Annotated in this window: 53 protein-coding genes, 2 tRNA genes and 1 other RNA gene (1 of these 56 only partly in view); 29 read left to right on the top strand and 27 right to left on the bottom strand. The window is 55.8% G+C overall.

Annotated features, from left to right (window positions below):
* Positions 1-4 precede the first annotated feature (4 nt).
* From C1N56_RS09280 to yciA, 4 genes are read left to right on the top strand one after another with little or no spacing between them, the layout of a single operon-like run.
* Complete coding sequence (locus C1N56_RS09280) at positions 5-421, top strand: YkgJ family cysteine cluster protein (protein ID WP_021510097.1); 417 nt, start codon at positions 5-7, stop codon at positions 419-421.
* Positions 422-448: 27 nt separating this feature from the next.
* A complete protein-coding gene (locus tag C1N56_RS09275; RefSeq protein ID WP_104092993.1) occupies positions 449-1,183 on the top strand; it encodes a YciC family protein in 735 nt (244 codons plus the stop codon).
* Between the two features lie 60 nt (positions 1,184-1,243).
* A complete protein-coding gene (locus C1N56_RS09270) occupies positions 1,244-1,783 on the top strand; it encodes a septation protein A (RefSeq protein ID WP_058758637.1) in 540 nt (179 codons plus the stop codon).
* 54 nt (positions 1,784-1,837) lie between these two features.
* A complete protein-coding gene (gene yciA, locus C1N56_RS09265) occupies positions 1,838-2,254 on the top strand; it encodes an acyl-CoA thioester hydrolase YciA (protein WP_215785851.1) in 417 nt (138 codons plus the stop codon).
* Positions 2,255-2,306: 52 nt separating this feature from the next.
* Here the strand turns inward: yciA and tonB are convergent, their stop codons facing one another.
* A complete protein-coding gene (gene tonB, locus C1N56_RS09260) occupies positions 2,307-3,038 on the bottom strand; it encodes a TonB system transport protein TonB (protein ID WP_193750260.1) in 732 nt (243 codons plus the stop codon).
* 205 nt (positions 3,039-3,243) lie between these two features.
* On the opposite strand from tonB, the gene C1N56_RS09255 reads away from it, so the two are divergent.
* Both C1N56_RS09255 and C1N56_RS09250 read left to right on the top strand, forming a co-directional pair.
* Positions 3,244-3,540 (top strand): YciI family protein, encoded by a 297-nt coding sequence (locus C1N56_RS09255; RefSeq protein WP_010617723.1) that lies wholly within the window; start codon positions 3,244-3,246, stop codon positions 3,538-3,540.
* On the top strand, positions 3,540-3,713 hold the full coding sequence (locus tag C1N56_RS09250) for a hypothetical protein (RefSeq protein ID WP_021510092.1): 174 nt from the start codon (positions 3,540-3,542) through the stop codon (positions 3,711-3,713). The genes C1N56_RS09255 and C1N56_RS09250 overlap by 1 nt, the downstream gene beginning before the upstream one ends.
* A 16-nt stretch (positions 3,714-3,729) precedes the next feature.
* Here the strand turns inward: C1N56_RS09250 and C1N56_RS09245 are convergent, their stop codons facing one another.
* Positions 3,730-3,903 carry a YciY family protein gene (locus C1N56_RS09245; RefSeq protein WP_088517180.1) on the bottom strand — a complete coding sequence of 58 codons (174 nt, stop codon included), beginning with the start codon at positions 3,901-3,903 and terminating at the stop codon, positions 3,730-3,732.
* A 162-nt stretch (positions 3,904-4,065) separates the two neighbouring features.
* On the opposite strand from C1N56_RS09245, the gene cls reads away from it, so the two are divergent.
* Together cls and C1N56_RS09235 are read left to right on the top strand one after the other, a co-directional pair.
* On the top strand, positions 4,066-5,526 hold the full coding sequence (cls, locus tag C1N56_RS09240) for a cardiolipin synthase (RefSeq protein ID WP_021510090.1): 1,461 nt from the start codon (positions 4,066-4,068) through the stop codon (positions 5,524-5,526).
* 37 nt (positions 5,527-5,563) lie between these two features.
* Positions 5,564-5,893: an HI1450 family dsDNA-mimic protein gene (locus tag C1N56_RS09235; RefSeq protein ID WP_013509338.1), complete on the top strand. Its 330-nt coding sequence runs from the start codon at positions 5,564-5,566 to the stop codon at positions 5,891-5,893.
* A 59-nt stretch (positions 5,894-5,952) separates the two neighbouring features.
* Here C1N56_RS09235 and oppF read toward each other — a convergent pair whose 3' ends face one another.
* From oppF to C1N56_RS09200, 7 genes are all read right to left on the bottom strand, one after another.
* Complete coding sequence (gene oppF / locus C1N56_RS09230) at positions 5,953-6,957, bottom strand: murein tripeptide/oligopeptide ABC transporter ATP binding protein OppF (protein ID WP_021510088.1); 1,005 nt, start codon at positions 6,955-6,957, stop codon at positions 5,953-5,955.
* Positions 6,954-7,973, bottom strand: coding sequence for an ABC transporter ATP-binding protein (locus C1N56_RS09225; protein ID WP_021510087.1), 1,020 nt, complete (start codon positions 7,971-7,973; stop codon positions 6,954-6,956). Before C1N56_RS09225 ends, oppF begins: the two co-directional genes overlap by 4 nt.
* A gap of 11 nt (positions 7,974-7,984) precedes the next feature.
* Positions 7,985-8,893 carry an oligopeptide ABC transporter permease OppC gene (gene oppC, locus C1N56_RS09220; protein ID WP_021510086.1) on the bottom strand — a complete coding sequence of 303 codons (909 nt, stop codon included), beginning with the start codon at positions 8,891-8,893 and terminating at the stop codon, positions 7,985-7,987.
* 15 nt (positions 8,894-8,908) lie between these two features.
* Complete coding sequence (gene oppB, locus C1N56_RS09215) at positions 8,909-9,829, bottom strand: oligopeptide ABC transporter permease OppB (protein WP_021510085.1); 921 nt, start codon at positions 9,827-9,829, stop codon at positions 8,909-8,911.
* 81 nt (positions 9,830-9,910) lie between these two features.
* The gene (gene oppA / locus C1N56_RS09210) at positions 9,911-11,551 is read right to left on the bottom strand and encodes an oligopeptide ABC transporter substrate-binding protein OppA (protein WP_021510084.1); all 1,641 of its coding nucleotides are present in this window, start codon (positions 11,549-11,551) and stop codon (positions 9,911-9,913) included.
* 158 nt (positions 11,552-11,709) lie between these two features.
* The gene (locus C1N56_RS09205; RefSeq protein WP_394517420.1) at positions 11,710-13,344 is read right to left on the bottom strand and encodes an ABC transporter substrate-binding protein; all 1,635 of its coding nucleotides are present in this window, start codon (positions 13,342-13,344) and stop codon (positions 11,710-11,712) included.
* A 571-nt stretch (positions 13,345-13,915) separates the two neighbouring features.
* Positions 13,916-14,563, bottom strand: coding sequence for a YchE family NAAT transporter (locus C1N56_RS09200; protein ID WP_031280216.1), 648 nt, complete (start codon positions 14,561-14,563; stop codon positions 13,916-13,918).
* 444 nt (positions 14,564-15,007) lie between these two features.
* Here C1N56_RS09200 and adhE point away from each other — a divergent pair, with 444 nt between their 5' ends.
* Positions 15,008-17,686, top strand: a complete 2,679-nt coding sequence (gene adhE / locus C1N56_RS09195) for a bifunctional acetaldehyde-CoA/alcohol dehydrogenase (RefSeq protein WP_058771261.1) — start codon at positions 15,008-15,010, stop codon at positions 17,684-17,686.
* A gap of 54 nt (positions 17,687-17,740) precedes the next feature.
* Here adhE and tdk read toward each other — a convergent pair whose 3' ends face one another.
* Complete coding sequence (gene tdk / locus C1N56_RS09190; RefSeq protein ID WP_058757709.1) at positions 17,741-18,361, bottom strand: thymidine kinase; 621 nt, start codon at positions 18,359-18,361, stop codon at positions 17,741-17,743.
* A gap of 404 nt (positions 18,362-18,765) precedes the next feature.
* Between tdk and hns the strand changes: the two genes are divergently transcribed.
* Positions 18,766-19,173, top strand: coding sequence for a histone-like nucleoid-structuring protein H-NS (hns, locus tag C1N56_RS09185; protein WP_031280215.1), 408 nt, complete (start codon positions 18,766-18,768; stop codon positions 19,171-19,173).
* Between the two features lie 98 nt (positions 19,174-19,271).
* Here the strand turns inward: hns and C1N56_RS09180 are convergent, their stop codons facing one another.
* The 5 genes from C1N56_RS09180 to rssA form a co-directional block, all read right to left on the bottom strand.
* Positions 19,272-20,279, bottom strand: coding sequence for an NAD-dependent epimerase (locus C1N56_RS09180; RefSeq protein ID WP_336699036.1), 1,008 nt, complete (start codon positions 20,277-20,279; stop codon positions 19,272-19,274).
* A 14-nt stretch (positions 20,280-20,293) separates the two neighbouring features.
* Complete coding sequence (locus C1N56_RS09175) at positions 20,294-21,634, bottom strand: UDP-glucose dehydrogenase family protein (protein ID WP_021510077.1); 1,341 nt, start codon at positions 21,632-21,634, stop codon at positions 20,294-20,296.
* A 23-nt stretch (positions 21,635-21,657) separates the two neighbouring features.
* A complete protein-coding gene (gene galU, locus C1N56_RS09170) occupies positions 21,658-22,566 on the bottom strand; it encodes a UTP--glucose-1-phosphate uridylyltransferase GalU (RefSeq protein WP_021510076.1) in 909 nt (302 codons plus the stop codon).
* A 192-nt stretch (positions 22,567-22,758) separates the two neighbouring features.
* Positions 22,759-23,775 (bottom strand): two-component system response regulator RssB, encoded by a 1,017-nt coding sequence (rssB, locus tag C1N56_RS09165; protein WP_336699039.1) that lies wholly within the window; start codon positions 23,773-23,775, stop codon positions 22,759-22,761.
* A gap of 101 nt (positions 23,776-23,876) precedes the next feature.
* Positions 23,877-24,782 (bottom strand): patatin-like phospholipase RssA, encoded by a 906-nt coding sequence (gene rssA / locus C1N56_RS09160; RefSeq protein ID WP_336699041.1) that lies wholly within the window; start codon positions 24,780-24,782, stop codon positions 23,877-23,879.
* Positions 24,783-24,878: 96 nt separating this feature from the next.
* Here rssA and C1N56_RS09155 point away from each other — a divergent pair, with 96 nt between their 5' ends.
* From C1N56_RS09155 to C1N56_RS09135, 5 genes are all read left to right on the top strand, one after another.
* Positions 24,879-25,334 (top strand): YchJ family protein, encoded by a 456-nt coding sequence (locus tag C1N56_RS09155; RefSeq protein ID WP_040679954.1) that lies wholly within the window; start codon positions 24,879-24,881, stop codon positions 25,332-25,334.
* A gap of 57 nt (positions 25,335-25,391) precedes the next feature.
* Positions 25,392-26,240 carry a formyltetrahydrofolate deformylase gene (purU, locus tag C1N56_RS09150; protein WP_031280214.1) on the top strand — a complete coding sequence of 283 codons (849 nt, stop codon included), beginning with the start codon at positions 25,392-25,394 and terminating at the stop codon, positions 26,238-26,240.
* 144 nt (positions 26,241-26,384) lie between these two features.
* Positions 26,385-26,469 (top strand) — tRNA-Tyr (locus tag C1N56_RS09145).
* A gap of 44 nt (positions 26,470-26,513) precedes the next feature.
* Positions 26,514-26,598: transfer RNA gene (locus C1N56_RS09140), tRNA-Tyr, on the top strand.
* A gap of 39 nt (positions 26,599-26,637) precedes the next feature.
* A non-coding RNA gene (locus C1N56_RS09135) (RtT sRNA) lies at positions 26,638-26,764 on the top strand.
* A gap of 156 nt (positions 26,765-26,920) precedes the next feature.
* Here C1N56_RS09135 and C1N56_RS09130 read toward each other — a convergent pair.
* A complete protein-coding gene (locus tag C1N56_RS09130) occupies positions 26,921-28,048 on the bottom strand; it encodes a DDE-type integrase/transposase/recombinase (protein WP_394517419.1) in 1,128 nt (375 codons plus the stop codon).
* Between the two features lie 311 nt (positions 28,049-28,359).
* Here C1N56_RS09130 and xthA point away from each other — a divergent pair, with 311 nt between their 5' ends.
* Entirely contained in the window at positions 28,360-29,166 is an 807-nt protein-coding gene (gene xthA, locus C1N56_RS09125) for an exodeoxyribonuclease III (protein ID WP_058771257.1), read from the top strand.
* A 33-nt stretch (positions 29,167-29,199) separates the two neighbouring features.
* Here xthA and C1N56_RS09120 read toward each other — a convergent pair whose 3' ends face one another.
* From C1N56_RS09120 to C1N56_RS09105, 4 genes are all read right to left on the bottom strand, one after another.
* Positions 29,200-29,496, bottom strand: coding sequence for a YnjH family protein (locus C1N56_RS09120; RefSeq protein WP_021510070.1), 297 nt, complete (start codon positions 29,494-29,496; stop codon positions 29,200-29,202).
* Entirely contained in the window at positions 29,496-31,418 is a 1,923-nt protein-coding gene (locus tag C1N56_RS09115) for a DNA topoisomerase III (RefSeq protein WP_058757713.1), read from the bottom strand. The genes C1N56_RS09120 and C1N56_RS09115 overlap by 1 nt, the downstream gene beginning before the upstream one ends.
* A gap of 21 nt (positions 31,419-31,439) precedes the next feature.
* Positions 31,440-32,483 (bottom strand): selenide, water dikinase SelD, encoded by a 1,044-nt coding sequence (gene selD, locus C1N56_RS09110; RefSeq protein ID WP_394517418.1) that lies wholly within the window; start codon positions 32,481-32,483, stop codon positions 31,440-31,442.
* Positions 32,484-32,636: 153 nt separating this feature from the next.
* Entirely contained in the window at positions 32,637-33,188 is a 552-nt protein-coding gene (locus tag C1N56_RS09105; protein WP_394517417.1) for an NAD(P)H nitroreductase, read from the bottom strand.
* 171 nt (positions 33,189-33,359) lie between these two features.
* Between C1N56_RS09105 and sppA the strand changes: the two genes are divergently transcribed.
* The 3 genes from sppA (at position 33,360) to pncA (ending at position 36,940) form a co-directional block, all read left to right on the top strand.
* Positions 33,360-35,216, top strand: coding sequence for a signal peptide peptidase SppA (gene sppA / locus C1N56_RS09100; protein ID WP_104189025.1), 1,857 nt, complete (start codon positions 33,360-33,362; stop codon positions 35,214-35,216).
* Positions 35,217-35,301: 85 nt separating this feature from the next.
* Positions 35,302-36,315: an asparaginase gene (gene ansA / locus C1N56_RS09095; protein ID WP_058757717.1), complete on the top strand. Its 1,014-nt coding sequence runs from the start codon at positions 35,302-35,304 to the stop codon at positions 36,313-36,315.
* A 16-nt stretch (positions 36,316-36,331) separates the two neighbouring features.
* Complete coding sequence (gene pncA / locus C1N56_RS09090; protein ID WP_031280213.1) at positions 36,332-36,940, top strand: bifunctional nicotinamidase/pyrazinamidase; 609 nt, start codon at positions 36,332-36,334, stop codon at positions 36,938-36,940.
* 35 nt (positions 36,941-36,975) lie between these two features.
* Here pncA and C1N56_RS09085 read toward each other — a convergent pair whose 3' ends face one another.
* Entirely contained in the window at positions 36,976-37,257 is a 282-nt protein-coding gene (locus C1N56_RS09085; RefSeq protein ID WP_058774606.1) for a YeaC family protein, read from the bottom strand.
* 2 nt (positions 37,258-37,259) lie between these two features.
* A complete protein-coding gene (msrB, locus tag C1N56_RS09080) occupies positions 37,260-37,670 on the bottom strand; it encodes a peptide-methionine (R)-S-oxide reductase MsrB (RefSeq protein WP_394517416.1) in 411 nt (136 codons plus the stop codon).
* A 338-nt stretch (positions 37,671-38,008) separates the two neighbouring features.
* On the opposite strand from msrB, the gene gapA reads away from it, so the two are divergent.
* Together gapA and C1N56_RS09070 are read left to right on the top strand one after the other, a co-directional pair.
* Complete coding sequence (gene gapA, locus C1N56_RS09075) at positions 38,009-39,007, top strand: glyceraldehyde-3-phosphate dehydrogenase (protein ID WP_021510061.1); 999 nt, start codon at positions 38,009-38,011, stop codon at positions 39,005-39,007.
* 74 nt (positions 39,008-39,081) lie between these two features.
* A complete protein-coding gene (locus C1N56_RS09070) occupies positions 39,082-39,957 on the top strand; it encodes a D-hexose-6-phosphate mutarotase (protein WP_058771253.1) in 876 nt (291 codons plus the stop codon).
* A gap of 24 nt (positions 39,958-39,981) precedes the next feature.
* Here C1N56_RS09070 and C1N56_RS09065 read toward each other — a convergent pair whose 3' ends face one another.
* Entirely contained in the window at positions 39,982-40,830 is an 849-nt protein-coding gene (locus C1N56_RS09065) for an aldo/keto reductase (protein ID WP_262257893.1), read from the bottom strand.
* Between the two features lie 83 nt (positions 40,831-40,913).
* Positions 40,914-41,663, bottom strand: a complete 750-nt coding sequence (locus tag C1N56_RS09060; protein ID WP_058774604.1) for a MipA/OmpV family protein — start codon at positions 41,661-41,663, stop codon at positions 40,914-40,916.
* Positions 41,664-42,072: 409 nt separating this feature from the next.
* Here C1N56_RS09060 and yeaG point away from each other — a divergent pair, with 409 nt between their 5' ends.
* From yeaG to C1N56_RS09030, 6 genes are all read left to right on the top strand, one after another.
* A complete protein-coding gene (yeaG, locus tag C1N56_RS09055) occupies positions 42,073-44,007 on the top strand; it encodes a protein kinase YeaG (protein WP_021510057.1) in 1,935 nt (644 codons plus the stop codon).
* A 90-nt stretch (positions 44,008-44,097) separates the two neighbouring features.
* Entirely contained in the window at positions 44,098-45,372 is a 1,275-nt protein-coding gene (locus C1N56_RS09050; RefSeq protein ID WP_031280211.1) for a YeaH/YhbH family protein, read from the top strand.
* A 231-nt stretch (positions 45,373-45,603) separates the two neighbouring features.
* The gene (locus tag C1N56_RS09045) at positions 45,604-47,331 is read left to right on the top strand and encodes a potassium/proton antiporter (RefSeq protein WP_021510055.1); all 1,728 of its coding nucleotides are present in this window, start codon (positions 45,604-45,606) and stop codon (positions 47,329-47,331) included.
* 75 nt (positions 47,332-47,406) lie between these two features.
* The gene (locus tag C1N56_RS09040) at positions 47,407-47,640 is read left to right on the top strand and encodes a DUF1480 family protein (protein WP_104093260.1); all 234 of its coding nucleotides are present in this window, start codon (positions 47,407-47,409) and stop codon (positions 47,638-47,640) included.
* 378 nt (positions 47,641-48,018) lie between these two features.
* The gene (gene wbaP / locus C1N56_RS09035) at positions 48,019-49,485 is read left to right on the top strand and encodes an undecaprenyl-phosphate galactose phosphotransferase WbaP (protein WP_058757724.1); all 1,467 of its coding nucleotides are present in this window, start codon (positions 48,019-48,021) and stop codon (positions 49,483-49,485) included.
* A gap of 120 nt (positions 49,486-49,605) precedes the next feature.
* Positions 49,606-50,799 carry a multidrug effflux MFS transporter gene (locus tag C1N56_RS09030; RefSeq protein ID WP_394517415.1) on the top strand — a complete coding sequence of 398 codons (1,194 nt, stop codon included), beginning with the start codon at positions 49,606-49,608 and terminating at the stop codon, positions 50,797-50,799.
* On the opposite strand, the gene dadX is transcribed toward C1N56_RS09030, so the two are convergent.
* Complete coding sequence (gene dadX / locus C1N56_RS09025; protein ID WP_058757726.1) at positions 50,792-51,862, bottom strand: catabolic alanine racemase DadX; 1,071 nt, start codon at positions 51,860-51,862, stop codon at positions 50,792-50,794. The two genes, C1N56_RS09030 and dadX, sit on opposite strands and share 8 nt — an antisense overlap.
* Before the next feature lie 21 nt (positions 51,863-51,883).
* Positions 51,884-53,185 carry a D-amino acid dehydrogenase gene (locus tag C1N56_RS09020; protein ID WP_394517414.1) on the bottom strand — a complete coding sequence of 434 codons (1,302 nt, stop codon included), beginning with the start codon at positions 53,183-53,185 and terminating at the stop codon, positions 51,884-51,886.
* 499 nt (positions 53,186-53,684) lie between these two features.
* Here C1N56_RS09020 and C1N56_RS09015 point away from each other — a divergent pair, with 499 nt between their 5' ends.
* Positions 53,685-55,220 carry a SpoVR family protein gene (locus C1N56_RS09015; protein WP_031280208.1) on the top strand — a complete coding sequence of 512 codons (1,536 nt, stop codon included), beginning with the start codon at positions 53,685-53,687 and terminating at the stop codon, positions 55,218-55,220.
* 324 nt (positions 55,221-55,544) lie between these two features.
* Here the strand turns inward: C1N56_RS09015 and fadR are convergent, their stop codons facing one another.
* Complete coding sequence (gene fadR / locus C1N56_RS09010; RefSeq protein ID WP_058757728.1) at positions 55,545-56,264, bottom strand: fatty acid metabolism transcriptional regulator FadR; 720 nt, start codon at positions 56,262-56,264, stop codon at positions 55,545-55,547.
* Positions 56,265-56,573: 309 nt separating this feature from the next.
* Here fadR and dsbB point away from each other — a divergent pair, with 309 nt between their 5' ends.
* Positions 56,574-56,888, top strand: partial view of a disulfide bond formation protein DsbB gene (dsbB, locus tag C1N56_RS09005; protein WP_040679952.1) — the 5' portion only. It continues 216 nt past the right edge of the window; 315 of the gene's 531 nt are visible here — the first part of the coding sequence; it begins with the start codon at positions 56,574-56,576; the stop codon falls past the right edge of the window.

The following is a 56,888-nucleotide window of genomic DNA, read 5'->3' as shown; positions in this document are numbered from 1 at the left end:
TCAGATGAGCGATTTACTTAACCCCTGTATGACCTGTGGCGCCTGCTGCGCCCATTTTCGCGTTTCTTTTTACTGGGCCGAAGCCGACGACGGCGGTGGCGCGGTGCCGGTTGAACTGACGGAACCCCTGAGCCTGATGATGCGCAACATGCGCGGCACCAACGATCGTGCTCCGCGCTGCGTGGCGCTGCAGGGCGAAATTGGCGGCTGTGTTTCCTGTGGGATTTATGCGCAGCGGCCGTCACCGTGCCGGGAATTCGCCATGTCCGGCGAAAATGGCGTGCCGAATGACGCCTGCGATCGCGCGCGGGCGCGCTATGGTTTACCCGCGCTTTTTCACCCTTCTTTACCTGAGATGACAGAAAGTTATGGGATTCCGGGTGCCAGCCTGCCTGCAGAACATGTACAATCGCCGGGTTAATTAACCCGGTTCCTTCAAGGAGTGTACATGTCTATCACGGCAAGCTCGTTATACCGTGACACAGGAAATTTTCTGCGCCATCAGCTGGTCACCATCGTGCTGATGGCGTTGCTGACCTCGTTTATTACCGTGATTGTTGGCCACGCCCTGACGCCGGGCGAGGATCAGTTATCCCTGCTCAGCCAGACCGACAGCAGCGCCTCATCGCTGTTTGAAATCGTCCAGAACATGTCACCGGATCAGCAACGCATTCTGCTGCGCGCCTCTGCCGCCGGCACTTTTGCTGCCCTGATTGGCAACACGCTGCTGCTGGGCGGCATGCTGTGCCTGCTGCCGATGGTATCCAGTGGACAGCGCGTCAGCGCGCTGCGCGCGATTGGCGCCTCTGCGCCGCTGCTGCCGAAACTGCTGGTGCAGACCTTCCTGATCACCCTGCTGGTTCAGCTGGGCTTTATGGTACTGATGGTGCCGGGTGTGATTCTGGCGATTCTGCTGTCGCTGGCGCCGGTGATGCTGGCAAGTGAAAAGATGGGCATTTTCAGTGCGATGCGCGCCAGTATGCGTCTGGCATGGAAGAACATTAAGGTGATCGCCCCGGCGATTATTCTGTGGCTGCTGGCGAAAATTGCGCTGATGTTCTTCTTCTCCTCGCTGACCGTGCTGCCTGCCAATATCGCTTCGGTGGTGCTCAACGCGCTGGGCAACCTGGTATCAGCCATTCTGATTATCTATTTGTACCGGCTGTATATGCTGTTACGTTAAGTGTTACGGCGCCCGCGGCGGCGCCGTAACTCAACGCTCCTGCCCCTGACTGGAAACGCTATGAAGCAGTTACTCGATTTTCTTCCCCTGGTAGTTTTCTTTATTTTCTACAAGCTGTACGACATTTTCGTCGCCTCCGGCGCGCTGGTGGTGGCGACCGGTATCGCGCTGGTGGTCAGCTGGGTGCTGTACCGCAAGCTGGAAAAGATGACTATTTTCACCTTTGTGCTGGTTGCGGTGTTCGGCACCCTGACCTATGTGTTCCACAATGATGAATTCATCAAGTGGAAAGTCACGGTGATTTACTCGCTGTTCGCGCTGGCGCTGCTGTACAGCCAGTGGTTTATGCAGCAACCGCTGATCCAGACCATGCTTGGTAAAGAACTGCAGCTGCCGGGTGCGGTATGGCGTCGGCTGAATATCGCCTGGGCCCTGTTCTTCCTGGCCTGCGGCCTGGCGAATATTTATGTCGCGTTTTGGTTATCCCAGGCGTTTTGGGTTAACTTTAAGGTGTTCGGTCTTACCGGCCTTACCCTGCTGTTTACGCTGTTAAGCGGCCTGTATATCTGGCGACAGATGCCGCAACAAGAACAAAAATAATCGATGCAGCCCGGTCTCCGCCGGGCTTGTCTTCACCTGCAGAAGAACTGAGCAATGGACGAAAAACATAAGTTGCCGCAAGGCGAGATGGTCTCGCGTACCCTGGCGATGCCGGCAGATACCAATGCCAACGGTGATATCTTCGGCGGCTGGCTGATGTCGCAGATGGATATGGGCGGCGCGATACTGGCTAAAGAGATTGCCAAAGGTCGCGTGGTAACGGTGCGCGTGGACGGTATGACCTTCCTCAAGCCCGTCGCCGTCGGCGATGTGGTGAGCTGCTACGCGCGCTGCATCCGCACCGGCAATAGCTCGATGACCATTAACGTGGAAGTGTGGATTAAAAAAGTGTCGTCCGAACCGATCGGCCAGACTTACTGCGCCACCGAAGCGGTGTTTGTTTACGTGGCGGTCGATAACAGCGGGAAATCCCGTCCGCTGCCGGAAGGCCGGGCCAATCTGAGCGATTAAGCGTATAAAAAAAGCGGCCCGGAATGGCCGCTTTTTCTTTGCCTGTCTGACGTTACTCGATGTTCGCGCCACCGTTAATGCGGAACACGATGTTCATCGTCAGCCCTTTGCCCGGCCGCCCTGGCTGATAGCGCCATTTCTTCATCGCCTGCTTTACTTCGCGCTCAAACATGTTGCGCGGCTCGGCGGACAAAATCTCGACGTTATCGACGCGCCCATCGCTGTCCACGTCAAACTTCACCCGCACCCGCCCTTCAACGCGCAGCGCGAACGCACGCGCCGGATACGCCGGCTTGCTGACGCTCATCGCTTTCGGTCCATCCGACACCGTCTGCGTCGGGGCCGGGTTATTCTTCGGTGCCGTCGAGGGGCGAGTTTGCGCGGCTGGCGCGTCCTGTTTAAACGGATTCTCCTGCGGCTTCACCTGCTGGCGCGGCTTCGGCTCTGCCTTTTTCTCCACCTTTGGCTTCGGTTTCGGCTTTGGCTTCGGTTTAGGTTCCGGCTTAGGGATCGGCACCGGCTCGGCTTTTGGTGGCTCTGGCGCGACTTCCGGCTCGGGTTCCGGCTCGGGCGGCGGCGGCGGGGTTACGGCTGCCGGTGCCGGTTCAGGCTGCACTTCCGGTGCCACCATGCTAATGCTGATAGGCTGAGACGCTTTAGGAACCTCAATGGTCTGATGAAATGAAGCATAAAGAATGCCGGCGATTACCGAACCGTGAAGGAGCACGGATAAAATCACGGACACAGGCGTTCGGGTTGGAAAAGGCGTAGTCAACGTCGTCATATCAGTCATGTTCATTGAGTGAAGCGCTGATTTTAAATGCAAATAGCAATCAGTTTCAATAAGCACGCTACTGAAGGCCAAAAGAAAGGCGCTTTTTAACCCTGCCTGCGCTGCAGCGCGCGCCCATTATCTTTCGTTTGCACTCTGTTTAGCGATCACTTAACGTGTCTCGCAAATTCGGCAAGTCTAACGGGAGTATCCCATCGTGCTTTACGTCATTTATGCGGAAGATACCGCAGATTCACTGGAAAAACGTAACTCTGTGCGCCCGGCACACCTGGCGCGTCTGCAGCTGCTGCAGGATGAGGGGCGTCTGATTGTCGCCGGTCCTCTGCCTGCCGTCGACAGTAATGAGCCGGGCCCGGCTGGTTTCACCGGTTCTGTGATTGTTGCCGAGTTCTCATCGCTGGAAACGGCCCAGTCGTGGGCCAATGACGATCCGTATATCGCCGCTGGCGTGTACGATAAAGTCACGGTTAAACCGTTTAAACGGGTGTTCTGATGCAGTGGCAGCCCCTTCTGTTGTTAGTGCTGGTGCTGCTGCTGATTGGTCGTGCGCTGTGGCTGTGGCGCCGTCAGGGCTGGCGTCAGGCGCGCCAGCACATCGTCATGCTGGTGGTACTGGCGGCGGCCCTGCAGATAGTGAATGTTTCACTGGTATTACGCGGCCACTGACGACCGCGTTCATTGCTCAGGTATTCTGCGTGATAAACAGGATAGAGCGACGCTGCTGCTGCGCCACCTGATGACGAATCGCATGGATGCGCTTATAACGACGTGACTGCCCTTCCAGCCAGCGGGCACGACGGCGATGCGCCTGGCGTAACATTCTCCAGCGGGCCACTTCATTTCTGCTGCGTCTCATCACATCCTCTCTGACTGGCTAAACCCGCGACGCATTATAGTGATCTGGCTAAAAATGCCAAATCGAAACCTTCATCGAAACGTCATCAACGATTAAAGGTTTCGCTGGCGCAGATCAACACGTAAACTTTGCCCATCAAAGCGCGAACGGGACGTCCACTTTATGACCACATTTTATACCCTTATCAGTTGGTTGCTGCTGTTTGGCTACTGGCTGCTGATTGCCGGGGTTACGCTGCGCATCCTGATGAAGCGGCGAGCGGTGACCTCAGCGATGGCCTGGCTGCTGATCATCTACATTCTGCCGCTGGTGGGTATTATCGCCTATCTGTCGTTTGGCGAACTGCATTTAGGTAAACGTCGCGCTGAACGCGCCCGCACCATGTGGCCCTCGACCGCCAAATGGCTCAACGACCTGAAACAGTGTCGTCACATTTTCGCGACTGAACACAGCGACGTGGCGCGTTCCCTGTTCGAGCTGTGCCGTCATCGTCAGGGTATTGCCGGCGTTAAAGGCAATCAGCTGCAGCTGCTGACCAGCGCCGATGACGTGATGCAGGCGCTGATCCGCGATATTCAGCTGGCGCGCCATAATATTGAGATGGTGTTCTACATCTGGCAGCCGGGTGGTCTGGCTGATGATGTGGCGGAATCACTGATGGCTGCCTCACGGCGCGGCGTGCACTGCCGCCTGATGCTGGACTCCGCCGGCAGCGTAGCGTTCTTCCGCAGTCCGTGGGTGGGCATGATGCGCAACGCCGGTATTGATGTGGTCGAGGCATTGCAGGTCAGCCTGTGGCGTGTGTTCCTGCGCCGCATGGATTTGCGTCAGCACCGCAAAGTGGTGCTGATCGATAACTACATTGCCTATACCGGCAGCATGAATCTGGTGGATCCGCGCTTCTTTAAACAGGATGCTGGCGTGGGTCAATGGATTGATCTGATGGCGCGCATGGAGGGCCCGGTGGCCACCACCATGGGCATCGTCTACGCCTGCGACTGGGAAATCGAAACCGGCAAACGTATTCTGCCGCCGGCCCCGGACGGCAATGTGATGCCGTTTGAGCAGGAGAGCGGTCACACCATTCAGGTGATCGCCTCAGGTCCGGGCTTCCCGGAGGACATGATTCATCAGGCGCTGCTGACGGCGGTATATTCTGCGCGCGAGCAGCTGATCATGACCACGCCCTACTTCGTGCCGAGCGACGACTTACTGCACGCCATCTGTACCGCCGCGCTGCGTGGCGTTGAGGTGAGCATTGTTGTACCGCGCCACAATGACTCGCTGCTGGTCGGCTGGGCCAGCCGCGCCTTCTTCACTGAACTGCTGGAAGCCGGGGTGAAAATCTATCAGTTTGAAGATGGCCTGTTGCACACCAAGAGTGTGCTGGTGGACGGTCAGCTCAGCCTGGTGGGCACGGTGAACCTGGATATGCGCAGCCTGTGGCTCAACTTCGAGATCACGCTGGTGGTGGATGATGACGGCTTTGGTAGCGATCTCGCCACCGTCCAGGATGATTATATCGCCCGTTCGCGTCTGCTGGACGGCGCGCGCTGGGCAAAACGTGCCTGGTGGCAGCGCATCGTCGAACGACTGTTTTACTTCTTTAGCCCTTTACTGTAAAACGAGCGAAAATATTACCGCCTCAGGGCAAGCAGGAATGACCATGGATTTAAATAATCGCCTTACTGAAGATGAAACGCTGGAACAGGCTTACGATATTTTTCTTGAGCTGGCAGGCGATAACCTCGATCCGGCAGACATCATTCTGTTCAATCTGCAATTTGAAGAGCGCGGCGGCGCCGAGCTGTTTGATCCATCCGAAGACTGGCAGGAACATGTGGATTTCGATCTCAACCCTGACTTCTTCTCAGAAGTGGTGATCGGCCTCGGTGAAGCGGACGGCGAACCGATTACCGATGTGTTCGCGCGCATCCTGCTGTGCCGCGAGAAAGACCATAAGCTGTGTCATATTCTGTGGCGTGAATAAGCCGCAGCGCATAAAAAAACGCCGGGCACTGCCCGGCGTTGTTGTTTATGGCACCGCTCTTATAGCGGATCAACCTTCAGACAGGACACCGCATGGCGGAAACTGCCTTCCAGTAGCGGTCGGGTTTTGGCGCACTCCGGGCCGGCAATCGGGCAGCGGGTGCGGAACACGCAGCCTGATGGCGGATTGATCGGCGACGGCAGTTCCCCTTCCAGCAGCTGAATCTGCTTATTCTTCTCCAGGTCCGGATCAGGAATCGGCACCGCCGACATCAGCGCTTTGGTGTACGGATGCTGTGGATCGTTATACACCGCATCATAGGTACCCAGCTCAACCGCGTGGCCGAGATACATCACCAGTACGCGATCAGAGATGTGCTTCACCACCGCCAGGTCATGCGCGATGAAGATCAGCGACAGGCCCATTTCACGCTGCAGTTTCTGCAGCAGGTTGACCACCTGCGCCTGAATCGACACGTCGAGCGCTGACACCGGCTCATCACAGATAATCAGCTTCGGCTCAAGAATCAGCGCACGGGCGATACCGATACGCTGGCACTGGCCACCGGAGAACTCGTGCGGATAGCGGTTGATGAGGTTCGGCAGCAGACCGACCTTCATCATCATGGTTTTAACCTTATCCTTCACTTCCTGACGCGGCATCTTTGGATAGTAGGTGCGCAGCGGTTCGGCGATGATGTCACCAATGGTCATACGCGGGTTGAGCGAGGCCAGTGGGTCCTGGAAGATCATCTGAATGTCACTGCGCGCCTGACGCCACTCTTCCTGGCTCTGGCCCAGCAGATCGCGCCCCAGCCACGCCACGCGCCCGTCGGTGGCTTTCACCAGACCGATAATGGCGCGCGCCAGCGTGGATTTGCCGCAACCGGACTCACCGACCACGCCGAGGGTTTCGCCTTCATACAGACGCAGACTGACACCATCCACCGCTTTCAGGGTTTTCGGCGGCTGCCAGAACCACTGCTTGCCGTCTTTGATATCGAAATGCACCTTGAGATCGGCGATTTCCAGCAACACTTTTTTCTCTTCAATTACGGTGCTCATACTAACTCCTCCACCGGTTTGAAGCAGGCGCGCAGGCGCCCTTCGGCAAACGGTTCAAGCGGCGGTGATTTGGCACAAATATCCATGGCATATGCGCAGCGCGGCTGGAACGGACAGCCCTGCGGCAGACGCAACAGGTTGGGCGGGTTGCCGGGAATGGTGGTCAGCGACTCTCCCTCCGCGTCAAGACGCGGCACCGCGCTCAGCAAACCGATCGAGTACGGATGGGCCGGCTGGTAGAACACATCGCGCGCACGGCCATATTCCATGGTGCGCCCGGCATACATCACCAGTACCTTGTCACAGATCCCGGCAACAACGCCGAGATCGTGAGTGATCATAATGATGGCGGTGTTGAATTCACGCTTCAGCTCATTCAGCAGCGTCATAATCTGCGCCTGCACGGTGACATCCAACGCGGTGGTTGGCTCATCGGCAATCAGCAGCTTTGGCCGGCACAGCAGCGCCATGGCGATCATTACGCGCTGACGCATGCCACCGGAAAACTCGTGCGGGAACATCTTCATGCGCTTGCGCGCTTCCGGCATTTTCACCGCATCCAGCATGCGCACCGACTCTTCAAATGCCTGGGCACTGCTCATGCCTTTGTGCAGTTTCAGCACCTCCATCAGCTGTTCGCCGACGCGCATGTATGGATTGAGCGACGTCATCGGGTCCTGGAAAATCATCGCAATCTGCTCCGCGCGCAGCTTGTTCAGCTTACTTTCCGGCAGATTGAGGATTTCGCTGCCGTTGAACTGCGCCGAGCCGCCAATGCGACCATTTTTCGCCAGCAGCCCCATCAGCGCAAACGCGGTTTGCGATTTTCCGGAGCCGGATTCACCGACAATGCCCAGCGTTTCACCGGCGCGCAGGGAAAAGTTGAGGTCGTTCACAGCGGTCACGTCGCCGTCGTGAGTACTGAAGGTGACGCGCAGATCTTTAACGTCCAGTAGCAGGTTAGCGTTTCCCGCAGGTGCAGCCGCCAGCGGCTGCTGAGTATCATGATGGGTCATCGGGAAACTCCTTAACGATCTTTCGGGTCGAGGGCGTCACGCAGGCCATCGCCGATAAAGTTGAAACAGAACAACGTTACCACCAGGAAGCCCGCCGGGAACATCAGCAGCCACGGTGATACTTCCATCGAGTTGGCACCGTCGCTCAACAGCGCGCCCCAGCTGCTCAGTGGCTCCTGAGTGCCGAGGCCAAGGAAACTCAGGAAGGATTCAAACAGGATCATGCTTGGCACCAGCAGCGAGGCATACACCACCACCACACCCAGCACGTTCGGCACGATGTGGCGCAGCACGATATTGCCGGTAGAAACGCCGCCGACCTGCGCCGCTTCGATGAACTCTTTGCGCTTCAGTCCCAGCGTCTGGCCGCGCACGATACGCGCCATATCCAGCCATGACACCATGCCAATGGCAACGAAGATCAGCAGGATATTGCGGCCAAAGAAGGTCACCAGCAGGATGACGAAGAACATAAACGGGAACGAGTTGAGGATTTCCAGGATACGCATCATCACCGAGTCAATCTTGCCGCCAAGGTAGCCGGCCAGCGAACCGTACAGCGTGCCCACCAGCACCGCGATCAGCGCTGAAGCGATGCCAACCATCAGTGAGATACGGCCGCCAATCGCCACGCGCACCAGCAGGTCACGTCCCGAAGAGTCGGTGCCAAACCAGTGCCCTGAGGTGGTGTCCGGCGGTGCAGACATCATCGCCCAGTCGGTATCATCATATTTGAACTGCGCCAGCATCGGGGCGAACACCACGAACAGCGCAATCACCAGCAGCACCAGCAGGCTGATAAGGGCCGCACGGTTATGAATAAAGCGGCGACGTGCGTCCTGCCACAGGCTGCGCCCTTCCACTTCCAGCTTTTCGCTGAACGCGTCCAGAGCTTCGCTATTTTTCTTACTTAACATCATGAGCGAGCTCCACCATCAGTAACGAATTTTCGGATCGATAACGGCGTACAGCACGTCAACGATCGCGTTGAACAGGATGGTCAGCACGCCGACTAGAATGGTCAGGCTCATCACCAGCGAGTAGTCACGGTTTAGTGCGCCGTTGACGAACAGCTGACCGATGCCCGGCAGACCGTAAATTGATTCGATTACCATCGAACCGGTGATGATGCCAACAAACGCCGGCCCCATATAGGAGAGCACCGGCAGCAGCGCCGGCTTCAGCGCGTGGCGCAGCACAATACGGCGCAACGGCAGACCTTTCGCACGCGCGGTGCGGATGAAGTTGGAGTGCATCACTTCAATCATCGAGCCGCGGGTGATACGGGCGATACTGGCGATGTAAGCCAGTGACAGCGCCACCATCGGCAGTAGCATGTAGTTCCACTGGCCGCCATTCCAGCCGCCGCCTGGCAGCCAGCGCAGGGTGATGGCAAAGATCAGTACCAGCAGCGGTGCCACCACGAAGCTGGGAATGACCACCCCGGTCATCGCCACCCCCATGACCGCATAATCCCACAAACTGTTTTGCTTCAGCGCGGCGATAACCCCCGCCGTGACGCCCAGCACCACCGCAAGGAAGAAGGCTGCCAGCCCCAGTTTGGCCGATACCGGAAACGCATGACCGACCAGGTAGTTAACCGAGTAGTCTTTATATTTAAACGACGGCCCGAAATCACCGTGTGCCAGCTGCACCAGGTAGCTGAGATACTGTTTGCCGATCGGGTCGTTGAGGTGATATTTGGCCTCAATGTTGGCCATGACTTCCGGCGCCAGCGCACGCTCGCCGGTGAACGGACTGCCGGGTGCCAGTCGCATCATAAAGAAGGAGATGGTGATCAGAATGAATAGCGTCGGGATGGCTTCAAGGAGCCGACGCAGGATGAATTTTAACATTGCCGTACCTACCAGGCTGTTGCTTCACAAAGTCAAAAAGGCGGCGCCGCAGCACCGCCACTGTCGATAGCCTGAGTGCTATTAATGCTTAATGATGTACAGGTTCTTATCCAGGGTTTTATCCAGCGGATCGTTGCCGGTGTAGCCGCCAACGTACGGTTTCACCAGACGCGCGTTCACATAGTAGTAAACCGGCACGATGGTGCTGTCCTTATCCAGGATCTGCTCTGCTTTCTGATAATCGGCCACGCGCGCTTTGTCATCCGCCGCTTTCACCGCATCGTGAATCACTTTGTCGAAGTCCGCGCTCTTATAGTGCGAGGTGTTACTGCTGCTGTCCGACAGCATGATGTTCAGGAAGGAGGTCGGTTCGTTATAGTCGGCACACCATGCCGCGCGGGAGACATCGAAATTGCCCTGATGACGGGTATCCAGGAAGGTTTTCCACTCCTGGTTTTCCAGCTTGATGTTCACGCCGATGTTCTTTTTCCAGATAGACGAGGCGGCAATCGCCAGTTTTTTGTGCAGATCGGAGGTGTTGTACAGCAGGTTGAAGGTCAGCGGTTTGTCAGCGGTATAACCGGCTTCGGCCAGCAGTTTCTTCGCTTCTTCATTACGCTTGTTCTGATCCCACTTGTACCAGTCCGGCGGCAGCAGTTCCATGCCGTCAGTGGCTGGCGGTGTGAAGCTGTAGGCCGGCTGTTGACCCTGCGCCAGCACTTTGTTCACCATAATGTCGCGATCCAGACCCAGCTTCAGCGCGGTACGCACGCGGACATCGGTAAACGGTGCTTTCTGGTTGTTGATTTCATAGTAGTAGGTGCACAGATACGGTTTCACCATCAGCTCTTTACCGTTATCACGCTGCAGTTTTTTAAACAGCTCGATCGGCATGTTGTTGTAAGTGATGTCGCTGCCGTTTTCAGAGAAATAACGGTTCACATCGCTGACTTCGGAGTTGATTGGCAGGAAGGTGACTTTATTCAGTACGGTATGTTCGTTGTCCCAGTATTCCGGGTTACGCACCAGCGTCACGCGTTCGTTGATCACGTGAGATTCCAGTTTAAAGGCACCGTTGCCGACCCAGTTCTGCGGCTGCGTCCACTGGTCGCCAAACTTCTCAATGGCTGGCTTATACACCGGTGACATCACCGCGTTGATCAGCAGCTTATCGAAGTACGGTACCGGCTCGCTCAGCGTCACTTCCAGCGTGTGGTCATCCAGTGCTTTCACGCCAAGATCGGAGGTCGGTTTTTTACCGGCGATGATGTCATCCACGTTGAGGATGTGGCCATACTGCGGGTAGCTCGCATAGGGCGAGGCGGTTTTTGGATCGACCAGACGCTGCCAGCTGTAGACGAAGTCCTGCGCGGTGACCGGCTCGCCGTTTGACCATTTGGCATTTTTACGCAGATGGAAGGTCCAGACTTTGTAGTCTTTGTTTTCCCAGCTTTCCGCGACGCCCGGAACTGGCTTGCCGTTGCTGTCGCTCACGATCAGACCTTCATACAGGTCACGGGCGATATTATCTTCCGGCACGCCTTCGATTTTGTGCGGATCCAGCGACTGCACTTCATCGCCATTGCCGCGCACCAGTTCCTGTTTCGCTGCCAATTCGGTACCCGCCGGTACGTTGGCCGCCAGTGCAGCATTCCCTGCCAGCGCGCCGATGGCCGCCAGTACGCCTGCGGCGATCAGGCTTTTTTTCGTGATGTTGTTCATTATTACGCTCCAGTTTTATTATCGTCACCGGGTCGGCTGACCGCCCGGCGTACCCCGTTTCCGGGAGATCTCCGCCTGTCTGCGCGAAGATCACTACCACCCTGCAGGGTTACCACGGCAACGTGACGCCCGACTGTAGCGCCGGATCGTCACATTACTCAATGTTTCTTTATGTAATAGTATTTCAGCGCCAGCATATCCTGCGGATCTTTGCCGCTGAAACCGCCCACCCACGGCTTCACCAGCCGCACGCTAACGCGGTAGTAAACCGGGATGATCGGTGAATCCTGATCCAGCTGTTGTTCCGCCTGCTGATAGAGTTGCGCGCGCTGCGCGTCATCAGCGGTGTTGAGCGTTTGCGCCATCAGCGCATCAAATGCGGCGCTGTGATAAAACGCGGTGTTGATGGAGGAGCCACTCAGCAGCAGATTGAGGAAGCTGGATGGCTCGTTGTAATCCGCACACCAGGTGGCGCGCACCACATCAAACTGTGCCTGATGACGGGTCTCCAGTAGCGTTTTCCACTCCTGATTTTGCAGCGTGACCTGCGCACCGAGATTCTTTTGCCACATCGAGGCAGCCGCGATCGCCTGACGCTTGTTCTGTTCTGAGGTGTTATACAGCAGGGTAAAACGCAGCGGATGCTGGGCATTGAAGCCAGCTTCCGCCAGCAACTGCTTCGCTGCCGCGTTACGTTGCGCCTGCGTCTGCTGCGCCCACGCTGGCGTATTGAGAGCAATACCGTGAATAAAGGGCGGCGTCAGGCCGTAGGCCGGGATCTGTCCCTGCCCCATAATTTTCTGCGCGATGATGTCGCGGTCGAGCGTTAACTTCAGCGCGTTGCGTACGCGAACGTCGTCAAACGGCGCTTTCTTGTTATTGATTTCGTAATAGAAGGTGCACAGCAGCGGGCTGACTTTTACTTCATCTCCCAGCGCCTGCTGCAGTTTTTTGAACATATCGGGCGGCACCACGCTGTTGGTCATGTCGGTGCCGCCACTGCGATAGCGGTTTATATCGCTATTCTCAGAGGTGAGTGCCAGAAATACGCCTTCGTCCAGCGTGGTATGGGCATTGTCCCAGTAGTGCGGATTACGCTTCACCACAATCTGCTCATTCACCACCCAGTCCGCCAGCGTGTAAGCGCCATTACCCACGTAGTGCTGCGGCTGTGTCCAGGCATCGCCCCACTGCTCTACCGCCGGACGATACACCGGTTTCATCGAAGTATGAGCCAGCATATCAACAAAATACGGTACCGGTTCAGAGAGCGTAACCTGCAAATGATGGTCGTCCAGCGCTTTCACGCCCAGCTGGGAAGGCGCAGCTTTACCAGCCAGAATGGCATCAATGTTGCTGATGTGCGCAGCCTGCAAATAGCTGGCGTACGGCGAGGCGGTGCGCGGATCGGCCAGACGCTGCCAGCTGTAGACAAAGTCCTGCGCGGTGACCGGCTCACCATTGCTCCAGCGGGCGTCTTTACGCAGCGTGAACGTCCAGATGCGGCCCTGCTGATTTTGCCACTGCTGCGCCACGCCGGGCACCAGTTGACCATTGTTGTCGGTCTCAACCAGTCCTTCCAGCAGATTGCGAATCACATTGGATTCCGGCACGCCCTCGACTTTTTGTGGATCAAGCGAGGACACTTCGCTGCCATTGTTAATAACGATGCGTTGCGTATCCGCTAATGACGTCCCGGCTGGGATCTCAGCGGCCTGACTTTGCGCCAGCGCACTGGAGAGGCAAAGCGCCAGAAACGTGCGCGCTGCCGTTTTCGCTACCATGCTTTTCATCAACCAATATCAACCTTCAACATAAACCTGATAGCAGTAAGCAAGAAGCGTACACATTTGTTGCTAGCAGATAAAAAATTTTGCGGTGAGCCGAAAATTATCAGAAGCGTTGCCCGCACGCCAAAGCTAAACCACAAAAATGTTAGCTGATTCTCTTTTATCACGTTGCTGCGCACAGGAAAAGTGTTAATTCTTGAACAGAATTATCGATTAATCCACTGATAAATAATGAATTTCAGCCTGATCTGCACGTTAATTATTCGTTAATCAACTAACTTTATAATATTTACGAATATTGCTGTTTTTAATGCTGAAGCCCGGATATTTATTCGGATTTACAGCGCAAGCTATAGAATGACACTGCGGATGATTTGCAGAGTAGTCGGATATACTGTGACGATTATCACAGTATTTTGCAGCTCAGGGTATATGCGGGATAACACCAGTAGTAAAACTGATGAGGTTAAGCCGATATTAAGCGCGACAAATAAAATCACTATAATGGTGCAATATTTCGTTTAATTGCACCATTCTGGTTCATAAAGCGCTTAGCGATAAAAAATAACTGCGGTTAATTCAGTAATCCTGGAAACAGGGCTTTCATTCCGGTCACGACAAATTCAATGCCCAGCGCCATGAGCAGCAGCCCCATGATACGCGTAATGACGTTGATACCGGTTTGTCCCAATACGCGCACCATCAGCGGTGCGGCCCGGAACAATAACCAGCAGCAGAAGGCAAATATCGCAATCGCCAGGGTAAAGCCCAGCAGATTTGGCCAGCTGTGATAACGCGAGCTCCAGACAATGGTCGAGCTGATCGCGCCCGGCCCTGCCATCAGCGGCAGCGCCAGCGGCACCACGCCGATGCTTTCACGAATCGCCGTTTCTGACTTCTCCTGCTTGTTCTGTTTGTCTTCACCCAGCTTGCCGCTGATCATCGACATGGCGATGGTGACCACCAGAATGCCACCGGCGATGCGGAAAGAGTCAATCGAGATACCAAACAGATGCAGGATACCGTCGCCAAGAAACAGCGAGGTCCAGAGGATAATCGCCACCGCCAGGTTCGCGGTCAGGTTGGTTTTATTGCGCTCCGCCACCGCCTGGTAGCTGGTCATGCTGATAAATACCGGAATAATGCCGACCGGGTTAACCAGCGCGAACAAACCTACAAAAAATTTAATGTAGCCAGAAAGATCGAGTAGCGCAGGGGTCACGGTGGGCTCCAGGTGATGGCGAAAAAAATCGCGCTTAATGTAGTGCAAAAGTCTGGCGAAACACCAGAGGCTATCGCAGAAATAAATGCTGCACTTGAAGCACTATCCCAGTTTATTCCGCTACTGTTAGCGCTATGTTATCGGCCTGCAGCCGGTCAGATCGGCTTCTGTAGCCGTCGACGCTAACTTTACTTGCAAAAGTGAGCGCTGAAAGGTGTCAGCTGATAGTTAAATTGATCTGCATCATAAATTGCCTACCCCATCAGGGGTAATCTTAGCCCATCGGAACTCAACCCTGTGACACAGGTCATCCTGGAGGAAAAACCTTTTTAGTAAGCAACGGCACGGGCATCGCCATCCTTAGCTATCCATAAGCGTAACGAGACTATACTTCTGGATTCAGGCTTGTTTACTAAAAAAGTTTAACTTCCTTAGGAGAGTATTATGGCCGTTACTAATGTTGCCGAGCTTAACGCACTGGTAGAACGTGTTAAAAAGGCACAGCGCGAATACGCCAATTTTAGTCAGGAACAAGTTGATACCATTTTCCGTGCGGCCGCCCTCGCCGCTGCCGATGCCCGTATCCCTCTCGCCAAAATGGCCGTTGCCGAATCCGGCATGGGTATCGTTGAAGATAAAGTCATCAAAAACCACTTCGCTTCCGAATATATCTACAACGCTTACAAAGACGAAAAAACCTGTGGCGTGCTGGACACCGATGATACCTTTGGCACCATCACCATCGCTGAGCCGATTGGCCTGATTTGTGGCATCGTGCCCACCACCAACCCGACCTCTACCGCCATCTTCAAGGCCCTGATTAGCCTGAAAACCCGTAACGGTATCATCTTCTCTCCTCATCCACGTGCCAAAGATGCCACCAATAAAGCGGCTGACATCGTACTGCAGGCTGCTATCGCGGCTGGCGCGCCAAAAGACATTATTGGCTGGATTGATGCGCCATCGGTTGAGCTCTCGAACCAGCTGATGCATCACCCGGATATCAACCTGATTCTCGCCACCGGTGGTCCCGGCATGGTGAAAGCGGCTTACAGCTCCGGCAAACCAGCGATTGGTGTGGGCGCGGGTAACACTCCGGTGGTGATTGACGAAACGGCCGATATCAAACGCGCGGTTGCTTCGATCCTGATGTCAAAAACCTTCGACAACGGCGTGATTTGTGCGTCTGAACAGTCAGTGATTGTCGTGGATTCTGTCTATGATGCCGTGCGTGAGCGCTTCGCCAGCCACGGTGGCTACCTGCTGCAGGGCAAAGAGCTGAAAGCGGTGCAGGATATCATCCTGAAAAATGGCGCGCTGAACGCGGCGATTGTCGGTCAGCCGGCTTACAAAATTGCTGAACTGGCAGGGATTAGCGTGCCGGTGAGCACCAAAATTCTGATTGGTGAAGTGAAACTGGTGGATGAGTCTGAGCCATTCGCCCATGAGAAGCTCTCGCCAACGCTGGCCATGTACCGCGCGAAAGATTATTACGATGCGGTGGATAAAGCAGAAAAACTGGTGGCAATGGGCGGTATCGGCCACACCTCCTGTCTTTATACCGACCAGGACAACCAGCGCGAGCGCGTAAACTTCTTCGGCGACAAAATGAAAACCGCGCGCATCCTGATCAACACCCCGGCTTCACAGGGCGGGATCGGTGACCTGTATAACTTCAAGCTGGCCCCTTCACTCACGCTGGGCTGCGGTTCATGGGGTGGTAACTCCATCTCTGAAAACGTGGGTCCAAAACACCTGATCAACAAGAAAACCGTGGCCAAGCGAGCTGAAAATATGTTGTGGCATAAACTTCCTAAGTCTATCTACTTCCGCCGCGGTTCTCTGCCAATTGCGCTGGAAGAAGTGGCGACTGACGGTGCAAAACGCGCCTTTATCGTCACCGACCGCTTCCTGTTCAACAACGGTTATGCTGACCAGGTCACCCGCGTGCTGAAATCACACGGAATCGAAACCGAAGTGTTCTTTGAAGTAGAAGCAGACCCAACGCTGAGCATTGTGCGTAAAGGTGCCGAGCAGATGAACAGCTTCAAACCTGACGTGATCATCGCCCTGGGCGGCGGTTCACCGATGGATGCGGCCAAAATTATGTGGGTGATGTACGAGCATCCGGAAACCCACTTTGAAGAACTGGCGCTGCGCTTTATGGACATCCGTAAACGTATCTACAAGTTCCCGAAAATGGGTGTCAAAGCGCGCATGGTGGCCATCACCACCACTTCCGGCACCGGTTCAGAAGTTACGCCGTTTGCGGTAGTCACTGACGATGCCACCGGCCAGAAATATCCGCTGGCAGACTATGCCCTGACGCCGGATATGGCGATTGTCGATGCCAACCTGGTGATGGAGATGCCGCGTTCGCTGTGCGCCTTTGGGGGTCTGGATGCTGTCACTCATGCGCTGGAAGCCTACGTATCGGTACTGGCCAATGAATACTCTGACGGTCAGGCGCTGCAGGCACTGAAGCTGCTGAAAGAGAATCTGCCTGCCAGCTACCGCGATGGCGCGAAAAATCCTGTGGCGCGTGAGCGCGTTCACAATGCGGCGACCATTGCCGGTATCGCTTTCGCCAACGCCTTCCTCGGCGTGTGTCACTCCATGGCGCATAAACTGGGCTCTGAGTTCCACATTCCACACGGTCTGGCCAACGCCCTGCTGATTTGTAACGTGATTCGCTACAACGCGAATGACAATCCAACCAAGCAGACTGCCTTCAGCCAGTACGACCGTCCGCAGGCACGCCGCCGCTATGCGGAGATTGCTGACCATCTCGGTCTGAGCGCTGCCGGTGACCGTACCGCGCAGAAAATTGAAAAACTGCTGGCATGGCTGGAAGAGATGAAAACTCAGCTGGGTATCCCAACTTCTATCCGCGAAGCGGGCGTGCAGGAAGCTGACTTCCTGGCGAAAGTCGACAAGCTGGCGGATGATGCGTTTGATGACCAGTGTACCGGTGCTAACCCACGCTATCCGCTGATTGCCGAGCTGAAACAAATCATGCTGGATACCTTCTATGGCCGTGAGTTCTCAGAAGCAGATAACAGTGTTGCCGCTGAGGGTGAAGCTAAAGCCGTAAAGAGTGAGAAGAAAACCAAAAAGGCCTGACTGGCCTGATACAAAAAAACCCGCTGCGGCGGGTTTTTTTTATGCTGCGGCTATTCAGGCGTGAGGCAGTTGTGAACCGTAAATGGCGTTTAGCGAGCCGTCATTAATCGCCTGTTTATAGTGCTTGCGGCACACAGAGATATAGCGCTCATTACCACCGATCACCACCTGCTCCCCTTCGCTGAACGGTTTACCCTGCGCATCCAGCCGTAACACCATGCTGGCTTTGCGTCCACAGTGACACACGGTTTTCAATTCCACCAGCTTATCGGCCCAGGCCAGTAAATACTGACTGCCGGTAAATAACTCACCGCGAAAGTCGGTACGCAGACCATAACACAGCACCGGAATATCCAGATTATCTACCACGTCCGACAGGGCTTTCACCTGCTCACGCGTCAGAAACTGGCTCTCATCCACCAGTACACAGTGAACCGTCTGCTTCGCGTGCTGTTCCGCTATTTCACTTTCCAGGTTGGTCTGCGCGTTATATAAAAAAGCCGGAGACGAAAGACCAATACGCGAGCTGACTTTTCCGGCGCCGAAGCGGTCGTCAATTTCCGCGGTATACACCAGCGTACGCATGCCGCGCTCATGGTAATTGTAGGAAGACTGCAGCAGTGCGGTGGATTTTCCCGCGTTCATCGCTGAGTAATAAAAATAGAGTTGCGCCATAAAATGTCTCTTGTCACTGCCCGAAACTGTTGCGCGTGAGTCTATCATAAAGCTGCTGCACTGTTGCGATGCATTATTTTTATCAACTGCTCAAATTAACGCCATCGTCATAGATCAGCAGCATCGTTATCAACATTTCGCACGTTATGTCAAAGCCGTCATCATGCAGTAATTTTATTCAGCATTAATAGCGCTGATGCCCGGGCGAAAGGCGCGCAGCGGTATTTATCCCTGCAAAACCTGTGCTATCAAATCTATAAAAAGAATAATAAATAGCGCCTTAAAAAGCTTAACAACATTAACTTTACGTTTTGCTTTTTAATCTGGCTATTGCAGTTATTTTTCACCGCCACTATTATGAGGCGGCAGAACAACTCCATTTATTATATTTTGAGATTAGGACAATGAGCGAAGCACTTAAAATTCTTAATAATATCCGTACATTGCGCGCGCAGGCTCGGGAATGCTCTCTGGAAACACTGGAAGAGATGCTGGAAAAACTTGAGGTTGTGGTGAATGAACGTCGTGAAGAAGAATCTCTCGCCCAGGCGGAAAATGCCGAGCGCAGCCGTAAGCTGGAACAATATCGTGAAATGCTGATGGCAGACGGTATTGATCCAAACGAACTGCTGCAGGCATTAGCGGAAACCAAAGCGCCAGGTAAAGCCAAACGTGCGGCACGTCCGGCGAAGTATGGTTACGTCGACGAGAACGGTGAGAACCGTACCTGGACCGGCCAGGGACGTACGCCAGCCGTGATTAAAAAAGCGATTGAAGAACAAGGTAAACAACTGGACGATTTCCTGCTGTAAGGAACCAGTGCTTCGCAGCATGCCAGCCCTGGCGCTGTGCTCTGTTTTACACCGGGTAAGAAAAAAGGAAGCCGCTGGCTTCCTTTTTTTATCGCGACTTATTGCTGATAGAAGTCGCGGTACCAGTCAACAAAACGCTGCACGCCCTGCTCTACGCTGGTCTGCGGGCGGAAATTTATCGCGTCATACAGCGGCTGGGTGTCTGCACTGGTGCCTAATACATCGCCGGGCTGCATCGGCAGCATATTTTTCTTCGCCTCAATCCCCAGCGCTTTTTCCAGCGACTCAATGTAAGTCATCAGGCTGGTAGGCTGACTATTGCCAATATTGTACACGCGATACGGCGCCGAACTGGTGGCAGGCGAGCCGTTTTCCACCGTCCAGTTTTCATCTGCCTGCGGAATCACGTCCTGCAAACGCACAATCGCTTCGGCAATATCATCAATATAGGTAAAGTCACGTGTCATCTGGCCGCGGTTATACACATCAATCGCGTCACCGGCCAGCATCGCGCGGGTGAACTTAAACAGCGCCATATCCGGACGGCCCCACGGACCATAAACGGTAAAGAAGCGCAATCCGGTGGTGGGTAATTGGTAAAGGTGTGAATAGGTATGCGACATTAATTCGTTGGCTTTTTTCGTCGCAGCATAAAGTGATACCGGATGATCAACCGAATCATCCGTGGAGAACGGCATTTTACGGTTCAGGCCATAAACCGAACTCGATGAAGCATACAGCAGGTGGCCAATCTTATGATGACGGCAACCTTCCAGAATATTTAAGTGACCAATCAGGTTGGCATCAGCGTAGGCGTGCGGATTCTCGATGGAATAGCGAACACCCGCCTGTGCACCTAAATGGATCACACGCGCAAAAGCATACTGTTCAAACAGGGAAGAAATGGCCTGGCGATCTGCCAGGTCCATTTTAAGAAAAGTAAACGCGGGATGTGCGGTAATCTGGTCGAGGCGCGCCTGTTTCAGGCTGACATCGTAGTAATCATTCAGGTTATCGATACCAACAACCTGGTGACCGGCAGCCAGCAAACGCTGACTAACGTGAAAACCAATAAATCCTGCCGCGCCGGTGACCAGAAAATTCATACATCCCTCATTTATTACACAATTTGAATAGACGCTCCGCGGCCGATTGCATAATAAACGAAACCGCGTTTGCTGATACGCTCCGGATCATACAGGTTACGACCATCAAAAATCACGGGTTGTTTTAACGAGGATTTAATCACGTCGAAATCCGGAGCACGGAAGTTCTGCCACTCGGTGCAGATCACCAGACCATCGGCGCCCTGCAGCGCAGCTTCTTTAGTGCCGCACAGCTTCAGATCGTCACGATGGCCGTAGATGCGCTGAGCTTCTTCCATCGCTTCCGGATCAAACGCCTGCACCGTTGCGCCTGCCTGCCACAGTGCTTCCATCAGCACGCGGCTTGAGGCTTCACGCATGTCGTCGGTGTTTGGTTTGAACGCCAGACCCCACAGCGCAAACGTCTTACCACGCAGATCGTCGCCAAAATGACGTTTAATAAACGTCGGCAGCTTGTTCTTCTGCGAATCGTTGACGTCTTCTACCGCCTGCAACAGGCGCGGGGTGTAACCGATTGACTCTGCAGTGCGAATCAGCGCCTGCACGTCTTTCGGGAAGCAGGAACCGCCGTAACCACAGCCCGGATAAATAAAGTGATAACCGATGCGTGAATCAGAACCGATGCCCTGACGTACTTTTTCCACGTCAGCACCCAGGCGTTCCGCAAGGTTGGAAATCTCGTTCATGAAGCTGATTTTGGTCGCCAGCATGCAGTTAGCGGCATATTTGGTCAGCTCTGCACTGCGGATATCCATCAGAATCATGCGATCGTGATTACGGTTAAACGGCTCGTACAGTTCACGCAGCAGTTCGACCACTTCATCATTGTCGGTGCCCACCACGATACGTTCCGGACGCATGCAATCGTTAACTGCGGCGCCCTCTTTCAGGAACTCCGGGTTGGAGACCACATCGAACGCGATATTGGCATCACGCTGCTTCAGCGTTTCGCTCATCACCGCGCGCACGCGGTCAGCGGTGCCTACCGGTACGGTAGATTTGTCGATGACGACTTTGTGATCGTTCATGTGCTGCGCGATAGTACGCGCAACCGCAGTCACATATTTCAGGTCGGCAGAGCCATCCTCATCCGGCGGCGTGCCCACAGCAATAAACTGCATTACGCCATGGTTTACGCCCTCTTCTGCGTTGGTGCTGAATTTCAGGCGCCCCGCTTCATAGTTCGACATAACCAGCGGCGTCAGGCCCGGTTCAAAAATTGGGATGATGCCCTTTTTCAGGTTTTCGACTTTCTTTTCGTCGACATCAATACAGAGAACGTCATGTCCGACTTCGGCCAACACCGCAGCCTGAACCAGACCGACATAGCCGATACCAAATACAGTGACTTTCATTGAATTATCCTGTGCTTAATGAATTACTTTTTGTTGCCTGCAACGCCGTCGAGCCACTGAGCGAAATCTTTGCCCAGCACCGGATGACGCACGCCATACTCAACAAAAGCTTGCATATAACCCAGTTTGTTACCGCAGTCGTGGCTCACGCCGGTCAGGTGGTAAGCTTCTACGGTCTCTTTTTCCATCAGCATGGCGATGGAGTCGGTCAGCTGCACTTCGCCGCCGGCACCCGGAGGGGTCTTCGCCAGCAGAGGCCAGATGTCCGCAGACAGCACGTAACGACCGACTACCGCCAGGTTAGATGGCGCTTCCGAGGCTTTTGGCTTCTCAACCACGCCCACCATCGGTGCACTCTGGCCCGGTGCCAGCTCTGCGCCCTGGCAGTCAACCACGCCGTAAGCGGTGACATCGGCAACTGGCTCAACCATGATCTGGCTGCGACCGCTCTCTTCGAAGCGCGTCAGCATTTCTGCCAGGTTATCTTTGGTTGGGTTAGATTCGTACTCATCAATGATCACGTCTGGCAGAATCACCGCGACTGGCTCATCACCGACCAGCGGATGAGCACACATCACGGCGTGACCGAGGCCCTTGGCGATACCCTGACGTACCTGCATGATGGTGACGTGTGGCGGGCAGATTGACTGGATTTCATCCAGCAGCTGACGCTTCACGCGTTTTTCCAGCATCGCTTCCAGTTCGAAACTGGTATCAAAATGGTTTTCGATGGAGTTTTTAGAGGAGTGCGTAACCAGCACGATCTCATTAATACCCGCAGCAATACACTCGTTCACGACATACTGGATCAACGGCTTATCGACCAGCGGTAACATCTCTTTTGGAATAGCTTTGGTGGCAGGCAGCATACGCGTACCCAGACCTGCAACCGGGATTACCGCTTTTTTTACTTTAGACTTATAGGCAGACATCAAATACCTCTCTTAATAGGCCGTTCAAGTTAATACTTGATATGTCGGTTTAAAAACGAAATGAGTATATCAGTTAGTGTCAGACGGATTTATCCTGGATGGAGTTAATCCGCGGAATTTAAGACTATTACCCAAGTGTAAAGCTAAGCTTTGGCCCTGTCTTTAACCCGCGGAAAATATAAATCTGAGTGGCTATTCTTCGGACGATAACATCAGGCGAAGCCGGCCGCCGGCTCCCCAGACGTGACATTGCCAGGCATCGGCGCGCTGGCTGATTTGATTAAGATGGGTGCTGCCCATAGTGCCAAGCGGCACGCCGTTACTGAGCTGGATTTGCTGAGTATTGATGTGCAGCGTGGCATTCAGACCGGCTGAAACCAGAATCAGATTTTTCAACTGACGATGGTAGTAGCCCACCAGCAGCGGGAACTGACCGTTCAGGTTGGCCTGACGCAACAGCATATTCACCTGGCGCAGAAGACCATTGAGTTCCGGCAGACGCTGCTTTTGCCCGGACAGTTGCTCCTGCAATAAACCGTTAAACAGTGCTCTGAGCAATAATGCTGCCAGCACGCCGTTGTCGCCGGCACGCGTCACGTCCAGGCAATAAAACGCCAGATCTTTGTCCGACAACGCGGCAATATCCAGCACCAGCCCCGGCTGTTCCGCCATGGTGAGTTGACGATAGTTTATGCGGCAGCTGGCGATGGTTTGCTGGACTGGCGGTTGCAGCTGTTTGAGCAGCTTGGCGGCAGCGAGCGGATCGCGCACCAGGGCATCCCAGTCCTGAAAGAGCTGTTCATCTTCTTCCACTTTCGAGGTGAACATCGAAGGATAGAGGCACTCAAACACCGCTTCACGGAAACGTTCCAGGTTTTTTAGCGGCTTGAGCAGCACGTCCTGCACGCCAAGGCGCAGCACGTGGGCAATGTCGGCCATGTTCTGCGTGGCGGAGATGATCAGGATGGGCACGCTATTACCGCGTGTACGAATTTGCTCGACAAACTCAATACCGCCCATGCGCGGCATTTCCAGATCGCAAATGACCAGGTCCACCGACTGCGCGGCGAGTAAATTCAGGCCGTCGAGTCCATCGCCCGCTTCGAACGTGCTGGCTCCGAGGCCAGTTAACAATGTGTCCAGCAATGAACGGAAAACGACCTCATCTTCGACAATGAGTATCTTTTTGCCGATTAGCGGTTTTTCCATTCTCTCCCCCTGCGTACCAGATATTTCAATAGTGGTTCATAAAACGCCGTTGCGCCTTTCAGAATTGGCTGAAGTCACAACCCCCGTGAATGAACAACTGATTATCTGCTACGGACCAGCGGTAATAGTTCATCCATTTTTTTCTCCACGGCGGCCTTGCCTGCCGCAATGGCCTCTTCAGCCCGATGAAAGTCCAGCGTTGAAATCTGCGGACAAAAAGGCTGAATCAGCACATCCGGCGGATCGCCTGCCATACGGTTACGTTTCAGGCGATTTTCCAATACCTGGATTGACGTTGACATAATTTCCATCGCGCCTGGAGACTGGCTGGCGCGCCGATGGGTCAACCCCATCAGACGCTGGCGCAGTTTTTTGCCCCAGCTCAGTGCTTCTGCCGCTGCCGACTCTTCACCGCTCTGCGGCGTGACCGACAGCAGATCCTGCTGCATCAGGTGCGCATCATGTTGCAGGTCAACGGCAATCACAATGTCAGCGCCCAGCGCGCGGGTTAGCGAAATCGGCACCGGATTGACCACCGCACCATCCACCAGCCAATAACCATTGTAGCCAACCGGAGGCAATAAGCCTGGCATACTACACGATGCACGCACCGCCTGGTGCAAATCCCCTTCGGTCAGCCACAGCTCGCGTCCGGTGCTGAGGTTGGTTGCCACCACGCCAAAGCGCTTGTCCGCGTCTTCGATGAGCTCGTTAGGGATTAGCTGACGGATATGGCTAAACACCCGGTCGCCGCGTAGCAGGCCGCCACGCTGCCATGAGAGATCCATCAGACGGATAACATCCCAGTAGCGAAATGCGCTGACCCACTTCTCCATCAACGCCAGACGGCCGTTGACGTAGGCAGAACCCACCAGTGCGCCGACGGAACAGCCGGCGACGACATCCACCTCAATACCGGCGCGCTCCAGCGCGTTAATGACACCGATATGCGCCCAGCCTTTGGCAGCGCCCGATCCCAGGGCCAGCCCAATCCTGACTTTTCTCATCTCACCTCGTGATCAACCTGATGCGTAGCTTCACGCTGGCCAGTCGGCTAACATAGCGCACACTTTCATTAACTTTAATCACTCTCAGGAGATGATGTGTCCGAAAAGTGCCCCTGCTGCAGCGGAGAGCAGTATAGCCTATGTTGTCAGCCCTTTCTGAACGGGCAACAAACGCCACAGCGCGCTGAACAGTTAATGCGCTCGCGTTACAGCGCTTACGTTAAGCAAAACGCCGCCTGGCTGGTAGAAACCTGGCATCCCAGCCAGCGCGTGGCCGGACTGGAGACGCTATTATCCGAAAGTTTCGCCACCACAGAATGGCTTGGCCTGAATGTAACCCGTTGTAATCACGGAAGCCATGAGAATGAAGCCTTCGTGACTTTTTTTGCGCGTTATCTCGAAAAAGGCCGTACCTGCAGCCTGTATGAATGTTCACGCTTTCTTCGCGAGGATCAACGCTGGTACTATGTCGACGGAACAACGCCGGAGTTAGGGCGTAACGATCGCTGTCCTTGTGGCTCCGATAAAAAATACAAAAAATGTTGTGGCTAATCTGGACAGATGCCCAACAGCTTCACCATTCATCGCTTTGACAGGACTCTGATCGAGATGCAAGCGCAAACCATGCAACGAAAAGTTTTACGGACCATTTGCCCCGATGCCAAAGGTCTGATCGCCAAGATCACCAATATTTGCTACAAGCACGAACTGAACATTGTGCAGAACAATGAGTTCGTCGATCACCGTACCGGGCGCTTTTTCATGCGCACAGAGCTGGAAGGCATTTTCAACGACAACACGCTGCTGGCTGACCTCGACAGCGCGCTGCCGACCGGTTCGGTACGTGAGCTCCACAGCGCCGGACGTCGCCGCGTGGTGATTCTGGTCACCAAAGAGGCGCATTGCCTGGGCGATCTGCTGATGAAGAGCGCCTTTGGTGGTCTGGACATGGAAATCGCCGCCGTCATTGGTAACCATGAAACGCTGCGTTCACTGGTCGAGCGTTTTGACATCCCGTTCGTACTGGTCAGCCATGAAGGCCTGACGCGCGAAGAGCACGATAACCGCATGGCGGATGAGATCGATCGCTATCAGCCGGATTACGTGGTGCTGGCGAAATATATGCGCGTGCTGACGCCGGCGTTTGTGCAGCGTTATCCCAACCAGATCATCAATATTCACCACTCGTTCCTGCCAGCCTTTATTGGCGCCCGTCCTTATCATCAGGCCTATGAGCGCGGCGTGAAGATCATCGGTGCCACCGCGCACTACGTGAACGACAACCTGGATGAAGGCCCGATCATCATGCAGGACGTGATTAACGTCGATCACAGCTATACCGCTGAAGAGATGATGCGTGCCGGACGCGACGTGGAAAAGAATGTACTAAGCCGCGCGCTGTATAAAGTGCTGGGCCAGCGCGTGTTTGTTTACGGCAACCGCACGATCATTCTTTAACCACTGCGGCGCTGATTTGCGCAACTCTTCAGCGCCACGCGTAAAAAGTGGGCAAACGATTGAGTTTTTTACTGCGGGCGCTTTACAGACTGAACGCATTTGGTATGATGCGCCCCGCTTTCAGGCATAAAGATTCAGGCCAGTGGCGGGATTCCCGAGCGGCCAAAGGGAGCAGACTGTAAATCTGCCGTCATCGACTTCGAAGGTTCGAATCCTTCTCCCGCCACCATCTGAATCCATTCTGTGCCTGAATTTTCTGAGCTTCATATCCCTGGCGGGATTCCCGAGCGGCCAAAGGGAGCAGACTGTAAATCTGCCGTCATCGACTTCGAAGGTTCGAATCCTTCTCCCGCCACCATTTTATGCTGCACATCTCCTCCAGCCGATAGAAAAACCAATAAATAACATCCGGAGAAGGATGAGAAGCTTCGACCGAAGGTTCGGGTCGAACGCAGTGAGACAACGCGCGCAGCGCGGCCCGCAGGGTGAGCCGCTTGCGGCGAATAATCCTTCTCCCGCCACCATTTCATTTTGCACTTCTCCTCCTGCTGATATCTGAATTCAGGCAATGCTTGGTCGCCATCAATGGCGCCCCTACAGTGACACGGACTTAAGTGTTACCCATGTGACCGGTTTGTACCAACAGATCAGACCGGGCACACAGGTAACACTTTTTGTGGTCAGTCGATCTGGATAATACGCTTTTCTGCCCGGTCATAATACGCAAGGATGAGCCTGTCGAAGAGGATGACGTCAATGCCGTCGTCCACTTCCAGGAACCGCACGTACTCGCCCCGTAACGCTGCGCTCAGGAAGGTCCGCCCGTTCAGCCTCAGGTCGCCTTTTTCACCGACTTTGTACAGCTTCGCCCCCTCCGGATAGCCCACCTCCGGCACTTTTCCGTTCCATTTCCGCGGTGAAGGCGTCCATATTTTCGCGGGCGGCTGCTGCCCGTGCGCCTCATGCGGCTTTTCCTGATTGAACTCGTTCCGCCATCCGCTGCACCACGCCTGCTGCTCCGGCAGCGAGCCAAAGACGTCGTGATGGCTCATGGCGACCTTCAGCGATCGGTGCATCCGCTCGTGGCGGGCGTTCTGCCCCGGACAGCCCGGCGCGGTTCTTTCCGGCTGTATCCCCAGTTTTATCAGCCACACGCTCAGCTGCGTCAGCGCGAGGATGCCCGGCGCAACGAAGGGCGAGCCGTTGTCGGTGCGGATAACGTCGGGCAGCCCGCCTTCCAGGAAGGCCTTTTCCATGCAGCCGCGCACGAACACCGTGGTCTCCGACGTGCCCGGCTCGCAGGACAGCAGGTAGCGGCTGTGGTTATCGGTGAGCGTGAAGGGGCGGCACCAGCTGCCGTCTTTCAGGCGGAAGCGCCCTTTAAAATCAGCGCTCCAGACGTGGTTATTCCTCACGGGTGTCGTGAGACTGCGCAGGTTGCCCGGCGTTCGCTTATGCGGCGTCCGCGGCTGCACCATTCCCGCCGCCTTCAGCAGGTCGCCGATGGTGCTGGCGGCGGGCACGATGAAGTCAGCGCCGTTGCTGAGGAACCAGTGGCGGATTTTTTTTGGCCCCCAGTCGGGGTGCTGCTGGCGGAACTGAACAAGGCGCGCGGCGATGTCGGGGGCGATTTTATCGGGCTGGAGATGGCGGGCGCGGGAGAGATTTTCAAGCGAGGAGAGCTCGCCGGGGTTAAAGCGGCTGAGCCACTTGTAGCCGGTTTTGCGGCTGATGCCGTGGCGGTGACACAGCTGCGTCATGGATTCCCCGCCTGCCTGGCAGGCGAGGATGAATTCAAGGCGTTGCATGGTAACAGTCTCAGTCCAGGGCATAGTGAGTCTCCTCTGCTATGCCGTTTATAACTGTTACCCATGTGCCCGGTCTAAAGTGTTACCCATGTGGCCGGTTTGTACCTTAATGCGCACCTGGATATTCACATCAACGCCCCCAGACTGAACGGCATCGCCTGTCTTACCCCGCTATCCTGCGTCTCCCACGACAAATCACCTGCGTTCTGCCTCTCGCTCTTATCGGCACGCTCTTATGACGCAAGCCATGACTTTTGCCGCAAACCTGGTTACCATCGCCGCAACCTTTTGCGACGAAAAATGGCAGCGAAATGAAATTTGTCTCTTTTAACATCAACGGTTTGCGCGCACGCCCTCATCAGCTGGCGGCGCTGGTTGAACAGCATCAACCGGATGTCATCGGCCTGCAGGAAACCAAAGTGCACGATGACATGTTCCCGCTGGAAGAGGTCAGCAAACTCGGTTACAACGTGTTTTATCACGGCCAGAAAGGCCATTACGGCGTGGCGCTGCTGACGAAGACGCAGCCGGTGGCAGTTCGACGCGGTTTTCCCGATGACGGCGAAGATTCCCAGCGACGTCTGATCATGGCAGAAATTCCCAGCCCGATAGGCGATATCACTGTCATCAACGGTTACTTCCCGCAGGGGGAAAGCCGTGACCATCCCATCAAGTTCCCGGCCAAAGAGAAGTTCTATCGCGACCTGCAAAGCTATCTCGAGCAGCAACTGGCGGCCGACAAGCCGGTGCTGATCATGGGCGATATGAACATCAGCAGTACCGACCTGGACATTGGTATTGGTGAAGAGAACCGCAAGCGCTGGCTGCGCACCGGCAAATGCTCTTTCCTGCCGGAAGAGCGCGAGTGGATGGACCGTTTGCTGCAGTGGGGGCTGGTCGATACGTGGCGTGAGAAAAACCCGGAAACCGCAGATCGCTTCTCGTGGTTCGACTATCGCTCCAAAGGATTTGATGACAACCGCGGTCTGCGCATCGATCTGCTGCTGGCCAGCCCACCGCTGGCTTCACGCTGCATCGACAGCGGCATCGACTACGACATTCGCAGTATGGAAAAGCCGTCCGATCACGCGCCGGTGTGGTCCAGCTTCAAGCTGTAACTGAACAGCGTGGCGCCTGCGCGCCACGCTCGCTTATTTAATGATTTTCCAAATCAGCGGATTGGTACCCAGCACTTTTTCATCACGCGCACACTGCAGCAGTACGCCCTCTGCTTTCACCACGGCGCCTTCGGAGTAGCTGCGGTTTTCATAGATACAGCACTGCAGGCAGTTGTTCTGCTGACGATTCTGCCCCTGCGTCCACACTTCCGGCGGCATATCCACCACCACATCGGTATTGCCCATTCGCGCGGGCTCCGGCTGGCGATTAGCCAGCGCGGCATGGCTGCACAGCAGCAGCCCACTCAGCAACAGCGTTGCGTAACGCATTATTCCGTCTCCTTCGTTTTGCGCCGGGGCGTTTTGCCTTTACTGCGCGTCTTCGCTCCGGTCGCGGCTAATCCACGAAAAGCCTGCAGCGACGGCCTCTGGCGCGCCTCACCGATTAGTCCGATTAAGGTACTGACCAGCGGCTGCATAAACTCATCATAGCGACAGGCTTTTTCACTGATGCGGGTAAGCGTTGACTCCCAGTGCGCCGTCATATCCGGCCGCGCGGCCATCTCAGGTAACGCATGAATCAGCGCCCTGCCCGCCTCGGTTGAGTGAATATAGCGACCTTTTTTCACCAGAAATGTACGGCGGAACAGCAATTCTATGATGCCGGCGCGCGTCGCTTCCGTTCCTAAACCATCGGTCGCACGCAGCACTTTCTTTAATTCTTTATCCTGCACAAAGCGGGCGATACCGGTCATGGCCGACAGCAGCGTGGCGTCGGTGAACGGCCGCGGCGGCTGGGTTTGCTTCGCCAGCACCTCACCACGCTCACACAACAGCTCATCGCCTTTACTCACCACCGGCAGCGGCGTGCCATCATTCTCTTCATCGCGCTCTTTACTGCCCAGCAGCGCACGCCAGCCGGCTTCGGCAAGAAAACGTGCTTTGGCAACGAACCTGCCACCGCCGATATCGAGGTCGATGACGCATTTGCGAAATACCGCGTCGGGACAAAACTGCATCAGATACTGGCGCGCAATCAGACCGTAAATATTGGCTTCATTGTCGCTCAGGTTCACCTTGCTGGCGCGCGCCGTAGGAATGATGGCATGGTGCGCATCCACTTTTTTATCGTCCCAGCAGCGATTTTTCTGATCCGCATTGAAATCCGCTGGCAGTGATACGTCCGGCTGATGCGCCTGAATGGCGTTCAGCACCGCATGACGTCCGGCAAAATGTTCATCCGGCAGATAGCGGCTGTCCGAACGCGGATACGTAATCAGCTTATGGGTTTCATACAAACGCTGACAGCAGTCCAGTACCGTCTGGGCACTGAGGCCAAAACGCTTCGCCGCCTCGATTTGCAGGCTGGAGAGGGAAAATGGCAGCGGCGCCGTTTCTGACTCCCGCTTATCGTTGTAGCCGGTAACCCACGCCGGTTTGCCGTTGATACGTTCAAGCACGTGGTCAGCGAGTGGACGATGCAGCAACCGGCCCTCGTCATCCTGCCACGGTTCACAGGCATCGCTGGGGATCCAGCTGGCAACGAAGCGCTCCTCTTTCGGGGTGACGATGTGCGCTTTAACTTCGAAGTAATCTTTCGGCACAAAGTTTTCGATCTCTTCATCGCGCCTCACCACCAGCCCCAGCACCGGCGTCTGTACGCGTCCCACCGAGAGCACGCCGTCGTAACCGGCGTTGCGGCCCAACAGCGTCCAGGCGCGCGTCATGTTGATGCCATACAGCCAGTCAGCGCGCGCCCGGGCCAGCGCCGAAACGCACAGCGGAATGAATTCACGGTTCTCGCGCAAACGGCTCACTGCGCGCTCGACCGCCGCAGGGTTGAGGTCGTTAATGAGGCAGCGCTGCACCTGCTGGCGCTTTTCAGCCGGCAGCTGCAGATAATCGAGCACTTCGTCGACCAGCAGTTGTCCTTCGCGATCCGGGTCACCGGCGTGCACCACCACGCTGGCCTGCTGCAGTAAGCCCTCGATCACTTTGAGCTGCTTCGCCACCGACGGGCGCGGCTGCAGGCGCCATTTGTCCGGGATGATGGGTAAATCCGCCAGATTCCAGCGCGCATAGCGGCTGTCATAGCTGTCAGGCTGCGCCTGTTCCAGCAGATGCCCGACACACCAGGTCACAACCTGGTCATTACCACAGGCAATATAGCCGTCGCCACGTCGATGCGGTTTGGGTAGCACATCGGCGATGGCGCGTGCCAGACTGGGTTTTTCAGCAATAAACAAACGCATGAATGGCGTCGTTCCTTTACGTCAGGTGACTACAGTAATCAGTGGATGGGCGCGGTCGGCCGGCAGCAGTGTGCCAATCGCCGTGGCCTCAACGCCAGCCTGCGCGGCGCACGCGTGAAACGCCGCCACAGCGTCAGGCTGTACCGCCACCAGCAGCCCGCCGGAAGTTTGCGGATCGCACAGCAGTGCGCGCGTGGCCTCATCCATGGCAGAAATGTGCTCGCCGTAGCTGGCGAAGTTGCGGCTGGTGCCGCCCGGCACCGCGCCGGCCGCAATGTACTGGTCCACGCCGGGCAGACGCGGCACCTGTGCGGCCTGCACATGTGCGCGCAGGCCGGAGCCCAGACAGATTTCACTCAGATGCCCCAGCAGACCAAAGCCGGTGACATCGGTCATGGCGCTGACGCCGGGCAGTTTAGCAAATTCCGCCCCTGCGCTATTGAGCTGGCACATCACCTGCGCCGCCAGCGTCTGATGCTCCGCACGCAGCAGCCCTTTTTTCTCTGCGGTAGTCAGAATACCGATGCCGAGCGGTTTGGTGAGGAACAGCTCGCAGCCCGCCTGCGCAGCGCTGTTCTTTTTCACGCGCGCTACGTCAACGATGCCGGTAACGGCAAGGCCAAAAATCGGTTCCGGCGCATCAATTGAGTGACCACCCGCCAGCGCGATGCCGGCCGCCTGGCAGGCCGCGCGACCGCCTTCAATCACCTGCTGTGCCACCTTCGCATCCAGCACATTAACCGGCCAGCCGAGAATAGCGATGGCCATGATCGGTTTGCCGCCCATGGCGTAAATATCACTGATGGCGTTGGTGGCCGCGATACGGCCAAAGGTGTGCGGATCGTCAACGATGGGCATAAAGAAGTCAGTGGTGCTGATCACCGCCGTGCCGTTGCCAAGATCGTACACGGCAGCATCGTCACGGGTTTCATTGCCGACCAGCAGTTGCGGATCGTGAAAGGCAGCCAGTTCGCTGTGCAGAATGGTCTCAAGCACCTGAGGTGAAATTTTACAGCCGCAGCCAGCGCCGTGGCTGTATTGCGTCAAACGAAGCGGTTCGCTCATGGCGGGTTCCTTGTGCGCTGAACAGAGAGGGCTATGTTAGCCTGGCAGCCCGCTGCTGGTAAGCGCTGTCGCAGCTAAGCGCGATCTTTCGCACAGCGACTGTGCAATCAGTGTCGTTGCATGCACCTTGCCGCAGAAACCCGCTGCTGTCTGTCAGAAATAACTGACAAAAGCCTCGCTATCGGGCGCAACCACGGTGGTATTCGCTTTCAGCTGCGGCGTTCCGAGGTAGAGGAAACCCACAATCGCATCCTGCTCGCGGCAGCCAAAGGAGGCGCGTACCTGCGGATGATCGGTCCACGGCCCGCTGCGCCAGATGCCGTTAAAGCCCTGCGCGACGGCCGCCATTTGCATCGCCATCACCGCGCAACCCGCGGACACGACCTGCTCCCAGCGCGGCACTTTGGCGGAGGCTTCGCAGTGCGCGACAACGGTGATGATCATCGGCGCGCGGAATGGTGACGTCCGGGCCTTCTCGATAGCTTTGTCATCCAGCTGGCTGTCGCGTGCGGCCTGCTCCAGCAGATGGCTGAAGCGTTCGCGCCCCTCATTTTCAATGATGATGAAGCGCCACGGCTGCAGCGTTCCATGATCCGGTGCGCGCATACCCGCGTGCAGAATATTCTGCAGCACCTCACCGGCCGGTGCCGGCTCGGTCAGACGCGACGCTGAACGACGGTTTATCAGTAATTCCAGAGCATCCATCTTGATTCTCCCGTGATTAACAAAGCGTGGGCTAATCCTGGCACAGCGCGATCTTTTGTAACAGTCTGGCGCGATTTCCTGCTGACTTTTCGCACGCTGCTCTTTAGGATGAACCCGACATCGGGGCAGACCGCACACCGGCTGCCCTGGCTACGTGAATATGGAGAGTTTATGCGCACATTGTGGCGAATTATTGCTGGCCTGTTCCGCTGGAGCTGGCGGGTGCTGAATTTTATCCGGGAATTTATCCTGAATCTGTTCCTGATTGTGTTAATTCTGGCCGGCGTCGGCATCTGGCTGCAGCTATCCAGCGCCAGCAGCAGTGAACCGGTGCAGCAGGGTGCGCTGAAAGTCGATCTGAGCGGCGTGCTGGTGGACAAACCGTCGGTCAGCAATCGTCTGAGCCGCATCAGCCGCCAGCTGCTGGGTGCCAGCAGCGATCGTTTGCAGGAAAATTCGTTGTTTGATGTGGTCGATGCCATTCGTCAGGCAAAGAGCGATAAAAATATCACCGGCATGGTGCTGGATCTGCGCGATTTTGCCGGCGGCGATCAGCCTTCGCTGCAGTACGTGGGTAAGGCACTGCGCGAATTCCGCGACGCGGGCAAACCCATTTTTGCCCTCGGCGACAGCTATAGCCAGGCGCAATATTATCTCGCCAGCTACGCCACGAAGGTCTATCTGTCGCCGCAGGGCACGGTGGATCTGCACGGTTTCGCCACCAACGGCCTGTATTACAAATCCCTGCTGGATAAGCTGAAAGTCAGCTCACACGTGTTCCGTGTCGGCACCTATAAGTCCGCGGTTGAACCTTTCCTGCGTGATGATATGTCGCCGGAAGCGCGCGATGCTGATGGCCGCTGGGTCGGCCAGCTGTGGCAGAACTACCTCAACACGGTGTCCGCCAACCGGCAAATCACGCCGCAGCAGCTGTTCCCGGGGGCGGCGGGCATCATCAGCGGTCTGCAGGCCGTTCAGGGCGATACCGCTAAATATGCCCTGGATAACAAACTGGTGGATGTGCTGGATTCGCGCGCTGCCGCCGATCGCGAGCTGGTAAAAACCTTTGGCTGGGATAAAGCCAGCAACGACTACCGCAACGTCAGCATCTATGACTATAACGTCAAACAACCGACGCAGCAGGATGGCAACATTGCGGTAATTCTCGCCAGCGGCGCCATCATGGACGGCGAAGAGAGCGCCGGCAACGTCGGTGGCGACACCACCGCTGCACAGATCCGCGACGCCCGCCTCGACGACAAAATCAAAGCTATCGTGCTGCGCGTCAACAGCCCGGGCGGCAGCGTAACGGCCTCTGAAGCCATCCGCGAAGAGCTGGCGGCGGCGCATGACGCCGGTAAGCCAGTGGTGGTTTCAATGGGCGGCATGGCGGCATCGGGCGGCTACTGGATCTCCACGCCGGCCGACTACATCGTCGCTGCGCCGAGCACCCTGACCGGATCGATCGGCATCTTTGGCGTGATCAATACGGTGGAGAATAGCCTGAGCAGCATCGGCGTGCACAGCGATGGCGTTGCCACCTCGCCGCTGGCGGATGTGTCGACCACCAAAGCGCTGCCGGCTGAAGTGCAGCAGCTGATGCAGCTGACCATTGAAAACGGTTATCGCAACTTTGTTGGACTGGTGGCGGTGTCACGCCATAAAACGCCACAGCAGATTGATGCCATTGCGCAGGGTCACGTCTGGACCGGTAGCGATGCTAAAGCCAATGGGCTGGTGGATGCGCTGGGCGACTTCGACGATGCGGTGGCCAAAGCCGCCGAGCTGGCGAAGGTCGCGAAACCTGAACTGAGCTGGTATCAGGACGATCCGGGAATGATCGACCTGCTGCTGAACCAGATGAACGCGTCAGTGCAGGCCGTACTGCCGGCCGCGCTGAAAGTGTGGCTGCCGGCACCGGTCAGCGAAGTGATGGGAACGCTGCAGGCGCAGCCGGGCCTGATGAATAATCTCAACGATCCGCAAAACCGTTACGCGTTCTGCCTGACCTGCGGCAACGTACGCTAATCTTTACAGCCCGGCCGCTGGTCGGGCTGCTTTTCCCCGCTAATCCCCTTATACTGCGCGTTTTACGGCAAGTCTGAGTCCATTCATGCAAAAGAAAAATATCTATGTAGCCTACACGGGCGGGACCATCGGTATGCAACGCTCCGCGCAGGGTTACATTCCGGTCTCTGGCCATCTGCAGCAGCAGCTGGCGATGATGCCAGAGTTTCACCGTCCGGAAATGCCGGATTTCACCATCCACGAATACCATCCGCTGATTGACTCCTCGGATATGACGCCGCAGGACTGGCAGTCAATCGCTGACGACATCCAGCTGAACTACGATCGCTATGACGGTTTCGTCATTCTGCATGGCACCGATACCATGGCGTTCACCGCGTCGGCGCTGTCGTTCATGCTGGAGAACCTGGCCAAGCCGGTGATCGTCACCGGGTCGCAGATCCCGCTGGCCGAGTTGCGCTCAGACGGTCAGCAGAACCTGCTGAACTCGCTGTACGTCGCGGCTAACTATCCGATTAATGAAGTGGCGCTGTTCTTCAACAACACGCTATTCCGCGGTAACCGCACCACCAAAGCCCACGCCGACGGCTTTAATGCGTTTGCGTCACCGAACCTGTCGCCGCTGCTGGAAGCAGGCATCCATATTCGCCGTCTCAATACGCCACCAGCACCGCGCGGCAGCGGTGAGCTGATCGTCCATCCGATCACGCCTCAGCCGATTGGTGTGGTGACCATCTATCCAGGCATCTCTGCCGACGTGGTGCGCAATTTCCTGCGTCAGCCGGTGAAGGCGCTGATTCTGCGCTCTTACGGTGTGGGCAACGCGCCACAAAACGCCGAGTTTCTTGCCGAACTGCAGCAGGCCAGCGAGCGCGGCATTGTGGTGGTGAACCTGACGCAGTGCATGTCCGGCAAGGTCAACATGGGCGGTTACGCCACCGGCAACGCACTGGAACACGCCGGCGTGATCAGTGGTTTTGATCTGACCGTCGAGGCCACCCTGACTAAACTGCACTTTTTGTTAAGCCAGAACCTCACCAGCGCTGAAATTCGTGCCAAAATGCAGCAGAATTTACGTGGCGAACTGACCGAAGACTGATACGGAGCAAAATCCCATGAAGCGGGCATTGATAATCATCGATATTCAGAACGATTTTTGCCCCGGCGGCCCGATGGCCGTGCGTGAAGGTGACCAGACGGTTGCCGTTGCTAATCGCTATGCACGCGAATTCCGCGCGCGCGGTGAATGCGTGGTGGCATTGCAGGACTGGCATCCGGCCAATCACGGCAGCTTTGCCTCGGTCTCTGGCGAGCCGGTGTATACCCTCGGTGAACTGAATGGTCTGGCGCAGATCTGGTGGCCGGATCACGGCGTGCAGCACTCACAGGGCGCGGATTTCCATCCGGATCTCGATCGCAGTCTGATTGATGCGGTGTTCCATAAAGGCGGCGATGTGGATGTGGATAGCTACAGCGCCTTTTTCGATAACGGGCACCGCCGCAAAACCGAGCTCGACAGCTGGCTGCGCGAGCGCGGCATTACTCACCTGGTGATGCTGGGCCTGGCGACCGATTACTGCGTCAAGTACAGCGTGCTGGATGCGCTGGAACTGGGATATCACGTTGAGGTGGTGCAGGAAGGCTGCCGTGGCGTCAATCTCAATCCGGACGACAGCGAGATCGCGATCGCGCAGATGCAGGCGCAGGGTGCGGTCATTATCTGAAAATCAGGGCTGGAACTCTCCAGCCCTGCAGCCAGTTAATGCAGGTTGATGCGCGTCACGTCGGACTCGATTCCCCACTCTTCCTTCAGCTGTTTTTTCGACTTCATTACCATCTCGCCGCCTTTACCGATGGTCATGTGCTGCGGTTCGTCGTTGTGCCGCGCCTGCCACAGCATCACCAGCTGCAGGCAGTTATCTTTCTGATCCTGCGTCAGCGCCACGCCGTCTGGCCACTTGCCGGTTTCCACCGCGCTGGCGAGGCGCTCGTAGACTTCCGGCGTCATCGCCGCCAGCATTGCTTCCAGTTCCTGCTTCATGCTCAGCCCTCGTGCTGATTGCCCTGCTCGTCAGTAAAGTTCAGCGACGCTGAGTTGACACAATAGCGCTCGCCGGTTGGCTGCGGGCCATCCGAGAAGACGTGGCCCAGATGGGCGTCGCAGTTACCGCAGCGGATTTCGACGCGGTGCATACCGTGCGAGTCATCTTCCAGATAGCGGATAGCTTCATCGTTATACGGCTGGTAAAAGCTCGGCCAGCCGCAGCCGGAGTCATACTTGGTTTCGGAGAGAAACAGCGGTGCGTTGCAGACCAGGCAGTGATAGATACCCTCCTGCTTGTTGTGCAACAGCGCGCCGGTGAAAGGCGGTTCGGTTCCACGATGCTGAGTGACGTAGCGCTGCATTTCCGACAGCTGGGCAATTTTTGCCTCGGGTGCGGTGTCTTTAGCCATTTTGAGTTCCGGAGTGTCATTCTGTAAAAATCGTCTAGTATTCTAACAAACGAACAACATCTTCCGGGTCTTTTTTCGTGCGGATGCTTTTGCCCCGACCAGCACTGCGCAATTTTGTGATGACGATCACTCTTTGCAACAGTCATCCCTTTTTAGTCTGCATTCGGCGTAAGATAGGTGCGCAATAAGGGCGCTGCGCAAGCGTTTGCGCACCCAATTATTCCTGGCGCTGGAATTGACCTGTCGCAACAATTGACACGATTCCGCTTGACGCCTGGTAAGGTTTTTGTAATTTTACAGCCAACCTTTTATTCACTAACAAATAGCTGGTGGAATATATGACTATCAAAGTAGGTATCAACGGTTTTGGCCGTATCGGTCGCATCGTTTTCCGTGCTGCTCAGCAGCGTTCTGACATCGAAATCGTCGCGATCAACGACCTGCTCGACGCCGATTACATGGCTTACATGCTGAAGTATGACTCTACACACGGTCGTTTCGACGGCACCGTAGAAGTGAAAGATGGCGCGCTGATCGTTAACGGTAAAAAAATCCGTGTTACCGCTGAGAAAGACCCGGCTAACCTGAAATGGGACGAAGTGGGCGTTGACGTTGTTGCTGAAGCAACCGGTATCTTCCTGACCGACGAAACCGCACGTAAACACATCACTGCCGGCGCGAAGAAAGTGGTTCTGACTGGCCCGTCTAAAGATGACACCCCAATGTTCGTTCGTGGTGCCAACTTCGACAAATATGCCGGCCAGGACATCGTGTCTAACGCTTCCTGCACCACCAACTGCCTGGCACCGCTGGCTAAAGTGATCAACGACAAGTTCGGTATCGTTGAAGGTCTGATGACCACTGTTCACGCCACCACCGCCACCCAGAAAACCGTTGATGGCCCGTCTCACAAAGACTGGCGCGGCGGCCGCGGTGCAGCGCAGAACATCATCCCATCTTCTACCGGCGCAGCAAAAGCAGTAGGCAAAGTTCTGCCAGAGCTGAACGGTAAACTGACCGGTATGGCGTTCCGCGTACCAACACCAAACGTCTCTGTGGTTGACCTGACCGTCCGTCTGGAAAAACCAGCGTCTTACAAAGACATCTGTGCAGCCATCAAAGCCGCTGCTGAAGGTGACATGAAAGACGTGCTGGGCTACATCGAAGACGACGTGGTTTCTACCGACTTCAACGGCGAAACCCTGACTTCCGTGTTCGACGCGAAAGCCGGTATCGCTCTGAACGACAACTTTGTGAAACTGGTTTCCTGGTACGATAACGAAACCGGTTACTCCAACAAGGTTCTGGATCTGATTGCACTGGTTGCTGCTAAGTAAGCTAACCGGCTAAACAGACAAGGGGTGACTTCGGTCGCCCCTTTTTTTTCGATTGGATGAGAGAAGGTCTGACAATGCACAATTCGCTCTTTAACTTGCCCGTGGTGACGCAGATCACCCCTTACCTGTCGCAGCGTCAGATGGGTGAATTATCGATTCTGGTGATCAGCCATCCGAAAGTGCGCGCCGCCATTGCCCTGCAGGGTGCGCACCTACTGGCATGGCAACCGGCCGGTCAGCAGCCCGCCATCTGGCTCAGCGACAAGACGCCATTCGTCAGCGGAAAAGCCATTCGCGGCGGCGTGCCGGTCTGCTGGCCGTGGTTTGGTCCGGCAGGTGAACCTGCGCATGGCTTTGCCCGCAATCAGCCGTGGACGCTGACGGCGCATGATGAGAACGAAGATGCGGTCATGCTGACGTTCACGCTGGAAAGTAATGCACAAACGAAAAAACTGTGGCCGCACGACTTCACACTGCTGGCGCGCTTCCGCATTGCTGAACACTGTGAGATTGAGCTGGAAGCCTGGGGCGATTATGAAGCCACTGCCGCGCTGCACAGCTATTTTCAGGTGGCGGACATTGCGCAGGTTGAAGTCAGCGGGCTCGGCAACAGCTACATCGATAAGGTGCAGGACAGTGCCATCGGCAGCGCAGCGGACGGGAAACAAACCTATCCCGATCGGGTTGATCGCATTCATACCGCAGCGGAAGACTGCAGCGTGATCCACGATCGCGCCGGTAAACGCCAGATTGAAGTCTATCACCATTATCAAAGTGACGTTGTCACCTGGAATCCTGGCCCGGCACTGTCCTGCAGCATGGCCGATATGCCTAATGATGGTTATAAAACCATGGTATGCGTGGAGACGGCGCGGATTAGCAAACCGATGAAAAGTGCCGGAGAAACCCCTGCCCGCCTTGGCGTCACGCTGAGAATCCGCAATAAGTAATGCTGAACGGCGCGCACGCGCCGTTTACACCACATCCAGCGCCAGTTTATGCTGCGGCGGCGGAAAGGCGCGATCCAGCAGCGCCAGCTCATCGCTGGTCAGGGTGATATTCAGGGCCGCCGCATTCTCCTGCACGTGCGCCACGCTGCCCGCCTTGGGAATGGCCATTACGCCCGGCTGGCGAATCACCCAGCTCAACAGCAACTGAGCGATGCTGATGCCCTTCTGTTGTGCAATCTGCTGCAAAGTCGCATCGTCAAACAGCGCCTGACGCAGCCGTCCGGCCTGCGCCAGCGGACAGTAAGCCATGACGGGCGTATGGTGCTGCTGACAGAGCGGCAGTAAATCGAATTCAATACCGCGTGAAGCCAGATGGTACAGCACCTGATTAGTCGCGCAGCCCATCCCTCCGGCTTCACTCCACAGCTCCTGCAGATCGTCGCTATCAAAATTGGAGACGCCCCAGTGGCGGATTTTGCCCTGCTGCTGCAGCGTTTGCATGGCGCGCACGGTCTCCTCCAGCGGCACATTACCGCGCCAGTGCAGCAGATAAAGATCGAGATAGTCCGTCTGCAGACGGCGCAGACTGCGCTCACAGGCGTCAATCGCATCGACCTCACCGGCGTTCCACGGGTAAACTTTTGATACCAGCCAGGCTTGATCGCGCCGTCCGCGCAGCGCAGCGCCGACCACCTCTTCCGCGCCGCCTTCGGCATACATCTCAGCGGTATCGATCAGTTTCAGTCCGGCGTCCAGTCCAGCCTGCAGCGCAGCGATTTCCTGCGCCCGCTGTGCCGGATTCTCGCCCATATACCAGGTGCCCTGGCCGATAGCCGGTAACGGCGTATCCTCATTGAACTGAATTGTCTTCATCTCACCTCCCGTTGCGCCATTACGGGGCGCAATATTGGTGCAGGGTAACAAAAACGCCTCATTATGAGGCGTTCGCGCGGTCATCAGAAGCTGTAGCTGACGCCGGTCCACAGCGTAAACTGACCGTCTTTATCTACCATTGGACTGTCTTTAATTTCGCTGGCGAAACGGGTGTAACGGCCTGACAGGCTGGCGTTCCAGCTCTCGCTTATCTGGTAGCTGGCGTTCATCTCGACGTAAGGCGACCAGCTGTCGTCCGGGTGATAGCGATCGATGCCGGTACGCGCGCTTTCGTGGCCGGAAACGCCGTAGTAATAGCGGTTTTGGTTGGCACTGTTCCACATTGCGCCAATGCCCGGTGTCAGGCTGAACGCGCCGAAATCAAAGCGGTACAGGTAGGTCAGGTCCCAGATCATGCCGTTGCTGTTATTCAGCACATCGCCCAGCAGCGCGGTACGCACAATTCCCCAGTCAGCAACGTGACGATAAGTCGCGCCGGCCATCAGCGTCATGCGACGCTTGTCCAGCCCTTTCATATCGCCCAGATCGTTATCTTTCGGGTCATACTGCTGCGGCGAGCCCAGCAGCGTTAACGACAGCTGATTCTGCGGGTCTTTCCACAGGTAATAACCGCCCTGCAGGCTGCGGAACCAAAAGTTTTCTCCCTCATAATTGATGACCGGGATCGGCAGGTAACGGTCCTGGCCGCCGCGATAGGGCGACTGGGCATAAATAACCGAAGCCCCAAGTGACACGGGTTCAGCGTAAGTGCTGAACGCCGCAAAATAGCAAGGACACATCAGAGCAAGCGCTTTAAGTTTGAAATGGTTCACAATTTATTCATTCCATTAATATAACAATCACACGCAGAGTCTAACCAAATTTTGCCACTGGTTTAACTTTTAATGTTGATTTCCTTTTTATCCTGTCAGAAGCGTCTGAGACGCAGTGCACCTGTTGCCGCAAGGGCGTGACGGCCTTAGCGCTTATGAGACTTTGTTATTGATATATCGCTAAATAAGGAGAAAAGACGGAGCAATTTTTCTGATTGCCTTCTACAGTAAAAGTAAGACGAGAATTTTTTGTACGAGCAGAGTAACCATAAGAATTGTGAATCCCGATAAAAAATCGTCAGGTTGGCATAAGGGTTGCTGTACTCAATAAAGAATATCTTCCGGGAGCTGCAAGAGCATCTTATTACGCTCCTTTACCTGTGCTAAAAACGAAAGGACGGGCATCGCTATGAATATATTCGATCACTATCGTCAGCGTTATGAAGCTGCCAAGGACGAAGAGTTCACACTGCAGGAATTCCTCACCATCTGTAAGCAGGATCGCAGTGCATACGCCAACGCGGCAGAACGACTATTGATGGCCATCGGTGAGCCTGTGATGGTCGATACTGCCCAGGAGCCTCGCCTTTCCCGTATCTTCTCTAACCGCGTCATCGGACGCTATCCGGCCTTTGAAGAGTTTTACGGTATGGAGGAAGCGATTGAGCAGATCGTCTCCTACCTGAAACACGCCGCGCAGGGGCTGGAGGAGAAGAAACAGATTCTGTACCTGCTCGGCCCGGTGGGCGGCGGTAAATCCTCGCTGGCCGAACGGCTTAAAGCGCTGATGCAGCGCGTGCCAATCTATGTGCTGAGTGCCGACGGTGAACGCAGCCCGGTCAATGACCATCCGCTGTGCCTGTTTAATCCGCAGGAAGACGCCAATATTCTGGAAAAAGAGTACGGCGTGCCGCGGCGTTACCTTGGCACCATTATGTCGCCGTGGGCGGCAAAACGGTTGCATGACTTTGGCGGCGACATCACCCGCTTCAAAGTGGTGAAAGTGTGGCCGTCGATTCTGGAACAGCTGGCTATCGCCAAAACCGAACCGGGTGATGAGAACAACCAGGATATTTCAGCGCTGGTGGGTAAAGTGGATATCCGTAAGCTGGAAAACCACGCGCAAAACGATCCGGATGCCTACGGTTATTCGGGTGCGCTGTGCCGCGCCAACCAGGGCATCATGGAATTCGTGGAGATGTTCAAAGCACCCATTAAAGTGCTGCATCCGCTGCTGACCGCTACTCAGGAAGGTAACTATAACGGTACCGAAGGGATTTCCGCCCTGCCGTTTAACGGCATTATTCTGGCGCACTCCAACGAGTCAGAATGGGTGACATTCCGTAACAACAAGAACAACGAAGCTTTCCTTGACCGTGTATACATCGTGAAGGTGCCTTACTGCCTGCGCGTATCCGAGGAGATCAAAATTTATGAAAAACTGCTCAACCACAGTGAGCTGACCACCGCGCCTTGCGCACCCGGCACGCTGGAAACGCTGGCGCGCTTCTCGATTCTGTCGCGCCTGAAAGAGCCGGAAAACTCCAGTATCTACTCGAAGATGCGCGTCTATGACGGTGAAAGCCTTAAAGACACCGATCCGAAAGCGAAATCGTGGCAGGAGTATCACGATTACGCCGGTGTGGATGAAGGCATGAACGGCCTGTCGACCCGCTTCGCCTTTAAGATTCTGTCACGCGTGTTTAACTTCGACCATGCCGAAGTAGCGGCTAACCCGGTACACCTGTTTTACGTGCTGGAGCAGCAGATCGAGCGCGAGCAGTTCCCGCAGGATCAGGCGGAGAAGTATCTGGAACACCTGAAAGGCTATCTGATTCCGAAATATGCGGAGTTCATTGGCAAAGAGATTCAGACCGCTTACCTCGAATCCTATTCGGAGTATGGTCAGAACATCTTCGACCGCTACGTCACTTACGCGGATTTCTGGATTCAGGATCAGGAGTACCGCGATCCGGATACCGGCCAGCTGTTTGATCGTGAATCACTCAATGCCGAGCTGGAAAAGATCGAGAAACCTGCCGGGATCAGTAACCCGAAAGATTTCCGTAACGAGATTGTCAACTTTGTGCTGCGCGCACGAGCGCAGAATAACGGACGCAATCCAAACTGGACCAGCTACGAAAAACTGCGCACGGTGATCGAGAAGAAAATGTTCTCCAACACCGAGGAGTTGTTGCCGGTGATTTCGTTCAACACCAAAACATCCACGGACGAACAGAAAAAACACGACGATTTTGTCGATCGCATGATGGAAAAAGGCTATACCCGCAAGCAGGTGCGTCTGCTGTGCGAATGGTATCTGCGCGTGCGCAAATCGTCATAATCGACAGCGGTAAGCTACGCGGCATCCACATGCCGCCTGAGGAGGCCGGACCCGTTCCGGCCTGGCTTACAGCGTAGTTTGGGGGAATTTATGGCCTATTTCATCGATCGGCGTCTTAACGGCAAGAATAAAAGTGCGGTCAACCGGCAGCGCTTTTTGCGCCGTTATAAGTCGCAAATCAAACAGTCGATCTCCGAGGCCATCAACAAGCGTTCGGTCACCGACGTGGAGAGTGGCGAATCGGTGTCGATTCCTGTTGACGACATCAACGAGCCGATTTTCCATCAGGGGCGCGGCGGCAGTCGTCATCGCGTGCATCCGGGGAACGACCACTTTGTGCAAAACGACCGCATTGAGCGGCCGCAGGGCGGCGGTGGTGGCGGCAGCGGTCAGGGCAATGCCAGCCAGGACGGAGAAGGTCAGGACGAGTTCGTGTTTCAGATTTCCAAGGATGAGTACCTCGATCTGCTGTTTGAGGATTTAGCGCTGCCTAACCTGCGCAAAAATCAGCATCGCCAGCTCAATGAGTACAAAACTCACCGCGCGGGCTTCACCTCGAATGGCGTGCCGGCCAATATCAGCGTGGTACGCTCGCTGCAAAACTCGCTGGCGCGACGAACCGCCATGACCGCAGGCAAACGTCGTATGCTGCACGAACTGGAAGCCACACTGAGTGAAGTCGAAAACAGCGAGCCGGCGCAACTGCTGGAAGAGGAGCGGCTGCGTAAAGAGATTGCGGAACTGCGGGCGCGCATTGAGCGTGTGCCGTTTATCGACACCTTTGACCTGCGTTACAAGAATTTCGAGAAGCGGCCTGAACCGTCCAGCCAGGCGGTAATGTTCTGCTTAATGGACGTTTCCGGCTCGATGGACCAGGCGACCAAGGATATGGCGAAACGCTTTTATATCCTGCTTTATCTGTTCCTCAGCCGGACTTACAAAAACGTCGATGTAGTGTATATTCGTCACCATACTCAGGCGAAAGAAGTCGATGAACAGGAGTTCTTCTACTCGCAGGAGACCGGCGGCACTATCGTCTCCAGCGCGCTTAAGCTGATGGACGAAGTGGTGAAAGAGCGTTATGACCCGTCGCAGTGGAATATTTATGCGGCGCAGGCCTCGGACGGCGATAACTGGGCGGATGACTCACCATTGTGTCATGAAATTCTGGCGAAGCATATTCTGCCGGTGGTGCGCTACTACAGCTACATTGAGATTACCCGACGGGCGCACCAAACCCTGTGGCGCGAGTATGAGCATCTGCAGGCGATGTTTGATAACTTTGCCATTCAGCACATCCGCGAGCCGGAAGACATCTACCCGGTATTTCGTGAGCTTTTCCACAAACAGGTCGCTGAAGCCTGAGTTTACCAGCCGGTCACCGACCGGCTTTTTCTTTACCCCGCCCGGCTTAACCCCTCTGAAAACCCTGCTGTTTTTCTGTGCGGATTTAACCTTCTATGGGATAGCACGCCACAGAATGAAAAAATGTGCAATTAACCGCTGACAAGCTATTGATAAGGCATTATCTTTTCACCTTGTCTGTGTGAATTGCCCGCAATTTGCTTTTTTATGCCCCGCCGCAGGAGAACGCCGTTGAATGCCAGCATGATTTACAGTTTGTTCATTATTGGTTCCGTGCTGGTCGCAGCAAGTATTCTGCTGAGTTCCTTCTCGTCGCGTCTCGGTATCCCGATTCTGGTGATCTTCCTGGCGCTGGGGATGCTGACCGGCGTGGACGGCATCGGCGGTATTGCCTTTGATAACTATCCGGTGGCCTATCTGGTGTCCAACCTGGCGCTGGCGATTATTCTGCTCGACGGCGGCATGCGCACCAAGGCCAGCTCGTTCAAGGTGGCGCTTGGTCCGGCGCTGTCGCTGGCCACCGTTGGCGTGATGATTACCGCCGGCCTCACCGGTCTGGCTGCCGCCTGGCTGTTTAAGCTCGATCTGATGCAGGGCTTCCTGATTGGCGCCATTATCGGCTCGACCGACGCCGCAGCGGTGTTTTCACTGCTGGGCGACAAAGGGCTTAACGAGCGCGTCAGTTCCACGCTGGAGATTGAATCAGGCAGCAACGATCCAATGGCGGTGTTTCTTACCATTACGCTGATCGATATGATCCAGCAGGGGCAGAGCGGCCTGAGCTGGATGTTTGTGGTGCATCTGGTGCAGCAGTTCGGCCTGGGCATTGTGCTCGGACTGGGCGGTGGCTGGGCGCTGCAGCAACTGATCAACCGCATCAGCCTGGCACAAGGGCTCTATCCGCTGCTGGCGCTGAGCGGCGGCATCATTGTGTTTGCCCTGACCACGGTGATGGAAGGCAGCGGCATCCTGGCGGTCTATCTGTGTGGTTTCCTGCTGGGCAACAGCCCGATTCGTAACCGCCACGGCATTCTGCAAACTTTCGACGGCATGGCCTGGCTGAGCCAGATTGGTATGTTTATCGTGCTTGGCCTGTTGGTGACGCCGTCTGATCTGTGGCATATCGCGCTGCCGGCGATGATTCTCTCGCTGTGGCTGATTCTGGTGGCGCGTCCGCTGTCGATTCTGGTCGGGCTGCTGCCGTTTAAAGGCTTTACCGGACGTGAACGCATCTTTATCAGCTGGGTAGGCCTGCGCGGTGCGGTGCCGATTATCCTCGCGGTGTTCCCGATGATGGCCGGGCTGGAGAATTCAAAACTCTACTTCAATATCGCCTTCTTCGTGGTTCTGGTATCTCTGATGCTGCAGGGCACGTCGCTGGGCTATGCCGCTAAACGGGCTAAGGTGGTGGTACCGCCGACCGCATCGCCCATCAGCCGCGTCGGGCTGGATATCCATCCGGAAAATCCGTGGGAGCAGTTTGTTTATCAGCTCAGCGCCGACAAATGGTGCGTTGGCGCCGCGCTGCGCGATTTGCAAATGCCGCGCGAAACGCGCATTGCCGCCCTGTTCCGCGATAACGCGCTGATGCACCCCAACGGCAATACGCGTCTGAAAGAGGGTGACGTGCTGTGCGTTATTGGCCGCGAGCGCGATTTGCCGGCGCTGGGCAAAATGTTCAGCCAGACGCCGCCGGTGGCGCTGGATCAGCGCTTCTTTGGTGACTTTATCCTTGATGCCGAGGCGCGCCTGCGCGATGTCGCGCAGATCTACGGCCTGGAGCTCGATGAAGAGACCAACGATCAGCAGTCGCTCGGCCAGTTGATTATGGGTCTGCTCGGCAGCACGCCAGTGGTGGGAGATCAGGTCGAGTGGAACCAGCTGACGTGGACGGTGGCGGAAAAAGAGGATAACCAAATCGTCAAAATCGGGGTGCGCGTGCGGGAAGAGAAGGAATAATCTGAGGCCGTATCGCTCGTAAACTGCGTGTCAGCGTCTATGATCACTATTCCACCCAGCAAACGGGAGAAGATGATGGGACACGTGGTGAAGATTGGTCGTTACGAGATCGTCGATGCAGTAATGGATGCGGAGAAGCTGGATACCGTCGGCATCCCCTGCCATACCAACCCCGGCCTGAGTTATCAGCTCGACGGCTGGGATCATGAAACCAGCGTACCGGCGTGGATTGATGGCGAACCGGTTGATCTGCAAATCGGCCACTATGACAAGCAGCAAGACCGCTGGGTATTGAAAAAACCGGCCTGATATTTTCCTCACCGCCATTCACTTTGACTGGCGGTCATTCCGAAAAGTAGTCTTAAAATAGTCTGTTATTTCTCGGCACCTTTTACTTTTAGTATTATTTTTCAACAGATTAGGCAGTTTATACTTTAATCAAATATTGTTTTTTCAGACTCTTTCCATATTAACTCTGTCAAATAACTCCTGCATACTCTTAAACGTTGCTGCAGCTTTTCGTGACGTAAATCACGTCTCAAACGGCCCTTTCCATGCAGCGCTTATGGCAGCACTGACTCATATCTCGCTGAATATTATTTTATTTCTGCTTTCAGCGGACGACTCCTGAGCGCGTACTTGATTCTGGTCAGGCCATCTTTTACTTAAGAAAAGAGAGCAGGTTTTATGGCAAGTACATTGGTAATGAACGATGCAACCCGCTCGTGGAGCGGACTGCGCAAAAATCTCATCGCGAAAGTGGCACTCAGCTTTTCGGATTTAATTGCACTGAACCTGGCATTATTTTTATCCGCGGCCACCGTCCAGGGTATTTGGGGAGAACTGGACAGTTTTATTCCGCCGCAGCAAATTGAATACCGCTTTGTCGCACAGTTAGGCCTGTCAGTGCTGTGCACAGCCTGGTTCTGGGTGCGTATGCGCCACTACACCTACCGCAAACCGTTCTGGTTTGAGCTGAAAGAAATCGTCAAAACGCTGTTTGTGTTTTCGCTGCTGGATCTGGCGCTGATTGCCTTTTCCAAATGGGACTTCTCGCGCATGGTGTGGGTGTTTAGCTGGACCTATGCCCTGCTGCTGCTGCCGCTAATGCGCGCCGGCGTGAAGCGTGCTATCAACCGTGCTGGTCAGTGGCAAAAAGAGACCATTATCATCGGCTCTGGTAAAAACGCCATGGAAGCCTACGCAGCGCTGCAGAGCGAGGAGATTCTGGGCTACAACGTGCAGGCGTTTATCTCGCTGGATGATGAGCCTCACCAGGAAAGTGTTAACGGTGTGCCGGTTATTACCTGGAAAGACATCAACTGGCAAACCATGGACCGTGACAACACGCAATTTATCGTCGCCACCGAATTTGAACAGCAGGTGGTGCGCGATAAATGGCTGAAGTTTTTGTCCAAGATGAAATGCCGCTCGATTTCGGTTATCCCTACGCTGCGCGGTGTGCCGCTGTATGGCACCGATATGTCGTTTATCTTCAGCCATGAAGTGATGATCCTGCGCGTCAGCAATAACCTGGCGAAACGCTCCTCGCGTTTCCTCAAGCGCACTTTCGACGTGGTGGTTGCCTCACTGCTGCTGCTGTTTCTTGCCCCGGTGTTCGGTCTGCTGTGCTGGATGGTGAAGCGCGATGGCGGTAACGCTATTTATGGCCACGAGCGCGTCGGTCAGGATGGCGTGAAGTTTAAGTGCCTGAAGTTCCGTTCAATGGTGACCAACTCGCAGGAAGTGCTGCAGAATCTGCTGGCCACCAGTGCCGAAGCGCGCGCTGAGTGGGATCGTGATTTCAAACTGAAGAACGATCCGCGCATCACCAAAATCGGTGGCTTCCTGCGTAAAACCAGCCTGGATGAACTGCCCCAGCTGTGGAACGTGATTCGTGGCGAAATGAGTCTGGTGGGACCGCGTCCGGTGATTGAAGCTGAGCTGGAACGCTACGCGGGCGATGTCGACTACTATCTGATGGCCAAACCGGGCATGACCGGCCTGTGGCAGGTCAGCGGGCGTAACGATATCGACTACGACACGCGCGTCTATTTTGACTCCTGGTACGTGAAGAACTGGGCGCTGTGGACTGACATCGCCATTCTGTTCAAAACGGCTGGCGTGGTGCTGCGCCGCGACGGTGCTTACTGATACCCTCGACGCGATGTCTGCGCTGTGCCGGCAGACATCGCCTTTTCGTTTTAGCCCTTTCTTTTTGGCCGCAGACTCATTACCCTTCTCGCCTGTTTAACAGGACGTTACTGGTTCGTAATGCAAAAGTTTACCCTACTTCTTTTGAGCCTGGTGCTGCTGGCACCGCTGGGCATCGATCTCTACCTCCCCACGCTGCCGCAGATTGCCGCAGGTCTTAATAGCCCGGTCAGTCTGATCCAGACCACCATTCCGCTGTTTTTGCTGGTGATGGGTATCGGTCAGCTGGTCACCGGTCCGCTGGTGGATAATTTTGGCCGTAAGCCGATCGCGCTGATCGGCCTCGCGCTTTACATCATCGGCAGCGCAGTGGCCGCAACCGCCACCGTCTGGCCGGTGTTCTTCCTGGCGCGCCTGATTCAGGGCTGCGCGGTATGCTGTAGCGCGGTGGTGGCATTTAGCGGCGTGCGCGATCGGCTGAGCGGCGATGCCGCGGCGCGCGCTTATGGTTTCCTCAATGGCGCGCTGAACATCGTGCCGGCGCTGGCACCGCTGCTCGGCGGTATTCTGGCGGAAGCCTATGGCTGGCGTGCGCCCTTCTGGTTCCTGTGCGGTTATGCGCTGGTGATTGCCATTATTGTGGTGGTCGCACTGCCGGAAACGCGTCCGGCGGACACGCTGCGCGTCAAAGGACTGCCGCTGGCGCAGTATGCTGCCATCGCCCGGCAGCCGCGCTTTCTCGCTTTCGCCTTTGCCAACGCGGGCGCGCTCGGCATGGTGCTGACCTACGTTTCGCTGGCACCGCACGTGTTGATGACCGAAGGTGGCCTGACGCCGCTGCAGTTCTCCTTTGCCTTTGGCGCCAACGGTTTCTGGATCATGCTGGTCAGCGCCTTTGTTAATAAAACCATTCGCAAGGCGGGCCGCCCGTTTTGTCTCGCCATGGGGTTTGTCACCATGCTGCTCGGTGCGCTGCTGCTGGTGGCGGGGATGACGCTGTTTCCTGCGGCCTGGCAAACCCACTGGTCGCTGTACATGATTCCGGTGGCGATCTCGGTAGCTGGCCTGGCCTTCACCGTCGGGCCGGCCACCAGCTATGCGCTGGAGCCGTATCAGCAGCAGGCGGGTGTGGCAGCGGCGCTGCAGGGATTTATCCAGATGGCGGGCGGTGCAGGTGGCAGCCTGGCGATGGTGGCGCTGCCGGTGGCGGAGAAATCAGCGTTAGCGCTGATGATGCTGGTGGGTGCAGCGCTGGCGCTGATCGCCTGGCGCTGCAGTAAGAACATGCGTGGTACAGTGACAGCGCTTAACTAAGCGTGACCGGGACGCGCGGCGCGAGTGCACACATCAGCTCGTAGCCTACCGTTCCGGCGGCTTTCGCCACCTCATCAATTTTCACCTCGTTGCCCCATAGCTCCACGCGCGAACCGATACCCGCCTGCGGGCAGGGTTCAAGGTCAATCATCATCATGTCCATCGAGATCGCCCCGAGCGTTTGCGTGCGGATGCCGTCTACGCTGACCGGCGTACCGGTCGGCGCATGGCGCGGATAGCCGTCAGCATAGCCACAGGCCACAATACCGATACGCTGTGGCGCGGCCGCGTGGTAGCGATAACCGTAGCCAACGCCCTCGCCGGCACCGATCTGCTGTATGCCAATAATTTCACTGCTGAGCGTCATTACCGGCTGCAGACCGGTACTGGCGATATCCTGCCAGTCGCCACTCGGTGACGCACCGTAGAGAATAATCCCGGGCCGCACCCAGTCAAAATGCGCCTGCGGATGCCACAGCGTGGTCGCTGAGTTGGCAAGCGAACGCGGACAGTTCAGCCCTTCCGCCGCCTGTTCCACGCGCTGCATCGGTTCCACCAGCCCCTGCGGGTTTTCCGCATCGGCAAAGTGCGCCATCAGCGTCATTTCCCCCACGTTGGGCAACGCACGCAGCTTGTGCCAGGCCGCCTGCGCCTGTTCCGGACGAAAACCGAGACGGTTCATGCCGCTGTTGATCTTCAGATAAACATCGACTGGCGCCGACAGCTGCGCCTTCGCCAGCGCCTGAATCTGCCAGTTACTATGTACGCTGGTGGTCAGGCGATAGCGATCGATCAGCGTCAGGTCATCGGCGTGAAAGAAGCCTTCCAGCAGCAGAATTGGCTTTTTCCAGCCCTGCTCGCGCAGCAGGATCGCCTCTTCCATATTCAGCAGCGCGAAACCGTCGGTCTCCGCCAGACTCTGCCATACGCGGGCAATGCCGTGGCCGTAGGCATTGGCCTTCACCACCGACCAGACGCGCGCGTGCGGTGCCGCCTGACGCACAATCGCCAGATTGTGGCGCAGCGCCTGTTGATTAATGGTGGCACCCGTAGGACGTGACATGTTTTTACTCTCCCTGAAGTATCAGCGCGTCGCGCTGGCATTACGCAGCGGCGATGCCGTGGCCGCAAAGCCCGGCAGATAACGCAGCACCGACAAGTCGTCGGCGGCGATGGCCGGTTTACGCCCCGAAATCAGATCGGCCAGCAGCTGGCCGGAACCACAGGCCATCGTCCAGCCCAGCGTACCGTGCCCGGTGTTCAGCCAGAGATTGGTCAGCGGCGTGCGCCCAACTATCGGCGTGCCGTCCGGCGTCATCGGGCGCAGTCCGGTCCAGAACGTAGCCTGTTCAACATACCCGCCCTCAGGATAGAGATCGCGGACCACCATCTCCAGCGTTTCACGTCGTGCCGGCAACAGTTTGGTGTTAAAACCAACGATTTCGGCCATGCCACCGACGCGAATGCGGTCATCGAAGCGTGTCACCGCCACTTTATAGGTCTCATCCAGGATGGTGGAGACCGGCGCGCCCTGCGGATCTTTGATCGGGATAGTGAGGGAATAGCCTTTCAGCGGATAGACCGGAATCGACACGATGTCTTTCAGCAGCGCCGTGGAGTAAGAGCCACACGCCACGACGTAAGCATCGGCTTTGATGACTTCATCGCCGCACTTCACGCCATAGATGCGATTGCCTTCGCGCAATAGCTGATCCACCGACGTGTCATAACGGAAAGTGACACCGGCTGCGGCTGCCATTGCCGCCAGACGCTGGGTAAACAGCTGGCAATCACCGGTTTCGTCATTCGGCAGGCGCAGGCCGCCGGTCAGCTTGTGCGCGGTACCCGCCAGCGCCGGCTCCACACTGTGCAGCTGATGCGCTTCCAGCAGCTCATAAGGCACACCCGCTTCACGCAGCACCGCGATGTCTTTGCTGGCGCTGTCAAACTGTTGCTGCGTGCGGAACAGCTGCAAAGTGCCGCCCTGGCGCCCTTCATAGGCGATGCCGGTGCTGCTGCGCAGTGCTTTCAGGCAATCGCGGCTGTATTCGGCGATGCGCACCATACGGCCCTTGTTTTCCTGGTAGTGACGCATGTCGCAGTTGCGTAACATGTTCCACATCCACTCCAGCTGGAACTTGCTGCCGTCAAGTCGCACCGCCAGCGGTGCGTGTTTCTGAAACATCCACTTTACCGCCTTAAGCGGTACACCGGGCGCCGCCCAGGGTGCCGCATAGCCAGGCGAAATCTGCCCGGCATTGCCGGCACTGGTTTCCAGCGCCGCGCCGGGCTGGCGATCGATTACGGTAACGTCATGCCCCGCCTGCGCCAGATACCACGCACTGGCTACCCCTACGACACCACTACCCAGAATGACTACGCGCATAAGCCCCTCATCGCGAAAAGCATAATTAACTGGTATCACCATCGGGTTTAGCATAACCCGATGGCTGAACTGATATTACATTCGACCCTTTCATTTCACATGTTTTTCACTTAACTGCACACTGAAATCATGCGGTCGCGCCAAAATCAGAGTTTTTTGTGCCTTAAAAGCGTTAACCAGCGAATTATTATGCGAAAGGCAGAGCATCTCACTTTTTTCAGGAGAAAGCGCCGCAGTCATATCGCGCGCTTATAAACAGGATTTAATTCTGCAATTTATCACTCAGATAACACATCACCTTATTAGCTACCAAAGCACGCCTATTATGATGATTTTGTACCAAAAGAATTCGATTGAGTTCCCGCATCGGATAAGCGACAGTGGACTATCATTGAAGTGTTCGCTCAGTTTTTTTGGGCTGTCTTTCTCAGGATGAAGCCTTAAACGATCGTGACAGGTGACACTCTGTTGCCTGCCGCTTGCAAAACAGAGGTGCGCTATGACGACAATGTTTGACGAGCCAACCCGCAACAGCAAACGACTCAGTGACGGTCCCGACTGGACCTTTGAGCTGCTTGATGTCTACCTGGCGGAGATCGACCGCGTGGCCAAAAGCTATGGGCTCGATACCTACCCGCACCAAATCGAAGTGATCACCTCCGAACAGATGATGGATGCGTACTCCAGCGTGGGAATGCCCATCAATTATGCCCACTGGTCGTTCGGCAAGAAGTTCATCGAAACCGAGCAGCGCTATAAACATGGCCAGCAGGGACTGGCGTACGAGATCGTCATTAACTCGAATCCCTGTATCGCTTACCTGATGGAAGAGAACACCATGACCATGCAGGCGCTGGTGATGGCGCATGCCTGCTACGGCCACAACTCTTTCTTCAAAAACAACTACCTGTTCCGCAGCTGGACCGATGCCAGCTCGATTGTCGATTACCTGCTGTTCGCGCGTAACTACATCTCTGATTGCGAAGAGCGTTATGGCGTGGAAGAGGTCGAGCGGCTGCTGGACTCCTGTCATGCGCTGATGAACTATGGCGTCGATCGCTATAAACGCCCGCAAAAGATTTCGCTGCAGGAAGAGAAAGCGCGGCAGAAAAGCCGGGAAGAGTATCTTCAGAGCCAGGTCAATACGCTGTGGCGCACCCTGCCACGCAAAGAGAAAGAGTTTACTCAGGTAGAGGCGGCGCGCTATCCCTCTGAGCCGCAGGAAAACCTGCTGTACTTTATGGAAAAGAACGCGCCACTGCTGGAGTCGTGGCAGCGTGAAGTGCTGCGCATTGTGCGTAAAGTCAGCCAGTATTTTTACCCGCAGAAACAGACCCAGGTGATGAATGAAGGCTGGGCGACCTTCTGGCACTACACCATCCTGAATCACCTGTACGATGAGGGCAAAGTGTCGGAGCGCTTTATGATGGAGTTCCTGCACAGCCATACCAACGTGGTGTATCAGCCGCCGTATAACAGCCAGTGGTATAACGGTATCAACCCTTATGCGCTGGGCTTTGCCATGTTCCAGGACATCAAGCGCATCTGTCAGTCGCCAACCGAGGAAGATCGCTACTGGTTCCCGGACATCGCCGGCTCCGACTGGCTGAAGACGCTGCATTTCGCCATGCGCGAATTTAAAGACGAGAGCTTCATCAGCCAGTTCCTGTCGCCGAAAGTGATGCGGGATTTCCGTCTGTTTACGGTGATGGACGACGATCGCAATAACTATCTTGAGATTGCCGCCATTCATGATGAGGCGGGATATCGCGCGATTCGTCAGCAGCTGTCGGCTCAGTACAATCTGAGCAATCTGGAGCCGAATATTCAGGTGTACAACGTTGACCTGCGCGGTGACCGTTCGCTGACGCTGCGCTATGTGCCGCAGCAGCGCGCCCCGCTGGATAAGAGCCGTCGCGATGTGCTGAAGCATGTGCATCGGCTGTGGGGTTTTGATGTCAATCTGGAACAGCAGAACGAAGATGGCAGCGTGGAGCTGCTGGATCGCTGTCCGGCGCGCGGACCGGCGCTTTAAACAAAATTTCCATGCTCAGGGACGAGCATTTATCATCCTGCGTTGTAAGCCCCTAATCTCACAGATAATCCTGCACCAACTTCACAGACAGTCAGTATCCGCTGATGCGGCGGGCTATTCGCAGCGCTGAGGCTTTTACGTTGCGCCAGGAGATTCCCGCGGGGAGGCGGGAATCAGGCCGGGCCGGTCAGGAAGACCGATACCGGCCGGTCCGTCAGGCGCAACGTGAACGCCGAAGGTACCGCGAAAGCGGCGCGAGGAGCAGCCCGTCAGCAGCGGATACTGGCTGTCCGGGACAGGAACCCGTAAAACGTTTGTACGCTGTTAACGCTTACTGCTCAAATCATCCGGCATGCTTTTCTGCATACTGTGCCAGATTTCACCGCTGCGGCGGCCGTAGTTACGCACGCTGTCGACGATCTGATCCTGCGTTGGCTGTTTGCCACACAGATCCGCCAGCTGACGATAAAAGTTACGCGCCAGTTCACGCGCTTCCGGATTGGAGAAGTAATGGCGGCCAACGCGGGTGTACAGCCCTTTCAGACCGTTGAGAATCAGGCCGTAAATCGGGTTGCCGGAAGCAAAGGCCAGGCCGCGAAACACGCGGTAATCCAGCTCGGTATAAGCTTCAGCCTGATCTTCCTCGCTCAGTGCACTCTCCAGCACTTCACGCGCCTTATCCGGATGATGGCGCAGCGCGCGACTGATAAAGATCGACGCGATATTGGTACGCACTGACAGCAGGTTATCAATTAACTGCGGCACACTGTCGTGGTCAAGACGGGCGAGCGTTTCGAGGATATTAAGACCAGACGTTTCCCAGAAATCATTGACGCGGGTGGGTTTACCATGCTGAATGGTCAGCCAGCCATCACGAGCCAGCCGCTGCAGCACTTCACGCAGAGTGGTGCGGGTCACGCCGATCAGTTCAGAAAGCTCACGTTCGGCAGGAAGAATCGATCCCGGCGGAAAACGGCTGTTCCAGATGCTTTCAATTATGTACTCTTCAGCGAATCCTGCAGGGCTCTGTGCCTTAATCACCATAGCATTTATTTCTCATTGCTTTCTTTGTCGTAATGGCACTCATCATACCAGAGGGGTCATAGCGGAAATAGCCTGCCAGCGGATTAAAAGCGCGCGCTGGCGCAAAATTCAGCAGCTGCGCAGCGAAAAAAGCCGTGGGTTACGCTGCGCTTGCGTGGGCGCTTTTGATGCCGTGTGCTAAAAGCCACGATTTTTTGGCGTGGATCAGGGATAAGTCATTTTTATACATGATTTTTTCCCCCTGCCTGGCTGGCACGGGTACGCTTTTGGTTTACACTGCGATGCATTAACGGCTACGGGAAAAGCAATATGTTGCGATACTTGAATCAATGCTCACGCGGACGCGGTGCCTGGTTATTAATGGCCCTGACCGCCCTGGTTTTTGAACTGGTTGCGCTGTTCTTTCAGCACGTAATGGGACTGCAACCCTGCGTAATGTGTATCTATGAGCGTTGTGCGCTGTTTGGCGTCATGGGCGCCGGCCTGGTGGGTGCAATTGCGCCTAAAACGCCGCTGCGCTGGGCCGCCATCGCCATCTGGCTCTACAGCGCTTATGAAGGGGTACGCCTCTCTTATGAGCACACCATGATTCAGCTGCATCCCAACCCGTTTGTGACCTGCGAT

The organism is Pantoea sp. SGAir0175 (assembly GCF_043547855.1).
The sequence above is the reverse complement of the archived record's forward strand: the minus strand, read 5'-3'. Positions and strand labels throughout refer to the sequence as shown.

What these genes read in the sequence shown, in the direction of transcription:
- C1N56_RS09280 (WP_021510097.1), top strand. Translation starts at nt 5, where the DNA reads ATGAGCGATTTACTTAACCCCTGTATGACCTGTGGCGCCTGCTGCGCC.
- C1N56_RS09275 (WP_104092993.1), top strand. Translation starts at nt 449, where the DNA reads ATGTCTATCACGGCAAGCTCGTTATACCGTGACACAGGAAATTTTCTG.
- C1N56_RS09270 (WP_058758637.1), top strand. Translation starts at nt 1,244, where the DNA reads ATGAAGCAGTTACTCGATTTTCTTCCCCTGGTAGTTTTCTTTATTTTC.
- yciA (WP_215785851.1), top strand. Translation starts at nt 1,838, where the DNA reads ATGGACGAAAAACATAAGTTGCCGCAAGGCGAGATGGTCTCGCGTACC.
- tonB (WP_193750260.1), bottom strand. Translation starts at nt 3,038, where the DNA reads ATGACGACGTTGACTACGCCTTTTCCAACCCGAACGCCTGTGTCCGTG.
- C1N56_RS09250 (WP_021510092.1), top strand. Translation starts at nt 3,540, where the DNA reads ATGCAGTGGCAGCCCCTTCTGTTGTTAGTGCTGGTGCTGCTGCTGATT.
- C1N56_RS09245 (WP_088517180.1), bottom strand. Translation starts at nt 3,903, where the DNA reads ATGAGACGCAGCAGAAATGAAGTGGCCCGCTGGAGAATGTTACGCCAG.
- cls (WP_021510090.1), top strand. Translation starts at nt 4,066, where the DNA reads ATGACCACATTTTATACCCTTATCAGTTGGTTGCTGCTGTTTGGCTAC.
- C1N56_RS09235 (WP_013509338.1), top strand. Translation starts at nt 5,564, where the DNA reads ATGACCATGGATTTAAATAATCGCCTTACTGAAGATGAAACGCTGGAA.
- oppF (WP_021510088.1), bottom strand. Translation starts at nt 6,957, where the DNA reads ATGAGCACCGTAATTGAAGAGAAAAAAGTGTTGCTGGAAATCGCCGAT.
- C1N56_RS09225 (WP_021510087.1), bottom strand. Translation starts at nt 7,973, where the DNA reads ATGACCCATCATGATACTCAGCAGCCGCTGGCGGCTGCACCTGCGGGA.
- oppC (WP_021510086.1), bottom strand. Translation starts at nt 8,893, where the DNA reads ATGATGTTAAGTAAGAAAAATAGCGAAGCTCTGGACGCGTTCAGCGAA.
- oppB (WP_021510085.1), bottom strand. Translation starts at nt 9,829, where the DNA reads ATGTTAAAATTCATCCTGCGTCGGCTCCTTGAAGCCATCCCGACGCTA.
- oppA (WP_021510084.1), bottom strand. Translation starts at nt 11,551, where the DNA reads ATGAACAACATCACGAAAAAAAGCCTGATCGCCGCAGGCGTACTGGCG.
- C1N56_RS09205 (WP_394517420.1), bottom strand. Translation starts at nt 13,344, where the DNA reads ATGAAAAGCATGGTAGCGAAAACGGCAGCGCGCACGTTTCTGGCGCTT.
- adhE (WP_058771261.1), top strand. Translation starts at nt 15,008, where the DNA reads ATGGCCGTTACTAATGTTGCCGAGCTTAACGCACTGGTAGAACGTGTT.
- tdk (WP_058757709.1), bottom strand. Translation starts at nt 18,361, where the DNA reads ATGGCGCAACTCTATTTTTATTACTCAGCGATGAACGCGGGAAAATCC.
- hns (WP_031280215.1), top strand. Translation starts at nt 18,766, where the DNA reads ATGAGCGAAGCACTTAAAATTCTTAATAATATCCGTACATTGCGCGCG.
- C1N56_RS09180 (WP_336699036.1), bottom strand. Translation starts at nt 20,279, where the DNA reads ATGAATTTTCTGGTCACCGGCGCGGCAGGATTTATTGGTTTTCACGTT.
- C1N56_RS09175 (WP_021510077.1), bottom strand. Translation starts at nt 21,634, where the DNA reads ATGAAAGTCACTGTATTTGGTATCGGCTATGTCGGTCTGGTTCAGGCT.
- galU (WP_021510076.1), bottom strand. Translation starts at nt 22,566, where the DNA reads ATGTCTGCCTATAAGTCTAAAGTAAAAAAAGCGGTAATCCCGGTTGCA.
- rssB (WP_336699039.1), bottom strand. Translation starts at nt 23,775, where the DNA reads ATGGAAAAACCGCTAATCGGCAAAAAGATACTCATTGTCGAAGATGAG.
- rssA (WP_336699041.1), bottom strand. Translation starts at nt 24,782, where the DNA reads ATGAGAAAAGTCAGGATTGGGCTGGCCCTGGGATCGGGCGCTGCCAAA.
- purU (WP_031280214.1), top strand. Translation starts at nt 25,392, where the DNA reads ATGCAAGCGCAAACCATGCAACGAAAAGTTTTACGGACCATTTGCCCC.
- C1N56_RS09130 (WP_394517419.1), bottom strand. Translation starts at nt 28,048, where the DNA reads ATGCAACGCCTTGAATTCATCCTCGCCTGCCAGGCAGGCGGGGAATCC.
- xthA (WP_058771257.1), top strand. Translation starts at nt 28,360, where the DNA reads ATGAAATTTGTCTCTTTTAACATCAACGGTTTGCGCGCACGCCCTCAT.
- C1N56_RS09120 (WP_021510070.1), bottom strand. Translation starts at nt 29,496, where the DNA reads ATGCGTTACGCAACGCTGTTGCTGAGTGGGCTGCTGCTGTGCAGCCAT.
- C1N56_RS09115 (WP_058757713.1), bottom strand. Translation starts at nt 31,418, where the DNA reads ATGCGTTTGTTTATTGCTGAAAAACCCAGTCTGGCACGCGCCATCGCC.
- selD (WP_394517418.1), bottom strand. Translation starts at nt 32,483, where the DNA reads ATGAGCGAACCGCTTCGTTTGACGCAATACAGCCACGGCGCTGGCTGC.
- C1N56_RS09105 (WP_394517417.1), bottom strand. Translation starts at nt 33,188, where the DNA reads ATGGATGCTCTGGAATTACTGATAAACCGTCGTTCAGCGTCGCGTCTG.
- sppA (WP_104189025.1), top strand. Translation starts at nt 33,360, where the DNA reads ATGCGCACATTGTGGCGAATTATTGCTGGCCTGTTCCGCTGGAGCTGG.
- ansA (WP_058757717.1), top strand. Translation starts at nt 35,302, where the DNA reads ATGCAAAAGAAAAATATCTATGTAGCCTACACGGGCGGGACCATCGGT.
- pncA (WP_031280213.1), top strand. Translation starts at nt 36,332, where the DNA reads ATGAAGCGGGCATTGATAATCATCGATATTCAGAACGATTTTTGCCCC.
- C1N56_RS09085 (WP_058774606.1), bottom strand. Translation starts at nt 37,257, where the DNA reads ATGAAGCAGGAACTGGAAGCAATGCTGGCGGCGATGACGCCGGAAGTC.
- msrB (WP_394517416.1), bottom strand. Translation starts at nt 37,670, where the DNA reads ATGGCTAAAGACACCGCACCCGAGGCAAAAATTGCCCAGCTGTCGGAA.
- gapA (WP_021510061.1), top strand. Translation starts at nt 38,009, where the DNA reads ATGACTATCAAAGTAGGTATCAACGGTTTTGGCCGTATCGGTCGCATC.
- C1N56_RS09070 (WP_058771253.1), top strand. Translation starts at nt 39,082, where the DNA reads ATGCACAATTCGCTCTTTAACTTGCCCGTGGTGACGCAGATCACCCCT.
- C1N56_RS09065 (WP_262257893.1), bottom strand. Translation starts at nt 40,830, where the DNA reads ATGAAGACAATTCAGTTCAATGAGGATACGCCGTTACCGGCTATCGGC.
- yeaG (WP_021510057.1), top strand. Translation starts at nt 42,073, where the DNA reads ATGAATATATTCGATCACTATCGTCAGCGTTATGAAGCTGCCAAGGAC.
- C1N56_RS09050 (WP_031280211.1), top strand. Translation starts at nt 44,098, where the DNA reads ATGGCCTATTTCATCGATCGGCGTCTTAACGGCAAGAATAAAAGTGCG.
- C1N56_RS09040 (WP_104093260.1), top strand. Translation starts at nt 47,407, where the DNA reads ATGGGACACGTGGTGAAGATTGGTCGTTACGAGATCGTCGATGCAGTA.
- wbaP (WP_058757724.1), top strand. Translation starts at nt 48,019, where the DNA reads ATGGCAAGTACATTGGTAATGAACGATGCAACCCGCTCGTGGAGCGGA.
- C1N56_RS09030 (WP_394517415.1), top strand. Translation starts at nt 49,606, where the DNA reads ATGCAAAAGTTTACCCTACTTCTTTTGAGCCTGGTGCTGCTGGCACCG.
- dadX (WP_058757726.1), bottom strand. Translation starts at nt 51,862, where the DNA reads ATGTCACGTCCTACGGGTGCCACCATTAATCAACAGGCGCTGCGCCAC.
- C1N56_RS09020 (WP_394517414.1), bottom strand. Translation starts at nt 53,185, where the DNA reads ATGCGCGTAGTCATTCTGGGTAGTGGTGTCGTAGGGGTAGCCAGTGCG.
- C1N56_RS09015 (WP_031280208.1), top strand. Translation starts at nt 53,685, where the DNA reads ATGACGACAATGTTTGACGAGCCAACCCGCAACAGCAAACGACTCAGT.
- fadR (WP_058757728.1), bottom strand. Translation starts at nt 56,264, where the DNA reads ATGGTGATTAAGGCACAGAGCCCTGCAGGATTCGCTGAAGAGTACATA.